We start from the raw sequence: 54,945 nt of genomic DNA on the forward strand, positions 1-54,945 counted from the left end.
AAGAAGGACAGCTATCTCCGCGCCCAGTTCCACCATCTGCGACAGCGCCGCGGACCGAAAAAAGCCATCTGCGCCGTCGCCGCCTCCATCCTCACCGCCGTCTGGCACATGCTCCAAAACGGAACCTTCTGGCACGATCTCGGACCAAATCACTTCCACCAACGCTCGCCAGAACAGCAGGCACGTCACCTCGCCGCCCAAATCATAAAGCTCGGCTTCAAGTGCTCCCTCGAACCACAAGCCGAGGGAGTTTCTGTCTAGGAGGCAGGGGGACCGGCCGCCGGCACGAGCAGGCTCTCGCCCGGGCGGACCCGCGTGAAGGCGACATTGCGCCAGCCGAGCCGCAGCCCGCCGCCTTCGAGCCAGACCCGGGTATGGGCGAGGCCCTCGCGCTCGTCGCGCGTGTGGGGGAAATCCTCGCGCCAATGCGCGCCGCGGCTTTCCTCGCGCGCGGCGGCGGCCAGCACGATGGCGCGGCTGACGAGGATCAGGCTCTCGAGATTCAGCCATTCGGCCCAGGAGAGGTTGAAGCCGCGCGCGCCATCCGCGACACCGCAGCCGCGCAGCTCCGCCTCCAGCGCCTCGAGGCCGCGCGCCGCTTCGGCGAGCCCCGCGCCGTCGCGCAGGATGCCCGCCTTCTCCCACATGAGATCGGCCAGCGCCTCGCGCAGCGGCCCGAGCGGCTTCGCGGGGCGGGCGAAGGGCGCTTCGGCCGCCGCCACCGCCTCGGCCAGCGCCGCCTCGTCGGGCGGTGCGAGTTCGCTCTCGCGCGGGACGAAGCGCGCCATCGCCTCGCCCGCGAGGCCGCCGAACACGGTGGAGTTCGCCACGCCATTGCCGCCGAGCCGGTTGGCGCCGTGCACGCCGCCCGTGTCCTCGCCGGCGGCGAAGAGGCCGGGCAGGGCGGTCGCGCCATCGGGGCGGAACTCCACCCCGCCCATCATGTAGTGCGCGGTGGGCACCACGGGCACGCGGCCCGCCGCGAGGTCGAAGCCCATGTCGGCGCAGCGCTCGACCATGCCCTTGAACTGCCGGCGGACATTCTCGGGGCCGAGATGGCCCATCTCGATCCAGAGCCCGCCCGCGGCGTTCGCGCGGCCTGCGAGGATTTCGCGCTGCATGGAGCGGCTGACGATGTCGCGCGTCGCGCGCTCGCCGCGCGGGTCGTAGCCGTGCATGAAGCGCTCGCCCGCGCCGTTGAGCAGGTATCCGCCCGCGCCGCGCAGCCCTTCCTCGATGATGGTGCCCGTCATCCGCGTGCCGGGGCCGGCCAGCACGCCGGTGGGGTGGAACTGCACCATCTCCATGTCGCGCAGCGGCAGCCCCGCGCGCAGCGCCATCGCCATCCCGTCGCAGGACTTGTCGCCCGAGGGCGTGTGGTACCTGTACATCGTCGGCCCGCCGCCGGTGCCGAGCAGCACCGCCTTCGCCTGCACGAAGAGGAAGCCGCCACGCCGGATGTCGAGCAGCAGCACGCCCGAGAGGCGCGCGCCGTCCTTCGTGCGGATCAGCGCGAGCGCGCGGTGTTCCTCGAGCCTGTCGATGCCGCGCGCCCATGTCTGCTCGGCCAGGCGGTTGATGATCTCGATGCCCGTCAGGTCGCCCTTGTGGACGGTGCGGTCGAAGGTCTGGCCGGCGAAGGCCTTCTGGTGGATCGTGCCGTCCGGGTTGCGGTCGAAGAAGCAGCCCCAGCGGTTCTCGAGCTCGCGGATGCGGCGCTGCGCCACGGTGACGAGCGTCCAGGCGAGCTCCTGGTCGTTCAGCCACTTCCCGCCTTCCAGCGTGTCCATGAAGTGGCGCTCGGCGGAATCCTCGGCCGCGAGCGCGACGTTGTAGCCGCCCTGCACCATGCGCGTGCAGCCGGATTTGCCGAGCAGCCCCTTCACCGCGACGGTGACGGAGAGATCGGGGTTGGCGGATTTCGCGTGCAGCGCGGCGAGCAGCCCCGCGCCGCCCGAGCCGAGCACGAGGATGTCCGTCTTCGTGCGTGCGATGTCGGCGGTCATGCGAGGGGTTCCATCACGCCGCCCCCAGCTTCGCCAGCACCTCGGCGCGCCTGGCCGCCACGCGCTCCTGAACGCCGCGGTAGAGGCTGCCGCCGTGGCTGTCCATGCCCACGATCAGCGGGCCGAAATCCTTGATGGCGAAGCGCCAGAGGCTCTCGGGGTTGAGGTCGTCGAGGTCCACGTCCTCGATGGCGGTGATCCAGGTCGTCTCCAGCGCCGCCGCGCCGCCGATGACCGCGAGATAGGCGCCGCCCAGTTCCTGGAAGGCGCGCGCGCTCTCCTCGCGCAGGCCCCCCTTGCCGATGATGATGCGCACGCCCTCGCGCTCCATCAGCGGGCGGGTGAAGCGCTCCATGCGGTCGGAGGTGGTGGTGCCGATGCACACGGCCTCGTAGCCCGCCTGGTTGGACCCGGTTGGCGCGACCTTGCGCACGTTCGGCGCGGTGTGGATGACGGCGTGGCCGTTGAGGTCGAAGCGCGTGCGCCGGCCGCGGTCGAACATGTGGATCTGCGTCGCGTCGCGGATGCCGAAGAGCGTGTCCTGCAGCGTCACCGTGTCGCCCACACGCAGCGCGCGCACCTGGGCCTCGGTGATGGGCATGTGGAGGGTGTGGTGCGTCATGTCAGCCTCCTGCCCGCGGCGCGGAGGGTTGGCGTGGCGGCTGCGCGCCGCGGGCGTGGCGAAGCGCGATGGGCATGTGGAGGGTGTGGTGGGTCATGGCAGCCTCGTGCCCGCGGCGCGGAGGGTTGGCGTGGCGGCTGCGCGCCGCGGGCGTGGCGAAGCGCGATGGGCATGTGGAGGGTGTGGTGGGTCATGGCGCGGCCCTCAGAAGCCGATCTCCACGCCTTCCGGCGTGAAGGTGGCACTCGCCCGCCGGGCCGAGTGGCACTGGATGTTCACCGCCACCGGGTTCATGGTGATGTGCGTCGCCGCCACCTCCACATGCACGGCGAAGGCGGTGGAATCCCCCCCCAGCCCCTGCGGCCCGATGCCGAGGCTGTTCACCGCCTCGGAGAGTTCCTGCTCGAGCTTCGCGCCCTCCGGATCGGCGCAGAGGGTGCCGAGCGGGCGCGTCGCCGCCACCTTGGCGAGGTGCATGCACAGGTCGCTCGTGCCGCCGACGCCGACGCCCAGGATGGTGGGCGGGCACACCTTGCCGCCGGCCTGGATCGCCGCGTCCACCACGAAGCGCTTCACCCCGGCGAGGCCGTCGGCGGGAATGAGCATCCTGAGGAAGCTGCCGTTCTCGCTGCCCGATCCCTTGGGGATCATGACGAGGCGCAGGATGCGCGGCGTCTCGACGAAATCGATGTGGATCACGGGCACATGCGCCCCGCAGGAGCTGTGCGCGTTCACCCGCGTGATGGGATGGACCACGCTGCTGCGCAGCGGGTGCTCGCGCGTCGCGCGCTCGGTGCCGCGCGCGATGGCCTGCTTCAGCGCCCAGCCGTCGAGCTCCACCTCGCGGCCGATCTCGACGTTGAAGATGGGGATGCCCGTGTCCTGGCAGAGCAGGTTCTCGGTGCGCTCCGCCACCGCGATGTTCTCGATCATGGTGGCGAGGACGGATTTCGCGAGCCCGTCCGTCTCGGAGGCGTCCAGGCGGTGGAAGCCCGCCTTGATGTCGTCGGGCAGGATCTTCAGCGCGCGGATGTAGAGGAGCTTCGCGGCCTCCTCGATCGCATCGGGGCTGATGCGCAGCTTTTCGGGCGGGGGGATGACGGACATGGCGTTTCCTCACACCAGCAGGAACAGGCCGGAGACGAGCAGCAGGCCGAGCAGCAGCAGCCGGAACCCCTTGGCCGGCAGCGCCCGGCCGAGGCGCAGGCCGAGCCAGGCGCCGAGCAGCAGGGCCGGCACGGCGCTCGCCGTCAGCAGCAGCGCCTCGCGCGTGAACAGCCCCGCGAGCAGCAGCCCCGGAATGGTCAGCGCCTGCATGATGGCGATGAAGGGCTGCATCAGCGCGCGCGTCTCGCGCGGGGGCATGGCGGTGGCGTCCGCCCACATGCCGAGCAGCGCGCCCACATAGCCGCCGATGCCGCCCAGCACGCCGCAGGCGAAGCCCACCAGCGCATCGGCGCCCCGCCCGCCCGCGAAGGCGGCGGGGGCGAGGCCGAGCGCGATGCGCGCCAGCGTGTAGCCCGCATAAAGCACCAGGAGCGCGCCGACGAAGCCCACGATCCAGCGCGCCGGGCCGAGCGCGAGGAAGGCGAGGCCGAGCGGCAGCCCCGGCAGCGCCGCGCCGAGATAGAGGCCGAGCCGCGGCCAGGGGATCGCATCGCGCACCGCCCAGCTCCCGATGCCCTGCACGATCAGGCTGCCCGTGACGAGAATGGGCGCGACCAGGGCGGGCGACAGAAAGGGCAGCAGCACCGCCGCGCCCACCAGCACGAAGGCGAATCCCGCGACGCTCGCGCAGAGCGCCGCCAGCAGGCAGCCGGCCGAGACGAGGGCGGCCTCAGCCCACATGCAGCAGGAACAGCAGGCCCACGGCCAGCGCGAAGCCCGCGCCGATCGCCGCCATGTCCTTCTGGCGCGCGCGCCAGCCCAGGAACTCGAGCGCCATCACGCGCAGCCCCCCCGCGAGGTGCAGCGCGAGCAGCACGACGAGCCCCCATTCCGCGAGCTTGAACAGCCAGTGGTCCGTCCAGCGCAGGAAGCCCTCCAGCGCCGCCTCGCCCTGCAGCGCCTGACCGAGCGCCCAGAAATGCACGGGCAGGAACAGCGCGAGCGCGAGGCCCGAAAGCCGGTGCGCCAGGAAGGCGAGGTAGGTGGGGTGCCGCCGGTCAGCCATGGTAGAGCCCCCAGGCGGCGCGGATGCCGAACAGCGCGGTGAGCAGGCCGATGCCGAGCCAGGCGATGTCGAGCCCGCGCCCGCGCCAGCCCAGCCACTCGGCCGCGATGGCGCGCAGCCCGATGGCGGCGTGCAGCCCCGCCGCCAGGGCGAAGCCCGCGTAGAACAGCAGCCAGGCCTCGCTGCCCCGCGTGCGCGCCAGGATTTCCGCCGCCGAGAGCCCGCCCCGCACGGCGATGATGATGGTGACGAGATGCACCGCCACCGCAAGCGCCAGGAAGGCGGCGGTGACGCGCTGCGCGATCCAGAGATGCAACTGCCCCCTCATCCGCGCCGCCCCAGCAGCGCATCCCAGAACAGGCTGCGCTTCAGCCCCGCGATGGCCGAGGAGGGATCGAGCCCCTTCGGGCAGCGCTCGGTGCAGGATTGCGTCGAGTGGCAGGAGTGGCAGCCCGCATCGCCGCTGACCGCATCGAGGCGGGCGCGCCGCGCGCCGTCGCGCACGTCGTTCACCAGCGTCCAGGCGCGGTTGAGTGCGGCCGGGCCGAGATAATCGGGGTTCCAGCCCACCACGTCGCAGGAGGCGTAGCAGACGCCGCAGCCGATGCACTCGATCCCGGCATCCGCCTCGCGCCGCGGCTTCGAGCCGGGCGGGACCACGGCGAAATCCTCCGGAACCGCACCATCGGGCGCGTCCTTCGGCTGGAAGCTGCCCTTCGCCCGCGCCCATTTGTCGAAGAAGGGCGCCATGTCGGTCGCGAGGTCGCGGATCACGGGCAGATGGGGCAGGGGCCGCAGCGTCAGCGCCTCGCCCGGCTTCGCCACGCGCTTCACATGGGTGCGGCAGGTCCAGCGCGCGCGGCCGTTCACCTCCATGGCGCAGGAGCCGCACATGCCCACCCGGCAGGCGAAGCGGTAGGCGAGCGCGGGCTCCTGCTCGCGCTGGATTTCGCTGACCACGTCGAGCACCGTCTGGTTCTCGCGCGCCGGGACCTCGTAGGCGGAGAAGGCGCCGCCCGCGGCGTCCCCGCGCCAGATCCGCACCTTGAGCGTTTCCATCCCGCGATCCTGCCCCCGGCTTGAGTCTTATACAAGACCGGGCCAGTCTCGCGGCGAAAGGAAACGCCCATGCAGCACGAGATGAGAGGCGCCGACATCGTCTGGAACGCGCTTCGCAAGGGCGGCGTCAGCCGCGTCTTCAGCCTCTCCGGCAACCACATCATGGAGGTCTATGACGCCGCCTTCGGCAACGGCATCGGCATCGTCCATGTCCGGCACGAGGCGGCGGCGCTGCACATGGCCGAGGCCTGGGCGCGGCTGACGGGCGAGGTGGGTGTCGCGCTCGTCACCGGCGGGCAGGGGCACACCAACGCCTGCGCCGGCCTGCCCACCGCCATGGCGGGCGAGGCGCCGGTGCTTCTGCTCTCGGGCCATGCGCCGACCACCGAGCTCGGCATGGGCGCCTTCCAGGAGACGCCGCAGGTGGAGATGGCCGCGCCGCTCACCAAGGCCGCCTGGATGGCGCGGCGCGCGGAGGAGCTCGGCGCGGACATCGCGCGCGCCATGCGCCTCGCGCGCAGCGGCCGGCCTGGCCCCGTCCACGTCTCCCTGCCGACAGACGTGCTGGAAGCGAGGGCCGCCCCCGCCCTGCCGGAGGAGGCGGAGTTCCTCGCCCGGCCCATGCCGCTCTCGCCGGATTCCGCCGCCGCCGTGCTCGCCGCGATCCATGCGGCCGAGCGCCCGCTGCTGGTCTGCGGCTCTGCGCTGAACACGCCCGAGGGCGCGCGGGCGCGGGCGGCGCTGGCGCGGGGGTTGAACCTGCCCATCGCCATCATGGAAAGCCCGCGCGGGCTGAACGATCCGTCGCTCGGCGATCTCGCCTCGGCGCTGCGCCGCGCCGATCTCGTGGTGCTGCTCGGCAAGCCGCTCGACTTCACGCTGCGCTACGGGGCGGCGGCGCCGGAGGCGCGCTTCGTGGCGATCGAGCCCGATGGGCAGTGGATCGACCGCGCCGCCCGCGCGCTGGGGCCGCGCCTCGCGCTCGTCGCGCCCGCGGCACCCCTCGCGGCGGCCGAGGCGCTGGCCGCGCTCGCCACGCCGCACCGCAACGCGGAGTGGGGCGAATGGGCGCGCATGGCCATCCTGCATCGCCCGGAATCCTGGGCGGCCCTGCGCAACCGCCCCGGCGGGCCGCTGCACCCCGCCACGCTGGCCTATGCGCTGCAGGAGCATCTGGTGGGCGAGACCACGCTGCTGATGGATGGCGGCGAGGTGGGCCAGTGGATGCAGGCCATCCTCCAGGCCGATGAGCGCCTGACCAATGGCGTGGCGGGCGCGATCGGCGCGGTGCTGTGCTTCGCCGTCGCCGCGCGCGCGGCGCGGCCGCAGGGGCGGGTGCTCGCCTGCATGGGCGATGGCACCTTCGGCTTCCACATGGCCGAGCTGGACACGGCCGTGCGCCACAACCTCCCCTTCGTCTGCGTGGTGGGCAATGACGGGCGCTGGAACGCGGAATACCAGATCCAGCGCCGCGACTACGGCGAGGCGCGCGCGCATGGCTGCGATCTCGGCCGCGCCACGCGCTACGATCTCGTCGCCACCGCGCTCGGCGGGCATGGCGAGTTCGTGACCTGCTTCGAGGAGCTGCACCCCGCCCTGGAACGCGCCTTCGGCAGCGGCCGCCCCGCCGTGGTGAACGTGCTGATCGAGGGGCAGCCCGCGCCCAGCCTGCGCCGGGCATGAGCGCGCCCCCGCTCTACGCGCGCGTGGAGCGGGAGCTGCGCGCGCGCATCGCGGCGGGGGAATGGCCCCCCGGCGCGGCGCTGCCCACCGAGCCGGCGCTGGCGCGGCGCTTCGGCGTCTCGCAGGGCACGCTGCGGCGGGCGCTCGCGGCGCTGGAGGCGCAGCGCCTCATCGCCCGGCGCCAGGGCGCGGGCACCTATGTCGCGGAGGCGACGAGCGAGCGCGCCCTGTTCCACTTCTTCCGCGTGGAGGATGCGGCGGGCCGCCGGCCCGTGCCGCGCTCCATCGCCCACAGGCTGGATCTGCGCCCGGCGAGCGCGGAGGAGCGCGCCCTTCTCGCGCTGCGCCCGCGCGCGCGGGTGGTGGCGCTGGAGCGGCTGCGCCTGGTGGAGGGGCGGCCGGCCATGCTCGAATCCATCGCGCTGCCTGCCGCGCGCTTCCGCGGCTTCGCCCTGCCGCTCCATGTGGAGCTGGAGGACGAGCTCTACGTCCACTACCAGCGCCACCATGGCGTGACCGTGCTGCGCGTCGAGGAACGCCTGACGGCCGAGCCCGCGCCCGCCGAGGCCGCGCGGCGGCTGGGCTGCGCGCGCGGCGCGCCGCTGCTCGCCATCCGCCGCCTCGCCCATGACGCGCTGGACCGGCCGGTGGAGCTGCGCCGCGCCCTGCTGCTGACGCGCGGCCTCGCCTACGGGGTGGAGCTGCGCTGAGCGGCGGCGAGATAGGCGAGGCGCTTCATCTCCCGCCGGCTGTGCGTCACCGCGTTCAGGATCAGCCCCACCGAGAGCGAGAGGAAGGAGGCGATCATCAGCGCCGAGGCGAGGATGGCCGTGGGGAAGCGCGGCACCAGGCCGGTGGCGAGGAACTCCGTCACCACCGGCACGCCGAAGCCGAGCGAGAGCAGGAAGAGCAGCGCCGAGACGGCGCCGAAGAACTCCAGCGGCCGCTCCCGCTGCACCAGGATGCCGATGAGGGTGAGGATCAGGAAACCGTCCCGCCAGGTGGCGAGCTTGCTCGTCGAGCCCTCGGGCCGCTCGCCATAGGGCGCGCTGATCTCCGAGACGGGCAGGCGCAGCTCCAGCGCATGGATCATCAGCTCCGTCTCGATCTCGAAGCCCTGGCTCATCGCCGGGAAGCTCTTCACGAAGCGGCGCGAGAAGATCTTGTAGCCCGAGAGCATGTCGGTGGTGCGGCTGCCGAAGATGGCGCCGACGAGCCCCGTGAGCACGCGGTTGCCGAAGCGGTGCCCGGCCCGGTAGGCCTTCTCGCCCGCCTGCACCCGCGCGACGTTCACCATGTCGAAGGGGCCGGATTGCGCATGCGCCACGAGGCGCGGCGCGGCCGAGGCGTCGTAGGTCGCATCCCCGTCCACCATGATGTACCAGTCGGCCTCGATGTCGGCGAACATGCGCCGCACCACGCTGCCCTTGCCGGGCTGGCTCTCGAAGCGCACCACCGCGCCGGCCTCGCGCGCCGCATCGGCCGTGCCGTCGGTGCTGTTGTTGTCGTAGACGTGGATCGTCGCCTCCGGCAGCGCGGCGCGGAACCCCTCGACCACGGCGCGGATGGTCAGCGCCTCGTTGTGGCAGGGGACGAGGACGGCGATGCGGGGCGTGCTCATGGGCGGCGAGTAGCGCAAAGCCCCGTGGCGCGGTAGCGGCGCGGGCGTGGCGCGGCGGTGGCGCGCGCCCGTCTCCCCGTTCAGGCCAGCAGCGCCTCCGCCTCGCGCCAGATGCGCGCGAGCAGCTCGCCCGCCGGCTCGGCCCGCGCCAGCGCGGCGCCCTGCCCGGCCCAGAGCTGCATGCGCGTCCAGTCGCCCTCCGCCTGGGCGGCGGCGCGCATGGGTGCGGTCAGCGCGCGCTGGATGGGGTAGGGGGCGGGCGGGGTGGCCTCGAATGCGCGGGTGGCGGCGTTGGCGATGCCGCGCCCCAGCCGGCCGGAGAAGGCGCGCGTCAGCACCGTGTCCTCGGGCCGGGTGCGGGGCAGGGCCTCGGCCCAGGCGGCGGGCAGCGCCGTCTCGGGGCAGCGCAGGAAGGCGGTGCCGAGCTGCGCCGCGCTCGCCCCCAGCGCCAGCGCCGCCGCCACGCCCCGCCCGTCCATGATGCCGCCGGTGGCGATGACCGGCACGCGCAGCGCATCGGCGAAGCGCGGCAGCAGGGCGAAGAGGCCGGTGAGCTGGCGCTCGGCCGCCGCGGCGTCGAAGCTGCCGCGATGCCCGCCGGCCTCCGCCCCCTGCGCCACGATGGCGTCCGCGCCCGCGGCCTCGGCGGCCAGCGCCTCCTCGAGCGTGGTGGCGTTGGCGATCCAGCGGATGCCGCGCGCCTTCAGCGCCGCGGCGAACTCGGGCGGCCAGAGCCCCATGATGGTGGAGACGACGGGCGGCGCGGCGGCGAGAAGCGCCGCGCACTGGGCGGCGAAATCCTGGGTGAAGGGGCCCTCGCCGGGCTCGGGCGGCGGGGGGCCGAGGCGGGCGAGCGCCGCGCGCGCCGCGGCCTCGCGCGCCGGATCGCGCGGCGGCGGCGGGTCCGGGATCCAGAGATTGATCTGCACCGCGCCGTTGGAGGCCGCGCGCACCGCGCCCATCCAGGCCGCGATCTCGGCCGGGCCCATCAGCAGCGCGCCGCAGCCGCCGAGCCCCCCGGCATTGGCCACGGCGGCCGCCAGCGCCGGCGGGCAGGCCCCGGCCATGGGCGCCTGGAGCAGGGGGAGGCGAAGGCCGAAGGCCTCGCAAAATCGGCGGGCACGGTCGCGCGGGGTGGCCATGGGGCGAGGGTTCCGCGCTTCGGCCGCCCTGTCCATGGCCGCCCCCTCCATGGCCCCCCCTTCATGGCCTCCTGGGGCAGCCTCTGATGGACGCCCCGCCGCGGCGGCGTTAGCAAGGCGGAGAGCCCCGCCAGAGGAATCCGCTCCCCCATGGCCCCCGACAGCCTTCCGCCCCCGCGCGTCCGCAAGCTCTTCGGCACCGACGGCATCCGCGGCGTGGCCAACCGCGCGCCGATGGACGCGGGCACGGCGCTCAGGCTCGGCCAGGCGGCGGGGCGCTATTTCAACCGCGGCGCGCACCGCCACCGGGTGGTGATCGGCAAGGACACGCGCCTCTCGGGCTACATGCTCGAGCCGGCGCTGACGGCGGGCTTCATCGGCGCGGGGATGGACGTGGTGCTGGTCGGCCCGCTGCCCACCCCGGCCATCGCGCTGCTGACGCGCTCGCTGCGGGCGGATCTCGGCGTGATGATCAGCGCCTCGCACAACCCGCACGAGGACAACGGCATCAAGCTCTTCGGCCCCGACGGGCTCAAGCTCTCCGACGAGCAGGAGGCCGAGATCGAGGCGCTGATGGCGGGCGATCTCTCCTCCGCCCTCGTGCCCCCCGCCCGGCTCGGCCGCGCCTCGCGCATGGAGGACGCGCCGGGCCGCTACATCGAGGCCGCGAAGGCGAGCTTCCCGCGCGGGCTCACCCTCGAGGGGCTGCGCGTGGTGGTGGATTGCGCGCATGGCGCGGCCTACAAGGTCGCCCCCACCGTGCTGTGGGAGCTGGGGGCGGAGGTGGTGAGCCTCGGCGTGCAGCCGGACGGCTTCAACATCAACCGCGGCGTGGGCTCCACCTCCCCGCAGCAGCTCGCCGAGCTGGTGCGCGAGCGGCGGGCCGATCTCGGCATCGCGCTCGATGGCGACGCGGACCGGCTGGTGCTTGTGGACGAGACGGGCAGCGTGGTGGACGGCGACCAGATCCTGGCGCTCATCGCCGATTCCTGGGCGCGCGAGGGGCGGCTGCGCGGCGGCGCGGTGGTCGCCACCGTGATGAGCAACATGGGGCTCGAGCGCTTCCTCAAGGCCCGCGGGCTCGCGCTGCACCGCACCCCGGTGGGCGACCGCTACGTGGGCGAGCGCATGCGCGAGATCGGTGCGAACCTGGGCGGCGAGCAGTCGGGCCACATGATCATGAGCGATTTCGGCACCACCGGGGATGGGCTCGTGGCCGCGCTGCAGGTGCTGGCCGTGCTGGTGGAGGAGCGCCGCCCCGCCAGCGAGGCCTGCCGCCGCTTCGCACCCCTGCCGCAGCAGCTCGTCAACATCCGCTACGCCGGGGCCTCGCCACTGAAGGATGCGGGCGTGCAGGCGCTGATCGCCCGGGAGACGGCGGCGCTGGGCGAGGCGGGGCGCGTGCTCATCCGCGCCTCGGGCACGGAGCCGGTGATCCGCGTGATGGTCGAGGCGGAGGACCAGGCGCGGCTGGATGCGGCGCTCGATCGGCTCTGCGGCGCCATCCGCGCCTGTGCCGCCGGCGATGGGGCGGCGGGCGAAGGAGGCGCGGCATGAAGGGGCGCGTGCTGATCTGCGCCGGCTCGGATTCGGGCGGCGGCGCGGGCATCCAGGCGGACATCAAGGCGGTCACCGCGCTGGGCGGCTTCGCCATGACGGCCATCACGGCGCTGACGGCGCAGAACACGCTGGGCGTGCAGGGGGTTCTGGGCGTGGCGCCCGGCTTCATCCGCGCCCAGATCGCAAGCGTGCTGGACGATCTCGGCGCGGACGCGATCAAGACCGGCATGCTGCACGACAGCCCGACCATCGAGGCCGTCTGCGAGGAGATCGCCGCCCGCGCCCCCGGCGTGCCCCTGGTGGCGGACCCGGTGATGGTCGCCAAGGGCGGGCACCGGCTGCTCGCCGCCGATGCGGTGGAGACGCTGAAGCGCCGCCTCATGCCGCTCGCGGCGCTGCTCACGCCCAACATCCCCGAGGCGGAGGTGCTGGCGGGCATGGACATCCGCACCGAGGCGGAGATGCACCACGCGGCCGAGGCGTTGCTCACCCTCGGCGTGCCGGCGGTGCTGCTCAAGGGCGGGCATCTGCCGGGCGAGCGCGTGGTCGATCTGCTGGCCACCCCCGAGGGCACCACCCGCTTCGAGGATGCGCGAATCGAGACGCGCCACACCCATGGCACGGGCTGCACCCTCGCCTCCGCCATCGCCACGGGGCTCGCCCAGGGCATGGCGCTGGCCGAGGCGGTGGTGCGGGCGCGCGGCTATGTGCGCGCGGCCATGCTCGCCGCGCCCGGATACGGGGCGGGGCATGGGCCGCTGAACCACGCCGTGACCATGGACCCCGGGCGGATTTGACCGCCGAATCCCCGCCGAGCAGGACGCCGCAGCATGGAGACCCCTCGCACCCCCGTTCCCGCCACGCCCGAGGCCATCGCGCCCTTCGGCACGCTGATCGAGCCGAGCGAGGACGGCACGCCCTTCGGCCCGGCCGATGCGGCGCTGGACCTCTCGGGCGGCACGCCGCGCCTCTACATCATGCGGCTGCCCGGGCGGGCGCTTCGGGTCGCCGCCATCACCCGGCATCGGCGCGTCACGCAATGCCTCGCCAGCGCCACGGGGCGGGACTGGTTCATCGGCCTCGCCGCGCCGGAGGCCACCCCCTCGGCCGAGACCATCACCGTCTTCCGCATCCCCGGCGGGCGGGCGCTGGCGCTGCGCAAGGGCTGCTGGCACGCCGGCCCCTTCTTCGAGGGCGAGGAGGCGGATTTCCTCAACCTCGAACTCTCCGACACGAACGAGACGGACCACGACACGGTGCGCCTGGCCGCGCCGATCCTGTTCGCGCCCTGAAAGGCGCCGATCGCGCTCAGCGGCGCGGATCGAAGCCGAGGAAGCCGATGGCGGGGATGGGCTGCCCCCCGTCGGTGCTGACGGGCAGCATCCGCACCGGCTCGGGGCGCGGGGCGCGCTCGGGGCGGGCGGGCGGCTCGGGGCGTTCGCGCACGGGGCGCGCGGGGCGGCGCTCGTCGAAACCGGGCGGCGGGCCCTGGCTCGCCATGCCCGCGCCCCCGCGCACCGAGAGCAGGTAGAAGGTGATCTCAGGCCGCCCCTGGTCCACCGCCGCGTCGAGCGGGGTGAGACCGAGCGCGTTGCGCGCGCGCAAATCCGCGCCGCGATTCACCGCGTCGCGCACCGTCTCGAGATCGCCGCGCGCGATGCCGTCGAAGAGCGCGTCATTGGGGTTCATCGCGGCCGTGGAGCCCTGTGCCGGCACGGGCTGCACATTGCGCCGCTGCAGCAGCCCGGGCAGGGCGGGCGGCGGGGGGCGCTGGGCCGAGGCGGCGGGCGCGCCGCCGCCGCCGCCCATGCCGAACTGCGCCTGGGCCAGCCCGGGAAGCGCGGCGAGCAGCCCGGCGAGGGCGAGGCGGGTGGTGAGAGCACGCATGGCGGGTTTCTCCCATGTCCGGCCCTCGCGGGGCAAGGGCGCGCGCCTCACGACGCCCCCGGCGCGGGGCGGAAGATGAGCTGCCGCGAGAGGAAGAAGTTGAGGAACATCCCCGCCACCGAGCCCGCCGCCACGCTGAGCACGAGGTGGCGCGCGCCGATCTCCGTCCAGGCCACCAGCCCGGCGTAGGTGCCGTAGTTCGCGGCGAAGCCGACGAGGTTCAGCACGAGGTAGGCGCCCCATTGCCGCGCCAGCGGCGCGCCGCCCGGCCGGTCGCGGAAGGTCCAGGCGCGGTTGAGCGCGAAGACGGCGCTGGCGGCCACCACATAGGAGATGGCCCGCCCGCCATAGGGCCCGGCCCCCAGCGCGACGGCGAGCAGCAGCGTGCCCGCATCCACCAGGAACCCCAGCGTGCCCACCACGCCGAAGCGCAGGAACTGGACGATCAGCGCCTTCATGGCGCGGGCTTCTGGGCGGCGGGCATGGCGCAATTGCGGCGGCGGATTATCCTTGGCGCCCAGGCTGCAGGAGGGCAGGGCGTGATCGGAGTGCTGGGGCTGGGCCGCATGGGCGGGGCGATGGCCGCGCGACTCGCGGGGCTGGGCGAGGCGGTGCAAGGCTGGGACGCCGACCCCGCCTGCCGCGCCCGGGCCGAGGCCGCCGGGGTGCGGCTGGCCGAACCGCCCGCCGCGCCCCTCGTGCTGCTCTCGCTGCCGCAGGAGGCGGCGGTGGCCGCCGTGCTGCCCGGGCTGCTCGCCGCCATGCCGAAGGGCGGCGTGATCGCCGACACCTCCACCCTCGCCCCCGAGGCCGCGCGGCGCTTCGCGGCCGAGGCGGGGCGCGCCGGGGTGGCCTATCTGGACGCGCCCGTCTCCGGCGGCCCCGCGGGCGCGGCCGCCGGGACCATGGCGATCATGGTGGGCGGCGAGGCCGAGGCCCTCGCCCGCGCAAGGCCGGTGCTGGAGCGCCTGGCCGCGCGCATCGTCCATGTCGGCGGGCCCGGCGCGGGGCAGGTGGCGAAGCTCGCCAACAACCTGCTGGTGGCGACGCATCTGATGGCCGCGGCCGAGGCGCTGCGCATGGCGGACGCGGCCGGGGTGCCGCCCGCCGCGCTGCTGCCGGTGATCAACGCCGCCTCCGGCCGCTCCGCCGCCACGGAGGTGAACTGGCCGCGCTGGATCGAGGGCGGGGCCTTCGACAGCGGCTTCGCGGCGGGGCTGATGCGCAAGGATGTGCGGCTCGCCCTGGGTCTCGCCGAGTCGGTGGGCGCGCCGCTTGCGGTCTGCGCCGCCGCCGCGCGGCTGTGGGAGGAGGCCCCCGTGCCGGACGAGGCCGAGTTCAACCGCGCCCCCCACGCGCTTTTCGCGGAGCGCGCCCATGGCTGAGCCCTCCCGCGCCGCCGCCGCGCTCGCCGAGCACATCGCCGCCTGGTTCGCCCCCGCCCTGCCCGGGGCGGTGATCGCGGGCAGGCCCCATCCGGGGGCGGGAGAGGCGCTGGCGCTGACCGATCCGGTGACCGGCGCGCCGCTGCTCGCCTACGCCCAGGCCGGCGCGGCGCTGGCCGCAGAGGCCGCGCGCGCCGCCGCGGCGTCGCAGCCCGGCTGGACCGCCCTGCCGGGGGCGGAGCGCGGGCGGCGGCTCTGGGCGCTGGGGGCGGCGATCCGCGCCGAGGCGGAGGCGCTGGCGCGCGCCGAATGCGCCAACACCGGCAAGCCCATTCGCGACTGCCGCGCCGAGGTCGCCCGCGTGGCCGAGATGGCCGAGTACTACGCCGGCTGGGCCGACAAGATCGAAGGCCGCGTGATCGGCGTGCCCTCGGGCCATGTCGTGACCGTGCGGCCGGAGCCCTATGGCGTGGTGCTCGCCATCACACCCTGGAACGCGCCGCTCTTCACCGCGGGCTGGAACGCCTTCCCCGCCCTGGCCGCGGGCAATGCGGTGGTGCTGAAACCCTCCGAGCTCACGCCCGTCACCTCGCTCAGGCTCGCGCAGCTCGCCCATGCGCTGGCCATCCCGCTCGCCGTGGTGGCGGGCGGCGCGGCGGAGGCCGAGGCGCTGATCGCCGCGCCCGAGGTGGCGAAGCTCTGCTTCGTGGGCGGCCCGGCCACGGGGGCGCGGGTGGCCGCGCTCTGCGCGGCGCGCACCCTGCCGCATGTGCTCGAGCTCGGCGGGAAGAGCGCGAACATCGTCTTCGCCGACGCCGATCTCGACGCCGCCGTGCAGGGCGCGCAGCAGGCGATCTTCGCGGGGGCGGGGCAGTCCTGCGTGGCGGGCTCGCGGCTGCTGCTGGAGGCGCCGGTGGCGGAGGGCTTCCTCGATTCCCTCGCGCGCGCCATGGCCCGCATCCGCATGGGCGACCCGCTGGACGAGACGACGGAGATGGGCCCCATCGCCCATCCCCGCCAGCATGCGCATGTGCGCGCGATGATCGAGGCCGCGCGGGCCGAGGGCGCGCGGGTGCGCGCGGCGCCGACGGGCCTCGGCGCCTGCTTCGTTCCGCCCACGGTGCTGGAGGGGCTCGGCCCCGCCGCGCGCGCCGTGCAGGAGGAGATCTTCGGCCCCGTGGTCGCGGCGCAGCGCTTCGCGACGGAGGCGGAGGCGCTCGCGCTCGCCAACGGCACGCGCTTTGGTCTGGCGGGCGCGGTCTGGACGCGCGATGTGGGCCGCGCGCACCGCATCGCGGCGGGGCTGCGCGCGGGCACGGTCTGGGTGAACGGCTATCGCACCATCCATGTCAGCGTGCCCTTCGGCGGTTTCGGCGCCTCGGGCCATGGGCGCTCCTCGGGGGCGGAGGCGCTCGCGGAATACGTGCAGAGCAAGGCCGTCTGGATCGAACCGCGCGAATCCCCCGCGCTCGGCTTCGGCCATCGCCCCTGAGCGGCGGGTGCTGATCGCTGGAGAGGGCGCGCGCGGGCGCTGGACAGGGGGCGCGCGGGCGGTTCTGATGCGCGCCACGAGAAGCGCGGCGCCGCCGCACGCGGCGCGCATCGAGGGAGACGAGACGAATGAGCAAGAGCCCGCGCATCACGCGCCGTGACCTTTTCCTCGCCGCGGGGGCGGGGGCGCTCGCCGCGCCGGGGCTGGCCGAGGCGCAGGCCGCGCGCGTGCTGCGCTACGTGCCGCACGCGAATCTGCCGAACATCGACCCCTTCACGAACACCGCCTTCGTGGCGCGTGACCACGCGATGCTGGTGTTCGACCAGCTCTACGGCATGGACGAGAACTTCGTCCCCCGCCCGCAGATGGTGCAGGGCCATGTGGTGGAGAATGACGGGCTGCTCTGGCGCTTCACCCTGCGCGAGGGGCTTCGCTTCCACGACGGCGCGCCGGTGCGCGGGCGCGACTGCGTCGCCTCCATCCGCCGCTGGGGCCGGCGCGACGCCTTCGGCCAGGTGCTGATGGCGCGCGTGGCCGAGATGACGGAGGAGAGCGACCGCGTCTTCTCCATCCGCCTCAACCAGCCCTTCCCGAAGATGCTGCAGTGCTTCGCGAAGGTGACGACGAGCTGCCTCTTCGTCATGCCCGAGCGGCTGGCGAACGTGGACCCCTTCCAGAACATCACCGAGGCGGTGGGCAGCGGCCCCTACCGCTTCGTGCAGAATGAATGGGTGCCGGGCTCGCGCCTCGCCTATGTGCGGAACCCGGACTACGTGCCGCGGCAGGAGGCGCCCTCCATGACGGCGGGCGGCAAGGTGGCGCATTTCGACCGCATCGAGTGGCTGATCATGCCGGACCCGGCCACCGCCTCGGCCGCGCTGCAGTCGGGCGAGATCGACTGGTGGGAGCAGCCGACGGCCGATCTCTTCCCGCTCTTCCTGCGCGGGGCGAATGCGCGCAACATCCGCGTGGACATCATCAACAACACGGGGCTGATCGGCATCTTCCGCCCCAACCACGTCACCGCCCCCTTCAACAACCCCGCGGTGCGCCGCGCGGTGCTGACCGCCATCAACCAGATGGACTTCATGACGGCGGTGATCGGCACCTCCGGCGTCGAGGGCCGGGCCGACCTGCGGCGCGAGGGGATCGGCTATTTCGCCCCCGAAAGCCCCTCGGCCTCGGATGTCGGGATGGAGCGGCTGCGCAAGAACCTCGACGCGGCGCGGGCGGAGCTGCAGGCGGCGGGCGCGATGGGCGCGCGGCTCGTTCTGCTCAACGCCACCGACCTCAGCTCCATCAACGCGGCCACGCTGGTGGGGGCGGACCTCTTCCGCCGGATGGGCTTCAACGTGGAGCTGGTCTCCACCGACTGGGGCACGCTGGTGGCCCGCCGCGCGAGCCGCAACCCGCTGGAGCAGGGCGGCTGGTCGGGCTTCTTCACCTTCTGGTCCGGCGTGGACCACTGGGATCCTTCGAGCCACGCCTCCATCCGCGGCCATGGCGAGAGCGCCTGGCCCGGCTGGCCGACCATCCCGGCCATCGAGGCGCAGCGCGACGCCTGGTTCAACGCGCCCAACGAGGCCGCGGAACGCGCCGCGACGCGCGAGATGCAGCGCATCGCCTTCGAGGAGGTGCCCTATGTACCGACGGGCATGTACTACCAGCCCACCGCCTATCGGCGGAACCTCACCGGCATCCTGAAGGGCCAGCCGCCGCTCTTCTGGAACGTCCGGCGCGGTTGAGGCTTGTGTTGCCTGCCCCGGCACGCTTCACTCGCGCGCGCCGGGGAGGCCGCCAGTCCCGCACTGTGAAGCCGGGGGAGCTGGAGAGACACAATGAAGCGTCGTGACGTCCTGCTGGGGATGGGGGCGGCCGCGCTCGCGCGCCCCGCCATCGCGCAGCCCGCGCAGAACCGCCTGCTGAAGTTCGTGCCGCAGGCGAACCTGACCAGCCTCGATCCGATCTGGACCACGGCGACCGTCACCCGCAACCACGGCTACCTCGTCTATGACACGCTCTACGGGCTGGACGAGGAGTTCCGCCCGCACCCCCAGATGGCCGAGGGCACGGCCTTCGAGGATGGCGGGCGCATCGCCACCGTCACGATCCGCCCCGGGCAGGTCTTCCACGACGGCGAGCCGGTGCGCGCGCTGGACGTGGTGGCGAGCCTGCAGCGCTGGATGCGGCGCAGCCCGATCGGGCAGAAGCTCGCGGAATACACGGACAGCCTGGAGGCGTTGGACGATCTTCGCCTGCGCTTCCGCCTGAAGCGCCCCTTCCCGCTGCTGCTGAACGCGCTGGGCTCGGTCGCCACGCCCACGCCCTTCATCATGCCCGAGCGGCTGGCGCGCACCGATCCCTTCCAGCAGGTGCGCGAGAGCATCGGCAGCGGGCCCTTCCGCTTCGTGGCGAGCGAGTTCAACTCGGGCAGCCTCGCCGTCTATGCGCGCAACGACCGCTACAGCCCCAACCCGAACGCCGGGCCGCTGTCGCTCACCGCCGGGCCCAAGCAGGTGCATTTCGACCGGCTGGAATGGCACATCATCCAGGACACGGCGACGAGCACCGCCGCGCTGATCCAGGGCGAGATGGACTGGTTCGAGCAGCCCACGCCCGAGAACCAGCTCCTGCTGCGGCGCAACCGCAACGTGGTGGTGGAGAAGCTCACGAAGTTCATGAGCCTCGGCGTGCTGCGCTTCAACCACCTGCACCCGCCCTTCGACAATCCGGCCATCCGCCGCGCCATCCTGCCCGCGATCAACCAGGCGGATTTCATGATCGCCGCGCAGGGGCCGGACCCCGAGAACTGGCGCGCGGGCGTGGGCGTCTTCACGCCCGACACGCCGATGGCGAACGATGCGGGCCTCGCCCCGCTCATGGGCCCGCGCAGCATCGAGCGCGCGCGCGCCCTGCTGCGCGAGGCGGGCTACACCAACCAGCCGGTGCGGCTGCTCGGGCCCACCGACATCCTCAACCCCGCGGCGCTGACGCAGGTGGCGGCGGACCTTTTCCGCCGCCTGCAGCTCAACCTCGATCTCGTGCTGACCGACTGGGGCACGGTGGTGCAGCGCCGCACCAGCCGCGAACCGCTGGAGCGCGGCGGCTGGTCCGTCACCTGCACCACCTTCGCGGGCTTCGAGGTGATGGACCCGGTGAGCCATTTCCCGCTGCGCGGCAACGGCGCGGGCGCCTGGTTCGGCTGGCCCAACATCCCCCGCCTCGAGGAGCTGCGCAGCGCCTGGATCGACGCGCCCGACCTCGCCGCGCAGCAGCGCATCGCGCGCGAGATGCAGGAGGTGGCGATGGCCGAGCTGCCCTTCGTGCCGGTGGGGGCGGTGGCCTCCATCACCGCGCTGCGGCGCAACCTCACCGGACGAATCCCCGGCTTCGCGCAGTTCTGGAACATCCGGCGCGCCTGAGCGCGCCGCGGCAGGAGGGCAGGCAGGCATGAACACCACCCGACGCGGCACGCTGCTGGGGGCGGGCGCGCTGCTCGCCGCCCCGGCGGCCCGGGCGCAGACGGCGGCGGCGAACACGCTGCGCGTGATCCCGCAGGCGAACCTCACCAGCCTCGATCCGGTCTGGACCACCGCGGTGGTCACGCGCAACCACGCCTTCCTTGTCTATGACCAGATCTGCTGCGTGGACGGGCAGGGCGGCATCAAGCCGCAGATGGCCGAGGGCTGGGAAATCGCGCCCGACCAACTCTCCTGGACCTTCACGCTCCGCGAGGGGCTGATGTTCCACGACGGCGAGCGCGTGCTGGCGCGGGACTGCGTGGCCTCCATCAACCGCTGGGCGCGGCGCGACCCGTTCATGCAGGTGTTGCAGCCCAATGTCGCGGCCATCGAGGTGCTGGACGACCGGCGCTTCCGCTTCCGCCTGCACCGGCCCACGCCCATGCTCGCCATGGCGCTGGGACAGACGCCCTTCCCCTGCTTCGTGATGCCCGAGCGCATCGCCGCCACCGACGCCTTCCAGCAGATCCGCGACGCGGTGGGCAGCGGCCCCTTCCGCTTCGTGCGCGAGGAGTGGAACCCCGGCCAGCGCGCGCTGTGGGTGCGCAACGAGCGCTACGTGCCGCGCAACGAGCCGGTGGACGGGCTGGCGGGCGGGCGCGTGCCGCGCATCGAGCGCGTGGAGTGGACCATCCTGACCGACCCCGCCACCAGCGCGAACGCGATGATCCAGGGCGAGCAGGACTACTGGGAGTATCCGCTGCACGACCTGCTCGGCCTGATGCGGCGCAACCGCAACCTCGTCGTGGAGCAGCGCCTGCAGGACGGCACCTACGGCGTGTGCCGCTTCAACACGCTGCACCCGCCCTTCAACAACCCCGCCATCCGCCGCGCGGTGGCCATGGCGGTGGACCAGCGCGACTATCTGCGCGCCGTGGCGGGCGACGACCCGGCCGGCTGGGAGGTATGCGAGGGCGTGTTCACCTGCGGCACGCCGATGGCGAACGAGGAGGGCAGCGAGATCCTCAAGGTCCGCAGCGTGGAGCGCGCGCGCGCCGCGCTGCGCGAGGCGGGCTATGCGGGCGAGCGCGTGGTGCTGCTCACGCCCGGCGACTATCCGCAGATCAACGCGCTCGGCCTCGTCACCGCCGACCTGATGCGCCGCATCGGCATGAACGTGGAGGTGGTGGCGACCGACTGGGGCACGCTGGTGCAGCGCCGCGCGAGCCGCGAGCCCGTGGAGCGCGGCGGCTGGAGCGTGTTCCACACCACCTCGGCCGGGCTGTCGCTGCAGCAGCCGGTGACGCACCTCTTCCTGCGCGCGAACGGCGCCCAGGCCTGGTTCGGCTGGCCCGACGAGCCCGAGATCGAGCGGCTGCGCGCCGAGTGGGTGGAGAAGGGCGCGGATCCGGCCGAGAACCGGCGCATCGCCGCCGCGCTCAACCGCCGCGCGATGGAGTCCATGTACTACATCCCGCTCGGCTTCTACTGGCAGCCCAGCGCCTGGCGGCGGAACCTGCAGGGCGTGTTCCGCGCGCCCGCCACGGTGTTCTGGAACATCCGCAAGGCGTGAGGCGCGCGCCCTTGCGCCTGCCGCCTGTTCGGGCAAGCTGCCGGCAAAGCAGGCGGCGGCCTGCGGGGGCGCGGGGGTTTCCGCGGAAGCCCCCCCTCTCATGCGCCGCCGCGGCTGCGGGATAATCGGCTCCATGCAGGAGCCCGACTGACAGGGAGAGTGGAATGAATCGTCGTGACGTCCTGGCGCTCGGCGCCGCCGCCGGTGCGGCCGCGCTGCTGCCCGCCCCCGCCATCTCGCAGGCGGCGAACCGCGTGCTGCGCTTCGTGCCGCAGGCCAACCTCGCCAATTTCGACCCGATCTGGGGCACGCAGTTCGTCGTCCGAAACGCCTCGATGATGGTGTGGGACACGCTCTATGGCATCGACAACAGCTTCACGCCCCGCCGGCAGATGGTGGAGAACGAGGAGGTCTCCTCCGACGGGCTGACCTGGACCTTCCGCCTGCGCCCCAACCTGCGCTGGCATGACGGCGAGCCGGTGCGCGCGCAGGACTGCGTGGCGAGCCTGGAGCGCTGGATGGTGCGCGACGGCATGGGCCAGATGATCCGCGCGCTGCGGCAGGAGCTTGTGGCGGTGGATGACCGCACCTTCCGCCTGCGCCTGTCCGCGCCCTATCCGAAGATGCTGCTCGCGCTCGGCAAGAACAACACGCCGATCGCCTTCATGATGCCCGAGCGCATCGCGCGCACCGATCCCTTCCAGCAGATCACGGAATATGTCGGCTCCGGCCCCATGCGCTTCAACAGGGCCGAATGGGTGCCCGGGGCGCGCGCCACCTTCAGCCGCTTCGAGCAGTATGTGCCGCGCGACGAGGCGCCGAACTGGCTCGCAGGCGGCAAGCGCATGCTTGTGGACCGGGTGGAGTGGATCATCCAGCCCGACCCCGCCACCGCCTCGGCCGCGCTGCAGCAGGGCGAGGTGGACTGGTGGGAGACGCCGCTGAACGACCTGATCCCCGTCATGCGGCGCAACCGCAACATCCGCATCGACGTGGCCGATCCGCTCGGCAATGTCGGCTGCCTGCGCTTCAACCACCTGCACCCGCCCTTCAACGACGTGCGCGCGCGCCAGGCCGTGGCCTGGGTGGTGAACCAGCCGGACTTCATGCGCGCCGTGGTGGGCGGCGACGACGCGCTGTGGAAGCAGATGAACGGCTTCTTCACGCCCGAGACGCCGAACTACACCGAGGCGGGCGGCGAGATCCTCTCGCGGCCGCGCGATGCGGCGACGGCGCGGCGCCTGCTGCAGGAGGCCGGCTACAACGGCCAGCCCGTGACCATGCTGGTGGCGCAGGATCTCGCGCCGCTCTCCGCCATGGGGCAGGTGGCCAACGCGGCGCTGCGCGCGATCGGCATGAACGTGGATTTCGTCGCGACCGACTGGGGCACGGTGGGCGCGCGGCGGGCGAGCCGCGAACCGCGCGAGCGCGGCGGCTGGAACATCTTCTTCACCTGGTTCGCCGGGGCCGACTGCACCAACCCCGCGAGCTATCTCGGCCTGCGCGCGCATGGCGACGGCGCCTGGTTCGGCTGGCCGAACGATCCGGCCATCGAGGCGGGGCGCGACAAGTGGTTCGCCGCGCGGAACGCCGCCGAGGAGAAGGCGGCCTGCGAGGAGATCAACCGCGCGGCCTGCCAGAGCCTGCCCTTCGTGCCCACGGGCTTCTACCGCGCCTATCAGGCCTGGCGCAGCAACGTGAACGGGATCGTCGCCGGCCCGCTGCCCTGGTTCTGGGGCGTGTCGAAGTCGTAAGGCGCCGCGCGGGGCGGGCGGGCTTGCCTGTCCGCCCCATCGGCTTCAAGAGCGTGGCGTATCGAGTCCGGGCCGAGTGCCGGGGGGTGAACTGAGATGTGGGCCTATATCGTCCGGCGCGTGCTGGCGACCATTCCGGTCATGGCGGTGGTCGCGCTCTTCGTCTTCTCGCTGCTGTACATCGCGCCCGGCGACCCTGCCGCGGTCATCGCCGGAGACCAGGCCACGCCCGAGGATGTGGAGCGCATCCGCGCCTCGCTCGGCCTCGACCGGCCCTATCTCGTGCGCTTCGCCGACTGGCTGTGGGACATCCTGAACGGCGATCTCGGCACCTCCATCTTCACCAACCTGCCCGTCAGCACCATGATCGCGCAGCGAATCGAGCCCACGCTCTCGCTGATGGTGGTGACCATCCTGCTCGCCGTCTCCATCGCCGTGCCGATGGGCGTGGTGGCCGCGTGGAAGCAGGGCACCATGGCCGACCGCGCGGTGATGGGCTTCGCGGTGCTCGGCTTCTCGGTGCCGGTCTTCGTGGTGGGCTATGTGCTGGCCTATGTCTTCGCCCTGGAGCTCGACTGGCTGCCGGTGCAGGGCTACACGCCGATCTCGCAGGGCTTCCTGCCCTGGATCGAGAACCTGATCCTGCCCGCCATCGCGCTCGGCACAGTCTATATCGCGCTGATCGCGCGCATCACCCGCGCGACCATGCTGGAGGTGCTGAGCCAGGACTACATCCGCACCGCCCGCGCCAAGGGCGTGGGGCAGCGCGCCATCCTCTTCCTGCACGCGCTGAAGAACGCGGCGGTGCCCATCGTCACCGTCATCGGCATCGGCATCGCGCTGCTGATCGGCGGCGCGGTGGTGACGGAGAGCGTCTTCGCCATCCCCGGCCTCGGGCGGCTGACGGTGGATGCGATCCTGCGGCGGGACTATCCGGTGATCCAGGGCGTCGTGCTGCTGTTCAGCTTCGTCTATGTGCTCGTGAACCTCGTGATCGACCTGCTCTACACGCTGTTCGATCCGCGGATCCGGTACTGAAGGAGGGCCACCGATGAGCGCGACCTCCCTCCCGCCCGGCGTGACCATCCCGCCTGGCCTCGCCATCGCCAAACTGCCGGGCGACATCCTGCCCGAGGTGAAGCCGAAGCGCGGCGCGATCGGCTTCCTGCGGCGGCACCCCACCATGGCCATCGGCGGCGGGCTGCTGCTGGTGATGGTGCTCGTCGCCGTCTTCGCGCCCTTCCTCTGGACGAAGGATCCGACGGCGCTCGCGCCCGCCCTGCGCACGCGCGAGCCCTCGGCCGATTTCTGGTTCGGCACCGACATGCTGGGCCGCGACGTGTATTCGCGCGTGCTCTACGGCGCGCGCGTCTCGCTGATCGTCGGTTTCTCGGTGGCGATCCTCGCCTCCATCGCGGGGCTGGTGATCGGGCTCGTCTCCGGCTTCAACCGGCTGGCGGACAGCATCATCATGCGCGTGATGGACGGCATGATGAGCATCCCGCCCATCCTGCTCGCCATCGCGCTGATGGCGCTGACGCGCGGGTCGGTGCGCAACGTGATCATCGCCATCACCATCGCGGAAATCCCGCGCGTCTCGCGCCTCGTGCGCGGCGTGGTGCTGAGCCTGCGCGAGCAGCCCTATGTCGAGGCCGCAGTCGCCTCGGGCACGCGCACCTGGAAGATCATCTTCAAGCACATCCTGCCCAACACGCTGGCGCCGCTGACGGTGCAGGCCACCTACATCTGCGCCGCGGCGATGATCACGGAGGCCATCCTCTCCTTCATCGGCGCGGGCACGCCGCCCATCATCCCCTCCTGGGGGAACATCATGGCGGAGGGGCGCGCGCTGTGGCAGGTGAAGCCCTACATCGTGTTCTTCCCCGCCGTGTTCCTCTCCATCACCGTGCTGGCGGTGAACCTGCTGGGCGACGGGCTGCGCGACGCCATCGACCCGCGCCTGGCCAAGCGGATCTGAGGGGGTGAGCGAGCCCATGGACAACCGCCCCGTGCTGCTGGAGGTCGAGAACCTCCAGACCCATTTCCGCACCATGGACGGCGTCAACCGCGCGGTGGACGGCGTCTCCTTCCACGTGCGTTCGGGCGAGACGCTGGCCATCGTGGGCGAATCCGGCTGCGGCAAGTCGGTCACCGCCATGTCCATCCTGCGGCTGATTCCGGAGCCGCCGGGGAAGATCGCGGGCAGCATCCGCTTCCAGGGCCGCGACCTGCTCGGCCTCTCCGACAAGGAGATGCGCGACATCCGCGGCAACGAGATCAGCATGATCTTCCAGGAGCCGATGACCTCGCTGAACCCCGTTCTCACCAACGGGCAGCAGATCGGCGAGACGCTGCGGCTGCACCAGGGCCTCTCCAAGTCCCAGGCCGAGGAGCGCGCGGTGGAGATGCTGCGCCTCGTCGGCATCCCCGAGCCCGGGCGGCGCGTGCGCGAATATCCGCACCAGCTCTCGGGCGGCATGCGCCAGCGCGTGATGATCGCCATCGCGCTGGCCTGCAACCCGAAGCTGCTGATCGCCGACGAGCCGACCACCGCGCTCGACGTGACGATCCAGGCGCAGATCCTCGACCTCATGCGCGATCTCAAGACGCGCGTGGGCGCGGCCATCGTCATCATCACCCATGACCTCGGCGTGGTCGCGGAGGTCGCGGAGCGCGTGGTGGTGATGTATGCCGGCCGCAAGGTGGAGGAGGCGCCGGTCGCGGATCTCTTCCGCACGCCGCGCCATCCCTACACCCAGGGGCTGCTCGGCTCCGTGCCCAAGCTCGGCTCCTCGCTGACGGGCCAGACCTCGCGCCTGTCGGAGATTCCCGGGCTGGTGCCGAGCCTCAAGCAGAAGATTCCCGGCTGCGTCTTCGCCAGCCGCTGCCCGAAGGCGAGCGATCTCTGCCGCGCCGTGCCGCCCGGCCTCGCGCTCAAGGCGCCCGGGCATTTCGCCGCCTGCCACTATGCCGAGGCCGAGGGATCCGTCGCCGCATGAGCCAGCGCGTGTTGGAGGTCACGGACCTCAAGAAGCATTTCCCCATCCGCGGCGGGCTGTTCGGCTCCACCATCGGCTACGTCTATGCGGTGGACGGCGTCTCCTTCCACATCGACAAGGGCGAGACGCTCTCCCTCGTGGGCGAATCCGGCTGCGGCAAATCCACCGTGGGCAAGGCGGTGCTGCGCCTCTTTCCGCTCACCTCCGGCCAGGTGGTGCTGAACGGCCAGCGGATCGACGACATGAGCGCGGGGGCGCTGAGGCCCCTGCGCCGGCAGATCCAGGTGGTGTTCCAGGATCCCTTCTCCTCGCTGAACCCGCGCATGAAGGTGCGCGACATCCTGGCCGAGCCCATCCGGAACTTCGGCCTCGCGCGCAGCGAGGCGGAGGTGGACGAGAAGGTGGGCAGCCTGATGGACAAGGTGCGCCTGCCGCGCGATGCGGTGAACCGCTGGCCGCACGAGTTCTCGGGCGGGCAGCGCCAGCGCATCTGCATCGCGCGCGCGCTCGCCGCCGAACCCGACGTGATCGTCTGCGACGAGGCCGTCTCCGCGCTCGACGTCTCGGTGAAGGCGCAGATCGTCAATCTGCTGCAGGACCTGCAGAGCGAGCTCGGCCTCGCCATGCTGTTCATCAGCCACGACCTCGCCATCGTCGAGCACATGACGCACCGTGTGGCCGTGATGTATCTCGGCCAGATCGTCGAGGTGGCGGAGCGGCGGGCGCTGTTCGGCGCGCCGCGCCACCCCTACACCGAGGCGCTGCTCTCCGCCGTGCCGATCCCCGAGCCCGGGGCGGCGCGCGAGCGCATCGTGCTGCAGGGCGATGTGCCGAGCCCCATCAAGCCCCCGCCCGGCTGCCGCTTCCACACGCGCTGCCCCTACTCGATGGAACGCTGCCGCAAGGAGGCGCCCAGGCTGCGCGACGACGGAACCGGCCATCTCGCGGCCTGCCACCTGCACGACCTGCCGGCCGCCGAGAACCCGCTGCTGAACAAGGCGCCGCCCACCGCCTTCCGTGCCGCCTGAGCCCATCCGCTTCGTCGCCCGGGCGCCGCGCTCGGGCTTCGGGCGGCTCGTGAAGGGGCTGTTCTGGCTGGTGCTGCTCGCCCCGCCCCTGCTCATGCTCGGCACCTGCGCGGGGCTTTCGCGCTTCGTGCTTTCCGAGGACGAGGAGGTGGCGATGGGCGCGCTGCTCTTCGGCGCCGAGGCGCTGGGCTGGCTCTGGACGGCCTGGCTGCTCGGCGTGCCGGCGCTGCTGCTGCTCGTGCTGCTCACGCGGGGACGCAGGCTCGTCATCGAACGTCCACCTTCCGGTTGAGCCCCGCCCCGGCCGGCGCGCCGCGCTTGACGCGGGGCGGGGCATTGGCGAGTCTCGCGCCACGCACGGGACGAACAGGGAGGCGGGCGCCATGCCGCAGGTCACGCTCACGGTGAACGGGAAGCAGCACACGGTCGAGGTCGAGGGCCGCACCCTGCTGGTGGAGCTGCTGCGCGAGAAGCTGCGCCTCACCGGCACCCATGTGGGCTGCGACACCAGCCAGTGCGGCGCCTGCGTGGTGCATGTGAACGGCGACAGCGTGAAGTCCTGCACCACGCTGGCCGTGATGTGCGATGGCGCGCATGTCACCACCATCGAGGGCCTCGCCGCGCCCGACGGCACGCTGCACCCGATGCAGGAGGCCTTCCGCGAGTATCACGCGCTGCAGTGCGGCTTCTGCACCCCGGGCATGGTGATGTCGGCGGTGGATCTGGTGCGCAAGAACCCGCAGGGCCTGAGCGAGAAGGAGATCCGCGAAGGGCTGGAGGGCAATCTCTGCCGCTGCACGGGCTATCACAACATCGTCAAGGCCATCGCCGCGGCGCAGGAGGTGATGCACGGCCGCCGCGCCTCGGTGGCGGCCGCCGCCGAGTAACCCGCCGCAGGCGGGCGCAGGCGGCGCCACAAGCCGCCGCGCCGACCAGGGAGGAAGAAGCCATGAACCTCGTCACGCCCTTCGAAGGCATCGGCGCGAGCGTGAAGCGCAAGGAGGATCTGCGCTTCCTCTCCGGCCGCGGCCAGTACACGGACGACATCAACCGCCCCGGCCAGGCCTACGCCTTCATCCTGCGCAGCCCGCACGCGCATGCGCGCATCGCCGGCATCGAGACGGCCAAGGCCGCCGCCATGCCGGGCGTGCTCGCGGTCTACACCAGCGCCGATCTCGCCGGCATCGGCGGGCTGCCCTGCGGCTGGCAGATCCACAACAAGGACGGCACGCCGATGGCGGAGCCGAAGCACCCCGTCCTCGCCGAGGGCAAGGTGCGCCATGTGGGCGACCCCGTCGCGGTGGTGATCGCCGAGACCCGCGCCCGGGCGCGCGACGCCGCCGAGGCCGTCCTGGTGGACTACGAGGTGCTGCCCGCCGTGGCCAGCATGGCCGCGGCCCAGGCGCCCGGCGCGCCGCTGGTGCACGAGGGCGTGGCGGGCAATCTCTGCTACGACTGGCACATCGGCGACGCGGCGCAGGTGGAGGCGGCCTTCGCGAAGGCGGCGCACCGCGTCGTCTTCGAGACGACGAACAACCGCCTCGTCCCCAACGCCATGGAGCCCCGCTGCGCGGTCGGCGACTACGACACGGCGACGGGCGAGCACACCCTCTACACCACGAGCCAGAACCCGCACGTGATCCGCCTGCTGATGGGCGCCTTCGTGCTGAACATCCCCGAGGCGAAGCTGCGCGTGGTGGCGCCCGATGTGGGCGGCGGCTTCGGCTCCAAGATCTACCACTACGCGGAGGAGGCCATCGTCACCTGGGCGGCGGCGAAGCTCGGCCGGCCCGTGAAATGGACGGCGGACCGCTCGGAATCCTTCGTCTCCGACGCGCATGGGCGCGACCATGTGACGCGCGCCGAACTCGCCCTCGACGCCGAGGGCCGCTTCCTCGCGCTCAAGGTGAGCACCCAGGCGAACATGGGCGCCTATCTCTCGACCTTCGCGCCCTGCGTGCCGACCTACCTCTACGCCACGCTGCTCGCCGGCGTGTACACCACGCCCGCCATCTACGCCGAGGTGAAGGCCGTCTTCACCAACACCGTGCCGGTGGACGCCTATCGCGGCGCGGGCCGGCCGGAGGCGACCTTCCTGCTGGAGCGCCTGGTGGACGTGGCGGCGAAGCGCTGCGGCTTCGACAGGGTGGAGCTGCGCCGGAAGAACTTCATCAGCCCCGACGCCTTCCCCTACCAGACGCCGGTCGCGCTGCAGTACGACAGCGGCAACTACCACGCCACGCTCGATGCGGCCCTCGCCACGGCGGACTGGGCGGGCTTCGAGGCGCGGCGGGCCGAGGCGAAGGCGCGCGGGCGGCTGCGCGGCATCGGCATCTCCACCTATCTCGAGGCCTGCGGAATCGCGCCCTCGGCGGTGGTGGGCAGCCTCGGCGCGCGCGCGGGGCTCTACGAGGTCGGCACCATCCGCGTGCATCCCACGGGCAGCGTGACGGTGCTGACCGGCGCGCACAGCCACGGCCAGGGCCATGAGACGACCTTCGCGCAGCTCGTGGCCGACAAGCTCGGCGTGCCCATCGCCAATGTCGAGGTGGTGCACGGCGACACGGCCAAGGTGCCCTTCGGCATGGGCACCTACGGCTCGCGCAGCCTCGCCGTCGGCGGCTCGGCGATGGACAAGGCGATGGACAAGATCATCGCCAAGGGAAAGAAGATCGCCGCGCACCTGATGGAGGCGAGCGTCGAGGACATCGAGTTCGACCGCGGCACCTTCCGCGTGGCCGGCACGGACAAGGCGAAGTCGCTGACCGAGATCAGCCTCGCCGCCTACGTCCCGCACAACTACCCCATCGAGGAGCTGGAGCCCGGCCTCGAGGAGACCGCCTTCTACGACCCGAAGAACTTCACCTACCCGGGCGGCTGCCACATCGCGGAGGTGGAGATCGAGCCCGAGACGGGGCGCGTGCATCTGGTGAACTTCACCGCCGTGGACGATGTGGGGCGCGTGATCAACCCGATGATCGTGGAGGGCCAGGTGCAGGGCGGGGTGGCGCAGGGCGTGGGCCAGGCGCTGCTCGAGGGCTGCGTCTATGACGCGGACGGGCAGCTCCTCTCCGGCTCCATGCTCGACTACACCATGCCGCGCGCGGACGATCTCGCGCCCGTCTCGGTCGCCACGCACACCACGCTGTGCACGCACAACCCGCTCGGCGTGAAGGGCTGCGGCGAGGTGGGGGCCATCGGCTCGCCGCCCGCGGTGATCAACGCCGTGGTGGACGCGCTGCGCGACTGGGGCGTGGAACACATCGAGATGCCCGCGACACCGCAGAAGATCTGGTCCATCATCCACGGCAAGAGCTGCTGAGGAGCCCGCCATGTACGACTTCGCCTACCACAAGCCCGCCACTCTCGCGGACGCCGTGAAGCTCCTCGCGGCGGACCCCGACGCGAAGGCCGTCTCCGGCGGGCACACGCTGATCCCGGCGCTGAAGCTGCGGCTGAACAAGCCCTCCGCGCTGGTGGACCTCTCGGGCATCGCCGAGATGAAGGGCATCCGCCGCGAGGGCGGCGCCCTGGTCATCGGCGCGCTGACCAGGCACGCCGAGGTGGCCGAGAGCGCCGAGGTGAAGGCCGCCATCCCCGCGCTCGCCTATCTCGCGGCGCATATCGGCGATGTGCAGGTGCGCAACCGCGGCACGCTCGGCGGCAGCGTCTCCAACAACGATCCGGCGGCCGACTACCCGGCCGCGGTGCTCGGCCTCGGCGCGACGGTGCACACCAGCAAGCGCAAGATCGCGGCCGATGACTTCTTCCTCGGCATGTTCACCACGGCGCTGGAGCCGGACGAAATCCTCGTCGCCATCTCCTTCCCCATCCCGGAGAAGGCGGGCTACGCGAAGATGAAGAACCCGGCCTCGCGCTACGTGATGGCGGGGGCCTTCGTCTCGAAGGGGCCGATGGGCGTGCGGGTGGCGATCAATGGCGCGGGCCCTTGCGTGTTCCGCCAGTCGGCCATGGAGGCGGCGCTCGCCGCCCAGTGGTCGCCCGAGGCGGTGGCCGGCATCAAGCAGGACGCGGATGGGCTGAACAGCGACATCCACGGCAGCGCCGAGTATCGCGCGCATCTCGTCACCGTGATGGCCAAGCGGGCGGTGGCGGCGGCGGGCTGATCCCGCCGCGCCGGCATCGCGGCGCGCGGCAGGCCGCGTCCCTCCGGGGGCGCGGCCTTTCGCATCTTCGTCGCCGGCGCGTCATGGGAACTTGGTTTGCTCCGCCTCCGCCCCGCGCCCGATGGTGGGGCGCGGCCAGAGCGCCGCGCGGAGAACCCTGATGCGATCCGACCTGCCCGATCCCGACGGCGGCACGCTGTCGCCCCCGTTCGTGCTCGTCTTCCTGCCCCGGCCCCTTCGCCCCTTCGGCGCCCGGGCGGAGGCGGCGGCGCGCGCCGCGCCGCTTCCCTGCGCCGAGGCGCCAGGCGCTCGCGCCGGCGCCGCGTGGGGGCTGTCCGGCACGGCCGGCGGCGGCGCGCCCGGCCCCGAGGAGCCACCCGAAGAGGGGCTCGAGGACGAGGATGCCCTCGAGGGGGACGAGCAGCCCTTCGAGGAGGACGAGGACGACGAGGCCGACGAGCCTGAGACCGACCAGGAGGACTCCGCCGAGGACGACGGCTGGGAGGACGACGCCGAGGAGGATGAGCCAGAGCACGACGCCGAGGCGGAGGAGTCCGGCGAGGACGCCGACCCCGAGGGCGACGACCTGGAGCAAGATTCGATCCCCTGACGCGCGCTGAAGGGGGGGGCGCGCTGCGGCCGCCCCTCGTCTATCCTCGGGCGCGATGGTCCATGTCGCGATTCTCGGCGGCGGCGTGATCGGCGCCTGCTGCGCCCTCGCCGCCCAGGCGGAGGGCTTCTCCGTCACCCTCATCGAGCCGGAGCAGCCGGGCGGCGAACAGGCCGCCAGCTACGGCAACGGCTGCTGGCTCAGCCCGCAATCGGTGGTGCCGCCCAGCCTGCCGGGGCTGTGGCGCAAGGTGCCGAAGTTCCTCTCCGACCCGCTCGGGCCGCTCGCCATCCGCTGGTCCTACCTCCCGCGGGTCGCGCCCTGGCTGATCCGCTATCTCTTGGCGGGCTGGACGGAGGCGAAGGTGCGCCGCACCGCCCATGCGCTGCGCCCGCTGCTCGAGGGCGCGCCCGCCCTGCACGCGGAGCTGGCGGCCCAGGCGGGGGTGGCGCGCCTGATCGAGCGCAAGGGGCTGCTCTACATCTACCCCTCCCGCGCGGAGTTCGAGGCCGAGGCGCTGGCCTGGCGGCTGCGCGCCGAGACCGGGATGCGCTGGCTCGAGATCGGCGAGGACGAGCTGCGCCAGCGCGAGCCCGACCTCGACCGCCGCTACCGCTTCGGCGTGCTGGTGGAGGAGGGGGGCCATTGCCGCGACCCCGGCGCCTATGTCGCCGCGCTGGTGGCGCTCGCCGAGCGCCAGGGGATGCGGCGCATGAAGGCCCGCGCCACCGGCTTCCGGATCGAGGGCGGGCGGCTGCGCGCCGTGCGGACCGACCAGGGCGAGGTGGCGGCGGAGCGCGCGGTCATCGCCGCCGGCGCGCGCTCCGCCCCGCTGGCCCGCGCCGCCGGGGACCGCGTGCCGCTGGAGAGCGAGCGCGGCTACCACGCCGTGATCGAGGGGGCGGAGGTGGGCCCGCGCACCGCCATGATGCCCTCCGACGGCAAGATGGCCGTGACCATGACCGAGGCCGGGCTGCGCTGCGCCGGCCAGGTCGAGATCGCGGGGCTGGAGGCCGCGCCCAACTGGAAGCGCGCCGAAATCCTGCGCGACCATCTGCTGCGCAGCTTCCCCGGCCTGCCGCGCGATCTCGATCCCGCGCGGGTGAAGTTCTGGATGGGCCACCGCCCCTCCACGCCGGACGGGCTGCCGGTGATCGGCCCGGCCTCGGGAAGCGGCGACGTGATCCACTGCTTCGGCCATGGCCATATCGGCCTGGTCACCGCCCCGCGCTCGGCCGCCATCGTGGGCGCGCTGCTGGCCGGGCGGCCGCCCGCGCCCGACGCCGCGCCCTATTCCGCGCGGCGCTTCGGCTGAATCGCTTTTCGCGTGCATTTCCGCGCGGGGGATGGCACTCTGTTCGCGCCGGCCCAGCATCCCGTTTGGCCGCGAACTGCTTCATGGATTGAACACCGACGTGTCTGACGATTTTTCGCCTGCGGGCGGCGAGGGCCTGATCGAGGCCAAGGTCAAGTGGTACAACGGGCGCAAGGGCTTCGGCTTCGTCCTTGGACCGGACGGGCAGGATGTCTTCTTCCACGCCTCGGCGCTGACCGAGGCCAATGTGGACCAGCCCGACACCGATGACATCCTGGTGTGCGAGATCGGCACGGACCGGCAGGGCCGTCGCCTCGTCACGCGCATCGCCGAACTCAAGCGCGGCCCCGGCGGCGGCGCCCCGCGGCGCGATTTCGGCGACCGCCCGCCGCGGCGCGACTTCGGCGACCGCCCCCCGCGCCGTGACTTCGGCGGCGGCGGCGGTTTCGGCGGCGGCGGCTTCGGCGACCGCCCGCCCCGGCGCGATTTCGGCGGCGGCGGCTTCGGCGACCGTCCGCCCCGGCGCGACTTCGGCGGCCCGGGCGGCGGCGGCTTCGGCGGCCCGCGTGGCGGCTTCGGCGATCGCCCGCCGCGCCGCAACTTCGACGAGGGCACGGGCCCGGTCTATCCGCTCAACGGCACCGTGAAGTGGTTCGACCAGGTGCGCGGCTTCGGCTTCGTGACGCCCGACGATGGCGGGCAGGACGTGTTCCTGCACTCCTCCGTGCTGGCGCGCGCCGGGCGCAGCGACCTGCAGCAGGGCGAGAAGGTCTCGCTCGACGTGCGCGACGGCCAGCGCGGCCGCCAGGCGGTCGGCATCAAGTAACGCGCCCTTTTCGGCGCGTGGCGCAGGGCCCCGGGGGGAGACCTCCGGGGCCTTCGTCGTTTCTTCACCCGCGCGCGCCCAGCCTCGCGCCATGCGCGCGCTCGCCGCCCTGCTGCTGCTCCTCGCCGCGCCCGCCGCGGCGCAGGTGCCCATCTGCAACGCGCTGCGCGAGGGCATGACGGCCTGTTTCGACGGGCGGCTCTGCGTCTGCCGCTTCCAGCCGGGCGGGCAGCTCACCGCCCGGCCGGACGGGCATCGCTGGGATTGCGGGCCGCTGCGCCCCGATTGCCGCCCGCCGCCCGCCACGCTGGATGCGCCGCACAAGCCGCCCTGGCCGCAGTTCATCCCGCCGCCGCAGCTCTGGCTCGAGCCGCCGCGCCCGCCCCCCGAGCGGCCGCGCTGAGCGGGGCAGGGATCATTCCCATGCCGGGAGGCCCGGCCTACACTCCGCGCATTCCCGCGAAGGAGGATCCCCATGCGCCGCCGTTCGCTGCTCGCGCTGCCGCTCATCGCCGCGCCCGCGCTGGCCCGGGCCCAGGAGGGCTGGCCCAACCGCCCCATCACGCTGATCGGCGGTTTCCCCAATGGTTCGGGGGTGGACATCTACCAGCGCCGCCTCGCCGAGCCGCTCTCCCGCGCGCTCGGCCAGCCCATCGTGGTGGACAACCGCACCGGGGCAGGGGGCAACATCGCCTCCGACCTCGTGGCCAAGGCGCGGCCCGATGGCTACACGCTCTATTTCGGCACGGCCGGCACCCACGCGATCAACGCGAGCCTCTACCGCAGCCTGCCCTTCGACGTGGTGCGCGACTTCACGCCCATCGCGCATCTGGGCGATGTGCCCAATGTGCTGACCGTGAGCCCCGAGCGCCGGCCGCACTACACGGACTGCGCGGCGCTGCTCGCCGCAGCCCGGGCCAATCCGGGCCGGCTCAACTACGCCAGCACGGGCAATGGCGCCTCCACCCATCTCGCCGGGGCGCAGTTCGCGGCCGCAGCGGGGGTGGAGCTGACGCATGTGCCCTTCCGCGGCCAGCCGGGTGCGGCGCTCGCCCTGCTCAACGGCGATGTGGACCTGTTCTTCAACCAGACCGGCCCGGCCATCCCGATGATCCGCCAGGGGCAGGTGCGCGCGCTCGGCGTCACCACCGCGACCCGCCTGCCGAGCCTGCCCGATGTGCCGACCATCGCCGAGGCCTGCAACCTCCCCGGCTTCGTGAGCACCACCTGGTACGGGCTGTTCGGCCCCGCCAACCTGCCCGCGCCCATCGTGCAGCGCCTCTCGACGGAGGTGACGCGCATCCTCCAGTCGCCGGATTTCCAGCGCTGGCTGGTGGAGAGCCAGGGCATCGCGCCCCCCACCGTCTTCACGCCCGCTGAGTTCGCCGCGATCCAGCGGCGCGACATCGCCCATTGGGCCGAGGTGGTGCGGCGCTCGGGCGCCACGGTGGACTGAAAATCCGCTGGACGGCGCCTGACATGTCAGGATAGGGTCATCGGCATGTCGCTGCTGACCCCGATCGAGGCGCCGCCCTCGCTCACCGAGCAGGCGCTCGCCGCGCTGCGGCGGGACATCCTCTCCACCCGCCTCGCCCCGGGCGAGACGATCAGCGAGGCCGCCACCGCCCAGCGCCTCGATCTCGGCAAGGCCCCCATCCGGGCCGCGCTGGCGCGGCTTGCGGAGGAGGGGCTCGTCACCGCGCTGCCGCGCCGCGGCTGGGTGGTGAGCCTCGTCACCATCCGCGACATCCATGAGGTGTTCGACCTGCGCGGCCTGCTCGAGCCCGAGGCCGCGCGCCGCGCCGCGGGCCGGGTGGACGCGGCCATGCTCGCCCGCCTCGATGCCGTCTGTGCCGAGGGCTATGACTGCGCCGACGAGGACAGCGTGCTGTGCTTCCTCGCCGCCAACAAGGCCTTCCACCTCGCCATCGCGGAGCTTTCGGGCAATGCGCGCCTCGCCCGCCAGCTCGACCGGCTGCTGGACGAGAGCACGCGCATGCTCGTCCTCGGCCTGCGCCGGCGCGACCGCACGGGCGAGATGGCGCATGAGCACCACGCGCTGGTGGAGGCGCTCGCGCTCGGCCAGGCCGAGCACGCCGCGGCGCTGATGCGCGAACAGGTGGCCGCGAGCCGCGCCATGGTGCTGGCCGCGCTCACCGCCCCCGACGCCATGACCCCCGTGACGGCCTGAAAGGGTGCGCGGATGAACGCCCTGACCTCCACCCGCCTCGACGCCCTCCTCTCCGCCGTCGCCGCCGCGGCGCGCGAGCCGCTGGCCCGCCGCCCCGCTGCCGTGGCCGAGGCGATGGCCCCGCACCTCGCCGCCCCCGATCTGCTCGCGGGGCGCGACTGCCCCTGCTGCCCCGACCGTTACGTGCGCCACCTGCTGCACGCCGACCCCGAGGGTGGCTATGCGGTGGTGGCGCTGGTCTGGCGGCCCACGCAGATGTCGCCCATCCACGCGCACCGCACCTGGTGCGCCTTCGGCGTGCACCGCGGGGTGCTGACCGAGCACCATTTCGCCCCGGGCGCGCCGCCCCGGCCCATGGGCGCGCATCTGCGCCACCCCGGCGAGACCTGCCACGGCCCCGCCGACCCCGATCTCATCCACCGCCTGGGCAATTGCTCCGCGGAGGAGGCTGTCTCCATCCATGTCTATGGCGTGCCCTATGAGCGTTTCGGGGATCAGGTGAACCTGATCCTCGGTTGACCGGGGGCGGCGCGGGGCGGCACACCCATGCCGTGCATTCCGCCCCGCCCGCATGACCCCGAGGTTGCTGCTCGGCCTCCTCATGGGGGGCGTCGCCTCCGTGATCTGGGGCGGGCATGCGGCGGTGGCGCGGCTGGCGCTGACCGGCCAGGGCCTGCATGTGCTCGACCTGCTCTTCTGCCGCTACGTCCCGGCGGCGCTGCTGCTCGCGCCGCTCGCCTGGCGCGCGCGCGGCGAGATCGCGGCGCTGGGCGTGCGGCGGCTGCTGCTGCTCGTGGTGTTCGGGGGGGCGGGGAACCTCACCCTCTTCGTCTCGGCGCTGCATGTCGCCCCGGCGAGCCATGGCGCCACCATCGCGCCGATGACGGGGCCCGTGGTGGCGGCACTCACCGCCTGGTGGCTGCTGGGCGAGCGGCCCACGCCCGGGCGCGTCGCCGCGCTCGCCGCCATGCTGGGCGGCGTGCTGATGATCGGCTGGGACGGGCTCGGCCTCGCGCCCGGCGTCTGGCGGGGGGATCTGCTGCTGGTGGCGGCCGGCGGCACCTGGGGCGTGTTCACCGTGCTGCTGCGGCGCTTGCGGCTCGCGGCCATTCCCGCCACCGCGGCGGTCACGCTCGCCTCGCTGCCCTTTGTGCTGCCGCCCTTCCTGCTGTTCCGGGCCGAGGCCTTCTTCGCCCAGCCGCCCGGGCTCGTGGCCTGGATGATCGTGGCGCAGGGGCTGCTGCTGGGCGTGATCTCGATGTTCCTCTTCGCGCGCGGGGTGGAACTGCTGGGCGCCACGCGCGCGGGCACGCTCTCGGTGCTGGTGCCGGTGGTGGGGCTGCTGCTCTCGGCCTGGCTGCTGGCCGAGCCGATCTCGCTGCTGAAGGGGCTGGGGGCGGGGCTGGCGGCGGGGGCGATGCTGGTGGCCGTGCTGTTCACGGGCCGACGCTGACCCACTGGCTCGTCGCGTGCGCGCAGACCGCGCCCGTATCGGCGCGCGCGAGCGTGACCTCGCCGTAGAGGCTGCGGCCGCGCGGCTTGATGAGCCGCGCCTCGGCGATCACGGCCCCCGTGCCGGCGGGGCGCAGGAAGGCGATGTTCAGCGTGGCCGTCAGGCTCTCGTCCCGCCCCTCGTTCAGCCCGAGCAGCGCGGCCCAGAAGGCCATGTCCGCGAGCCCCATCAGCGCCGGGCCGCAGAGGGTGGGGCCGGGGCGCAGCAGCGCCTGGCTGGGCGGGAGTTCGAGCCGCGCCCGGCCCGCCCCCGCCTCCAGCACCCGCACCCCCCAGGCGGCCGAGAGGGGCAGCTTCGCGTGCATCACCGCCTCGATGTCGCGTGGAATCATGCCGCCACACCCCCCACCACGCGGCCCAGGCAGGGCGCGCCGCCCAGCCAGTAGCAGAGCTCGGCCGGGCGGGAGACGCGATAGAGCGCGAGGTCGCAGCGCGCGCCCTCGGCCAGCACCCCGCGGTCCTTCAGGCCGAGCGCGAGGGCGGCGTTGACCGTGATGCCGCGCAGCGCCTCCGCCACCGTCAGGCGGAACAGGGTGCAGCCCAGATGCGCCATCAGCAGCAGCGAGAGCACGGGCGAGGAGCCGGGGTTCATGTCGGTGGAGAGCGCGATCCGCACCCCCGCCGCGCGCATCGCCGCCACATCGGGCATGTGCGTCTCGCGCAGCACCAGCGTCGCGCCGGGCAGCAGCACCGCCACCGTGCCGGCGCGGCCCATGGCGGCGATGCCCTCGGGGTTCGCGCGCTCCAGATGGTCCGCGCTCAGCGCGCCGTGGCGCGCGGCGAGCGCCGCCCCGCCCGCGTCGGTGAGCTGGTCGGCGTGCAGCTTCACGGGCAGGCCGGCCGCGCGCGCGGCGTCGAACACCCAGCCCGCCTCCTCGGCGGTGAAGGCGATGGAGTCCGAGAACACGTCCACCGCATCGGCGAGCCCCTCGCGCGCGGCGAGCGGCACGATGTGCTCGGCCACATGGCGCGCGTAGTCGGCGCGGCGGCCGGCGTATTCGGGCGGCGTGGCGTGGGCGGCGAGCAGGCTCGTCACCACGCTCACCGCGCGGTGGCGGGCGAGATCGCGCGCCACGCGGAGCTGCTTGAGCTCCGCCTCCGCCTCCAGCCCGTAGCCGGACTTGATCTCGACCGTGGTCACGCCCTCGGCCAGCAGCGCGTCGAGGCGCGGCAGCGCCGCGTCGCGCAGTGCGGCCTCCGAGGCGGCGCGCGTGGCGCGCATGGTGGAGAGGATGCCCCCGCCCGCGCGCGCGATCTCCTCGTAGCTCGCGCCGGCGAGCCGCGCCTCGAACTCGCCCGCACGGTCGCCGCCGAAGACGAGATGGGTGTGGCAGTCCACCAGCCCGGGCAGGATCCAGGCGCCGGCGCAATCGGTCACGGGCGCCTCATGGGCGGGCAGGGCGCTGCGCGGCCCCACCCAGGCGATGCGCCCCTCCCGCGCGGCGATCGCGCCGTCCTTGATCACGCCGAGCCCCTCGCCCTGCATGGTGGCGAGGTTCGCGTTCAGCCAGACGCGGTCGAACATCAGGGCAGCTCCACCGCCGCGGCGAAGCGGGGATCGGCGATGAGCCGCCGCGCGGCGGCGATGTCGGGGGCCATGGCGCGATCCTCCTCCCAGGGCGCGACATGCGCGCGCAGCGCGGCGTGCGCGGCCTCGAGCGGGGCGGAGGAGCGCAGCGGTCGGTGGAACTCCACCCCCTGCGCGGCGGCGAGCAGCTCGATGGCGAGGATGCCCTCCAGATTGTCCAGCATGGGGGCGAGGCGCAGCCCGGCGTTGGTCGCCATGGAGACATGGTCCTCCTGGTTCGCGGAGGTGGGCAGGCTGTCCACGCTGCGCGGGGCGGCGAGGGCGCGGTTCTCCGCCGCCAGCGCGGCGGCCGTGACCTGCGCGATCATGAAGCCCGAGTTCAGCCCGCCCGCGCGCACCAGGAAGGCGGGCAGGCCGGAAAGCGCGGGGTCCATCAGCAATGCGATGCGCCGCTCGGCGATGGCGCCGAGCTCGGCGAGGGCGAGGGCGATGGCATCGGCGGCGAAGGCCACCGGCTCGGCGTGGAAATTGCCGCCCGAGAGGAGTTCCCCGCCCTCTACCAGCAGCGGGTTGTCCGTCACCGCATTCGCCTCGCGCAGCAGCACGGCGGCGGCGAGCTCCAGCAGGTCGAGGCAGGCGCCGGCCACCTGGGGCTGGCAGCGCAGGCAGTAGGGGTCCTGCACGCGGATGTCGTTCTCGCGGTGGCTTTCGCGGATGTCCGAGCCCGCGAGCAGCGCGCGCAGCGCGGCGGCGCAGCGCATCTGCCCCGGCTGGCCGCGCAGCGCATGGATGCGCGCATCGAAGGGCGTGTCCGCCCCGCGCGCCGCGTCCACCGAGAGCGCGCCCGTCAGCAGCCCGGCGCGCAGCAGATCCCGCGCGCGGAACAGCGCGTCGAGGGCGAGCGCGGTGGAGACCTGGGTGCCGTTGAGCAGCGCGAGCCCCTCCTTGGGCCCGAGCTCGAGCGGCGCCATGCCCAGCGCGGCCAGCGCCGTCGCGCCGCCATGGGCGACGTGCTGCGCGTCGGTCGCGCTGCCCTCGCCCACCAGCACGAGCGAGAGATGCGCGAGCGGCGCGAGATCGCCCGAGGCGCCCACGCTGCCCTGGGCCGGGATGTCGGGCAGCATGTCGGCCTCCAGCAGCCGCAGCAGCGCCTCGACGACGACGGGCCGCACGCCCGAGGCCCCGCGCGCGAGGGAGAGCGCCTTGAGCGCAAGGGTGAGGCGCACCACCGGCCGCGGCAGGGGCGCGCCCGTGCCGGCGGCGTGGCTGCGCAGCAGGTTGAGCTGCAGCCGCGCCAGGTCCGCCGCGCCGATGCGGGTGGTGGCGAGCTTGCCGAAGCCCGTGTTCACGCCATAGAGCGCCGCCCCCGTGCCCAGCGCCGCCTGCAGCGCCGCCGCCCCGGCCTCGACCGGCGCGCGCCAGCCCTCGGCGAGGCGCAGCGCCGCGCCGTCGCGGATGCGCCGCAGCGGCGCGAGATCGGCCTTCCCGGCCGCGATCGTCTCGGTCATGGCGCGAGGATAGCGCGGCCGCCGGCCCTGTCACACCAGCGGCCGCTTGCGATGACTCCTGAACCGGCGGCGCGGCTTGCGCGCCCGCGCCCCGCCCGCTTTCCTGCGCGGCGCGATTCCAGGACCGCCACGCCCATGCCCGATTTCCTCGCCGCCCATGCGCTGCTGCCCGAGGGCTGGGCGCGCGAGGTGCTGATCTCCTGCGGCGAGGACGGGCTGATCACGGCCGTGACGCCCGGCGCGCGCGCGCCGGGGGCGCGGCGGCTCGCGGGCCATGTGCTGCCCGGGCTCGTCGACCTGCACAGCCACGCCTTCCAGCGCGCCATGGCCGGCGGGGCCGAGCGCCGCAGCCCCGCGGGCCGCGACAGTTTCTGGACCTGGCGAGAGACCATGTACCGCTTCGCCCTCGGCATGACGCCCGAGGACGCGGAGGCGGTGGCCGCCCAGCTCTACGCCGAGCTTCTCTCGCGCGGCTTCACCCAGATCTGCGAGTTCCACTACCTGCACCACGACCGCGACGGCGCGCCCTATGCGAACCGCGCCGAGATGGCGCTGCGCCACATGGAGGCGGCGCGGCGCGCGGGGGTGGGCGTGACCATGCTGCCCTCGCTCTACCGCCATGGCGGCATCTTCGGCCTGCCGCCGCTCGAGGGGCAGCGGCGCTTCCTCAACGACCTCGACGGCTTCATGGCGATCCTCGATGCGGTGCGCGCCGCCTGCGCCGCACAGCCGCTGGCCGCCTGGGGGGTCGCGCCGCACAGCCTGCGCGCGGTGACGCCCGCCATGCTCGAGGCGCTGGCGGCGCTCGATGCCCCCATCCACATCCACGCCGCCGAGCAGCGGCGCGAGGTGGAGGAATGCCGCGCCGCCACCGGGCTCCGGCCCGTGGAGTGGCTGCTGCGCCACGCGCCGCTCGACGGGCGCTGGTGCCTTATCCACGCCACCCACATGACGGAGGAGGAGGCGAGGGGGCTCGCCGCCAGCGGGGCGGTGGCCGGGCTCTGCCCCAGCACCGAGGCCTCGCTGGGCGACGGGATCTTCCCGCTGCCCGTCTTCCGCGCCGCGGGCGGGCGGCTCGGCTTCGGCACGGACAGCCATGTGGGCATCTGCCCCGCGGCCGAAATCCGGCAGCTCGAGACGAGCCAGCGCCTCGCGCTCGAGCTGCGCTCCGTCGCCACGGACGAGGCGAACCCGCACCCCGCCCGGGCGCTGCTCGAGGCGGCGCTGCGCGGCGGGGCGCAGGCGGCCGGGGTGGCGATGGGCGCGCTCGCGCCCGGGCTGCGCTGCGACCTGGTGGAGCTGGACGAGACCCACCCCACCCTGATCGGCCGCGAGGGGGATGGGCTGCTCGACGCCTGGGCCTTCGGCCCGCAGGACAGGATGGTGCGCAGCGTGGCCGTGGCGGGGCGCATGGTGGTGGAGGCGGGCCGGCACGTGAGGGAGCGCGAGATCGCCGAGGGCTTCGCCCGGGCGATGCGGCGGCTCGGCGCATGAGCGGGCCGCTTGCGGGGAAGATCGCCTGGGTGACGGGCGGCAGCCGCGGCATCGGCCGGGCCTGCGCGCTCGCCTTCGCCGAGGCGGGGGCGGATGTGGCGATCTGCCACCTCGGCGACGAGGAACAGGCGCGCGGCCTGGTGCAGGCCGTCACCGCGCGCGGCCGGCGCGGCTTCCAGATGGAGGCGGACATGGGGCGCACCGCCGCCATCCGCGCCTTCGCCGCCGCCGCCGAGGCCGCGCTCGGCCCCTGCGACATCCTGCTCAACAATGCGGGGCTCAACATCCGCGCGCCCTTCGAGGCGGTGAGCGAGGAGGGCTTCGACCGGGTGATGGAGGTCCACCTCAAGGGCATGTTCTTCATGGCCCAGGCCGTCTATCCGGGCATGGTGGCGCGCGGGGGCGGGCGGATCATCAACATCGCCTCGCAGCTCGGGCTGAAGGGCGCGCCGGGCATCGTGCCCTATTGCGCGGCGAAGGCCGGCGTTATCGGCTTCACCCGCGCCCTGGCCCATGAGGCGGGCCCGAAGGGGGTGCTGGTGAACGCCATCGCCCCCGGCCCCATCGAGACGGACCTCACCCGCGCCCGCGGCCCCGAATGGCGGGCCGAGATCGAGGCGCGGCTGCCGCTTGGCCGGCTCGGCCGGGTGGAGGAGGTGGCGGCCACCGCTCTGCTGCTCGCGGGCCCGGGCGGCAGCTATTATTGCGGGGCGACGCTCTCGCCCAATGGCGGGGACATCATGCATTGAGCGGCGATGTGACCATCCGCGCCCTGGGCGCGGCGGAGGTGGAGACGGCCGTGGAGTGGGCGGCGCGCGAGGGCTGGAACCCCGGCCTCGCCGATGCGGCGGCCTTCCGCGCGGCGGACCCCGACGGCTTCCTCGGCGCATTCCGCGGCGAGGAGATGCTGGCCTGCATCTCGGCCGTGCGCACGGGCGAGGGCTTCGGCTTCATCGGCTTTTACATCGCCCGGCCCGAGGCGCGGGGGCAGGGCATCGGCTGGCGCGTCTGGCAGGCGGGCATGGCGCGGCTCGCGGGGCGCTGCGTCGGGCTCGACGGGGTGGTGGCGCAGCAGGAGAACTACCGGAAATCGGGCTTCGCGCTGGCCTGGAACAATGCGCGCTACCAGTCCGAGGCGCCGCGCATCCCCGAGGCGGACACGCGCGGCATCGAGGACGCGGCCGCCGTGCTCTTCGAGGCGCTGCTCGCCTTCGACGCCGCCTGCTTTGGCCTGCCCCGGCCCGAGTTCCTGCGCGGCTGGATCGCCGCCCCCGGCCACCGCGCCCGGGTGGCGCGGGATGCGGCGGGTGCCGTCACGGGCTTCGCCGTGCTGCGCCCCTGCCGGGCGGGGGCGAAGCTCGGCCCGCTCTTCGCGGTGGATGCCGCCACGGCCCGGGCGCTGGTCGCCGACGCCGCGCCGCACCGCCCGCCGGGGCCGCTCATCCTCGACCTGCCCGAACCCCATGCCGAGGCGGTGGCGCTGGCGCAGGCGATGGGCATGGAGAAGGTCTTCGAGACGGCGCGCATGTACACGCGCCCGCCCCCGCCGATGCAGCGGGAGTGGATCTTCGGGCTGACCAGCTTCGAGCTGGGGTGACGGGGCGGCGCCTACCCCGCCCCGCGCTTGCGCAGGCGTATGCGGCCCGGGGCCTCGCCTTCCGGAAACACCACCTCCAGCACCTCATGGCCCAGTTCGCGGGCGCTGCGCGGGATGTTCTCGCCCGGTTCCCGGCCCAGGAAGCGCACTTCCAGCCCCTGTCCCGGGCTCATCCTGTCCAAATGCAGCCGGGTGCGGACGAAGGTCATGGGGCAGACCTCTTTCGTCACGTCCAGAACAGGCCAGCACTGCTCCTCATTCATGCCGTGAGGTTCCTTTTCGTGCAGGATTCAAGCGACTGCGCCTTGCCAACTCAGCCCGGTCGTACATAATAGAGAGCAAGAGAACCGGAGCGCTGCTTCCATGGCCGAACATCCCACCGGAGCCGATCTACTGGGCCTGACGGCGGAAATCGTGTCCGCCCATGTCTCCAACAATCCCGTTTCGATGACGGACCTGCCGGCCCTGATCACCGAGGTGCATCGCACCCTGGCCTCGCTGGGGGCGGTGGCCGCGCCGGTCGAGGCGGAGAAGAAGGCGCCCGCCGTTCCGATCAAGAAATCCATCACGCCCGACTATCTCATCTGCCTCGAGGACGGAAAGAAGCTGAAGATGCTGAAGCGGCATCTGCAGACCGCCTATGGCCTGACGCCGGAACAGTATCGCGAGAAATGGGGCCTGCCGCCCGACTACCCGATGGTCGCGCCGAACTACGCCAAGCACCGTTCCTCGCTGGCGAAGCAGATCGGCCTGGGCACCCAGTCGCGCAAGGGCGAGGCCTCTGCTAAGGGCTGAGGCGCCGGCGCGGCGGGCGCGGGGCTGAGAGCCCCGCCCGCCGCAGCCCGGCAGGACGGCCAGCGGAGGGGGAGTTCGCGCCATCAGCGAAACCATGTCGCGGATCGAGCGCATGTGCGTGGAGCGGGGCCTGAAGATGACGGGCCAGCGCCGCCTGATCGCGCGCGTGCTCTCCGACAGCGATGACCACCCGGATGTGGAGGAGCTCTACCGCCGCGCGGTGGCGCTCGATTCGCGCGTCTCGGTCGCCACCGTCTATCGCACCGTGCGGCTGCTGGAGGAGAAAGGCATCCTCGAACGCCGCGACTTCGGCGGCGGCCGCGCCCGCTACGACCCGGCCGACCGCGGCCACCACCACCACCTGATCGACGTGGACACGGGCAAGGTGATCGAGTTCTCCGACGCCGAGCACGACCGGCTCGCCCGCGCCATCGCCGAGCGGCTGGGCTTCGAGCTGGTGCAGCTCCGCCTCGAGCTGTTCGGCCGCAAGCCTGGCGGCGCGGCGGCGCGGCCCAAGCCGGATCGCACGGCGTGAGCGGCCCCGCCCATTTCGAGGAGCTGCGCGCCGGCAATCTGGGCGTGCGCATCGCCAGCACGGAGTGGGAGGTGCGCGCCGCCCAGGCGCTGCGCTACCGCGTCTTCTACGGGGAGATGGGCGCGCGCGCCGACGCCGAGACCGCCGCCTCGGGCCTGGACGCCGACGAATTCGACACGGTGGCCGATCATCTCCTCGTGCTCGACCATGACCGGGGCGAGGGGCCCGAATCGGTGGTGGGCACCTATCGCCTCATCCGGCGCGAGGCCGCGGCGCGCATCGGGCGCTTCTACTCCGCGGCGGAGTACGAGATCGGGCCCATCCTCGCCTTCCCCGGCGAAATCCTGGAGCTCGGCCGCTCCTGCACCGATGCGGCCTACCGCACGCGCGGCACGCTGCAGCTCCTCTGGGGCGGGATCGCGGCCTATGTGTTCCGCCATGGCATCGCGCTGATGTTCGGCTGCGCCAGCCTGCCGGGCACCGACCTCGAGGAGAACGCGGCGCTGCTCTCCTATCTGCACCACCACCACCTCGCGCCCGAGGCGCTGCGCCCGCGCGCCCTCGCGGCCCGCTATGTGCCCATGGAGCGGCTGCCGCGCGGCGCCTACGACGCGAAGGCCGCGCTGCTCGCCCTGCCGCCGCTCATCAAGGGCTATCTGCGCCTCGGCGGCTTCGTGGGCGATGGCGCGGTGCTGGATCAGCAGTTCAACACCACCGATGTCTGCGTCGTGGTCAAGACCGACCAGGTGACGGAGAAGTACTACCGCCACTACGAGCGCAAGGCCGGCGCGCGCGGCTGAGCCGGCCCATGTTGCGCCGCATCAACGCGCCGCGCGCGGCCCTGCGTGCTAGGCTGGCAGGAAGATGCTGCGCCGCCGGCTGATCCTCCTTCTGCTGCTCGCCGGCCTCGCTTCGGGTGCCTGGTGGTGGTTCCAGCGCCCGCTCCCGGTCGAGACGGTCGCCGTCGCCCGCGGGCCCGCGGTGGAGGCCGTCTATGCGACGGGCGTGGTGGAGCCGCTGCACTGGGCGCGCGTGGGCCCGGCGACGCGCGGGCGGCTGACCGCCGTGCTGGTGGAGGAGGGGGAGCGCGTCCGCGAGGGCCAGCCGCTCGCGCGCCTCGACGACCGCCAGGCCCGCGCGCAGGCCGAGGAGGCGGAGGCCCGCGCCCGCTTCGCCATGGAGGATCTGGCGCGCACCCGCGCGCTGGTGGGCCGCGACATCGCCACCCGCGCCGCGCTGGAGCGCGCCGAGCGCGACGCCCGCGCCGCCCGCGCCGCCGCCGACATGGCGATCCATCGCCTCGACGACTACGTGGTGCGCGCCCCGGCCGATGGCGTGATCCTGCGCCGCGACGCCGAGGTGGGCGAGGTGGTGGACACCCCCGCCGCCCTGTTCTGGATCGGCGAGCCGCGGCCGCTGCGCGTCACCGCCGAGGTGGACGAGGAGGACATCGCCCGCGTCGCGCCCGGCCAGCGCGCGCTGCTGCGCGCCGACGCCTTCCCCGGCCGCGCGCTGGAGGCGCGGGTGGCGCAGATCACGCCCAAGGGGGACACGGCGCGCAAGGCCTATCGCGTGCGCCTCGCCCTGCCCGAGGACACGCCGCTGCTGATCGGCATGACGGTGGAGGCCAACATCGTGCTGCGCGAGGAGGCGGCGGCGCTGCTGCTGCCGCCCTCGGCCGTTTCCATCGCCCCGGGCCAGACGGGCTCGGGCCCGCGGCTCGGCCATGTCTGGCTGGTGCAGGAGGGCCGGCTCGCGCGGCGCGAGGTGCGGATCGGCGTGCAGGGCGCGCGCGCCTTCGAGGTGCTGGAGGGCCTCGCCGAGGGCGATCGCGTCGCCGCCGCGCCGCGCGCCGGCTTCCGCGAGGGCCATGCGGCCCGCGCCCTGCCATGAGCCTCATCCTCGACCTCGCGCGCGGGATGCTGCGCCGCCGGCGGCGGCAGACGCTGGTCTCGGTCGGCGGCGTGGCGCTTGGCGTGGCCTTCTTCATCGCCATCGCGGCGCTGATGCGCGGCTTCCAGGGCTTCATCATCGCCCAGCTCCTCGACGTCGCGCCGCATGTGACGATCAAGGACGAGGCGCGCGAGCCGCCGCTGCAGCCCGTGCTGATCGTGGAACGCGAGGGGGCGGTGGCGGTCAGCGGCGTGCGCCCGCGGGACAGGGTGCGCGGCATCCGCGCGGCCGGCGAGAAGCTCGCCATGCTGGAGGCCATGCCGGGTGTGGCCGCGGCCCCCGTGCTGCAGGGCCAGGCGCTGCTGCGCTACGGCGCGCGCGACGTCTCGGCCGTGCTGACCGGCCTCGATCCCGAGCGGCACCGCCGCGTCTCGAACATCGAGAAGGACATGGTGGCCGGGCGGCTTGAGGACCTGCGCGCCAGCGCCAACGGAATCATCCTCGGCGCGGAGCTCGCCCGCCGCCTCGGCCTCGGCATGGGCGACACGCTGAGCGCGCTCTCGCCCGCGGGGGTGATGCTCTCGATGAAGGTGGTGGGGCTGTTCCGCACCGGCATCCAGAGCGTGGACCAGAACAACGCCTTCGCCCTGCTGACCGTCCAGCAGGTGCTGCAGGACCGGCCGAACGTGGTGAACCAGATCGCGCTGCGGCTCGAGGACGTGAGGCGCGCCGAGCCGCTCGCGCGCGAGATCGAGGCCCGCTTCGGCGACCGCACGGAGAGCTGGGAGGAGCAGAACCGCAACATCCTCACCGTCTTCGTGATCCAGAACGCCATCATGTACAGCGTCACCGGCGCGATCCTGCTGGTGGCGGCCTTCGGCATCTACAACATCATCTCGACCGTGGTGTTCGAGAAGACGCGCGACATCGCCATCCTGAAATCCCTCGGCTTCGAGGCGGGCGACATCCAGCGGCTCTTCCTGCTGCAGGGGCTGGTGGTGGGGGTGATCGGGGCGGCGGCGGGCTCGGCGCTGGGGGCGCTGATGATCGAGGGGCTCGCGCAGGTGCGCTTCGGCACGGCGACGCCGGCGGGGAACGAGGGGTTCATCCTGGCGCGGGACTGGCGGATCTACCTGGTGGCGAGCGGCTTCGCCCTGCTCGCCTCCGGGCTCGCCGCGCTGATTCCGGCGCGGCGGGCGAGCCGGCTCGATCCGGTGCAGGTGGTGCGGGGCGCGGCGTGAGCCCGCCGCTGCTGCTCGCGGAGGGGGTGACGCGCCGCCTGCCCGAAGGGGTGGTGCTGGTGCGCGACGTGACGCTCTCCATCGGGCGGGGCGAGTTCATCGCCATCACCGGGCCTTCGGGTTCGGGCAAATCCTCGCTGCTCTACCTGCTCGGGCTGCTCGACCGGCCGAGCGAGGGGCGGATCGCGCTGGAGGGGCGCGAGATGGAGACGCTCTCCGATCCGGACCTGGCCGCGGTGCGGCTCGCGCGGCTCGGCTTCGTCTTCCAGTTCCACTTCCTGCTGCCCGAGTTCACCGCGCTCGAGAACGTGCTGATCCCGATTCGCAGGCTCGGGCGGCTCTCGCGCGCCGAGGCGGAGGCGCGGGCGCTGCGGCTTCTGGCCGGTCTCGGCCTTGCCGATGCGGCGGGGAAGCTGCCCGAGCAGCTCTCGGGCGGCATGCGCCAGCGCGTCGCCATCGCCCGCGCCCTGGCCAACGCGCCCCTGCTGCTGCTGGCCGACGAGCCGACGGGCAACCTCGACACGAAGAACGCCGCGGCGGTGTTCGACATCTTCGAGCGCCTGGCGCGCGAGGAGGGGCGCAGCGTCGTCGTCGTCACCCATGACGCGGAGCTGGCGCGGCGCGCGACGCGGCGGATTCACCTGGTGGACGGGGTGGTCGTCTCGGACGAATCGGCCTGAGGCGGGCGGCGCTGTCGGGGGGGCGAAGAGGCCGGCCGCCGGGAGGAGCGCGAGCCCCGCGCCCCGCGCAAGCCGGGTTTTTTCCCTTGGCGGCACAAAGGGCTTGCATGGGGGGGGTGTTGGGCGTAAGGCCCCCCTCACAAGACGCAGTACGCACGTGCCTCTGGCCCCAGGCCCACGGAGCGGAGCCGCCTTTCGGCTCGCCACCGCGGCGCAAGGTTTACGCAACGACGTCAAGCGTTCTGGCACCCCCGTGTGGGGCCCCGGCAACGGGGTGTCGCGCGGTTTCTCTTGGTCGCTGGTTCGTTCGACCGTTTCGTCAACTTCGGGGCCGCCCCGGTCGGGGGGTTCCACAGTCTGTGTGGAGGATGGTGCGATGACCCCGAAGGTCGCTCGCTATCTTGCTGCCCATCAGCCGGCCACGCCGTGCCTGGTGCTGGATGTGGATCGCGTGGAGGAGAATTTCCGCCGGCTGCAGGCGGCGCTGCCGCTCGCGCGCATCTACTACGCGGTGAAGGCGAACCCGGCGGCGCCCATCCTGGAGCGTCTGGTGCGGCTCGGCTCCTTCTTCGACGCGGCCTCCTGGCCCGAGGTGCGCATGTGCCTCGACGCCGGCGCGCGTCCGGAGGCGATCAGCTACGGCAACACCATCAAGAAGGAGCGCGACATCGCGGCCGCCTATGCGGCGGGCGTGCGCATGTTCGCCTTCGACAGCGAGGCGGAGCTGATGAAGCTCGCCCGCTCCGCCCCCGGCGCGCGGGTCTATTGCCGCATCCTGGTCGGCAATGACGGCGCGGAGTGGCCGCTCAGCCGCAAGTTCGGCTGCGAGGTGGAGATGGCGCGCGCGCTGATGCTCAAGGCGGGCGAGCTCGGGCTCGACCCCTACGGGCTCAGCTTCCACGTCGGCAGCCAGCAGACGCGCACCGCGGCCTATGAGGCGGCCATCGCCAAGGTCGCCATGCTCTTCACCGACCTCACCGAGGCCGGGGTGAAGCTGCGCATGGTGAACCTCGGCGGCGGCTACCCGGTGCGCTACAAGGCGGAGGTGCCGGAGATCGACGATTTCGGCGCGGCCATCATGGGCGCGATGGCGGAGCATTTCGGCAACGCCCTGCCCGAGATCGTGATCGAGCCCGGCCGCTTCCTGGTGGCCGACGCCGGCGTGGTGCAGAGCGAGGTGGTGCTCGTCTCCCGCAAGGGCGAGGACGATCCGGTGCGCTGGGTCTATCTCGACATCGGCCGCTTCGGCGGGCTCGCGGAGACGGAGGGCGAGGCGATCAAATACGCCTTCCGCACCCCGCATGACGGCACGGACGAAGGGCCGGTGACCATCGCCGGGCCGAGCTGCGACAGCACGGACACGCTCTACGAGAAGAGCCATTACCGGCTGCCGCTCGCCCTGCGCGACGGCGACAAGGTGGAGATGCTGGCCACCGGCGCCTATGTCACCACCTACGCGAGCCAGAGCTTCAACGGCTTCGCGCCGCTCGCCGAGCACTACATCTGATCCGACAGGTCCGGCCAATCGGCCGGGCCTGTCACCCCAGCACCGAGCCCAGCAGCGTCCCTCCCAGCCCCGCCAGCAGCGGCGCGAGCAGCCCGCCGCACGAGGCCAGCACCGCCAGCGCCGCGCCGAGCCCGAGCAGCCGCCCCGAGAGCGGGATCAGCGCCAGCGCCCCCGTAGGCGCCACCACCGCCAGCGTCACGAAGGCCGCGAGCGTGGCGAGGGAGACGCTCGCCGCCCAGCGCACGAAAGGATGATCGGGCGAAAGCCGCCCCGCCACCAGCAGCCCCGCCCCGCGCATCCCCGCGCAGGCGAGCACGAGCAGCCCGAGCGCCAGGTCATCGCCGCTCACGGCGCCCCCAAAGGAAGGCGAGGCTCCCGCCCGCCAGCCCCGCGCCCAGCAGCGCAAGCGTGGGCGGCAGCAGCAGCCCGAGCGGCGCGGCCAGCGCCCCCAGCAGCACCGCCCGGCGCACGAAGGGCGCGCGCAGCTCGGCCGCGATGATCAGCCCGAAATAGAGCGGGTTCACGAAGAGCAGCGCCGCCAGCACCCACAGCGGCAAAAGCGGCGCCAGCGCATGGCCGCCCGCGGTGGAGAGCCCCGCGACGCTCCAGGAGGTCAGCGCGAAGCCGAGGAACCAGGGCAGCCGCGCCGGCGCGGGCAGGGCGGGCAGGCGGCGCATCGCCATGGCCCAGGGCGTCACCGCGATGAAGGGCAGGGCGAGCCAGCGCCGCACGCCTCCGCCGAGCCAGGGCGCGAGCGCCACCGCCATCGGCACGAATCGCGCATTGGCGGCCACCGCCCCGGGCACCGCCGCGAGCGCCCCGCCGGGCGTGCCGATGGCGGCGAGCAGCACCATCTGCCCCGGCATGCCATAGACCAGCAGGCTCGCGGCCAGCGCCCAGCCGAGCCCCACCCCCGCCGCCTGCACCGCCGCGCCGAAGGCGAGGAAGGTGGCCGCCATGGCCAGCGCCGGCGCGCCCAGCGCCTCGCGCAGCCCCGCTCCGAGCATCAGCGCAAGCCCTCCATGGGGCCATGCTGGCCGCCCTGGCGGGGCGGGTCGAGGGCGGCGGGGATGACGGATCCCTCACACAGGGGCATGCTGAACGCAAGCTGAACGGAACTAGAACAGAAGCTGAACCACTGCGGACCCGATCCCTCCCTCATGCGCCATCTCATCGCGTTCTCGATCCAGAAACGGCTGCTCGTGCTGCTGCTCTTCCTGGCCTTTCTCGCGGTGGGGGCGGCGGGCTTCGCGCGCCTGAACATCGAGGCCTACCCCGACCCCGTGCCGCCGACCGTGGTGGTCATCACCCAGAATCCGGGCCATAGCGCGGAGGAGGTGGAGCGCTACATCACCATCCCCGTGGAGACCGGCCTCGCGGGAATGCCGCAGCTCCAGCGCATCCGTTCCACCTCGCTCTTCGGGCTGTCGGTGGTCCAGGCGCAGTTCGGGCACGGCTTCAGCTACGAGCAGGCGCTGCAGCAGGTGCTGAACCGGCTGGGGCAGATCGCGCTGCAGCCCGGGGTGCAGCCGCAGATCAGCCCCTGGTCGCCGATCGGGGAAATCCTGCGCTATCGCCTCGAGGGGCCGCCCGGCTTCTCGCCGGCCGATCTGCGCGTGCTGCAGGACTGGGTGCTGCAGCGCCGCTTCAAGCGCGTGCCGGGCGTGATCGATGTCACGGCCTATGGCGGGCCCAGCAAGGCTTTCAACGTGGTGCTGGACCTGCCCCGGCTCGCCGCCCATGGCCTGAGCGTGGCCCAGGTGGCCGAGGCCATCGGCCAGGGCGGGGCGACCGTGGGCGCGGGCGTGATCAGCGTGGGGCCCCAGGCGGCGGTGGTGCAGGGGGTGGGGCTGATCCGCTCGCTCGAGGACATCGAGGCGGTGGTGCTCGGCGCCCGCGACGGCACGCCCATCCTGCTGCGCGACGTGGCCCGGGTGGAGACGGGCGCGCTGCCGCGTCTCGGCATCGCCGGCCATGACGAGGACGACGACGTGGTGATGGGCGTCGTCCTCATGCGCCGGGGCGAGCAGACCCTGCCCGTGATCCGCGCGGTGGAGCGCGAGGTCGAGGCCATCAACGCGGGCGGCGTGCTGCCGCCGGGCGTGCGCGTCGTGCCCATCTACGACAGGCAGGAGCTGGTGATGCTCACCACCCACCACGTGGTGAAGAACATCCTGCTCGGGGTCGCGCTGGTGGTGTTCATCCAATGGATCTTCCTGGGCGATCTGCGCGGCGCCCTGGTGGTGGGCGCGACCATTCCCTTCGCCTTCTTCTTCGCGGTGCTGGTGATGCTGCTGCGCGGGGAGAGCGCGAACCTGCTCAGCCTCGGCAGCCTGGATTTCGGGCTGCTCGTGGACGCGACCGTGATCATGGTCGAGAACATCTACCGCCACCTGCATCACCCGGCCCCGGGCCCGGGGCGGCTGCGCGGCGCGGCGCGAGGCCTCGCCCCGCTGCACGCCACCATCCTGCGCGCCGGGGGAGAGGTGGGCGGCGCCATCTTCTTCTCCGCGCTCATCGTCGTCGCGGCCTTCCTGCCCCTCTTCGCCATGGGCGGGATCGAGGGGCGGATCTTCGGGCCGATGGCGCAGACCTACGCCTACGCCATCATCGGCGCCATCATCGCCACCTTCGCGGTCTCGCCCGCCCTCGCCGCCCTGCTCTTCACCGCCGAGACGCGCGAGCGCGAGACGCCGCTCGTGCGCTGGCTCGCCCGCGCCCACCGGGCCCTGCACGGCGCGGCGCTGCGCCGCCAGGGCACGACTCTCGCGCTCGCGCTGTTCCTGCTCATGGGCGCGGGCGGATTCTTCGCCCGGCTGGGCGGCGAATTCCTGCCGACGCTGGAGGAGGGCAGCATCTGGATGCGCGCCACCCTGCCCGCCACCATCTCGCTGGAGGAGGGGAACGCCGTGGTCAACCGCATGCGCCGCGTCGTCATGGAGTTCCCGGAGGTGATCACCGTCACCTCGCAACAAGGCCGGCCCGACGACGGGACCGACAGCGCGGGCTTCTTCAACGCGGAGTTCTTCATCCCGCTGCGGCCGATGGAGGAGTGGCGCACCGCCCGCGGCAAGGAGGCGCTGGTGGCCGCGATCGAGCGGCGGCTGCGCGAGGAGTTCGTCGGCGTGGAGTTCAACTTCAGCCAGTACATCAGCGACAACGTCCAGGAGGCGGCCTCGGGCGTGAAGGGCGCGAACGCGCTGAAAGTGATCGGCCCCGACCTCGAGGTGCTGACCCGCCTCGCTGCGCGCATCCGCACCGAGATGGAGCAGGTGCGCGGCGTGGCCGACCTCGCGGCCTTCCGCACCCTGGGCCAGCCCACCCTCTCGATCCGCGTGGACCGCCAGCGTGCCGCCCGCTACGGCCTCTCCGTCAACGACATCAACGCCACCATCGAGGCGGCCATCGGGGGGCGCGAGGCGGGGCGGCTCTACGAGGAAGGCAGCGACCGGAACTTCCCGATCATGGTGCGCCTCGACGGGGCCTATCGCGCGGACGCCGAGGCGATCGGGCGGATCGCGGTGAACGCCGCCTCGGGCGCGACTCTCGCCGATGTGGCGACGATCCGGCTTCTCTCGGGCCCCTCCTACATCTACCGCGAGGACGGGCAGCGCTACGTGCCCGTGAAGTTCAGCGTGCGCGGGCGCGACCAGCAGGGCGCGGTGGAGGAGGCGGCGGCGCGGGTGGCGGCGAATGTCTCCCTGCCGCCCGGCTACCGGCTCGAGTGGGTGGGCGAGTTCCGCAACCTCCAGGACGCGGTGGCGCGGCTGCGGATCACGGTTCCCGCGGCGGTGCTGCTCATCGCCGTGCTGCTCTACGTCCAGTTCGGCACCTTGCGCGATGCGTTGCTGATCATGCCGGTGCTTCCGCTCTCCTGCGCGGGCGGGGTCGCCGCGCTGCACCTGACCGGGCTGCATTTCAGCGTGCCGGCGGCCATCGGCTTTCTCGCCCTCTTCGGCATCACGGCGATGGAGGGAATCATCCTGCTTTCGCATTTCCGCGGCCTTCTGGCGCAGGGGATCGCCTGGCGCGAGGCGCTCGACCGCGCCGGAGCGGACCGGATGCGGCCGGTGATGATGACCTGCATGGCCGCGATGGTGGGGCTGCTGCCCATGGCGCTCGCGACGGGCATCGGCAGCGA

General features: G+C 73.2%; 55 protein-coding genes and 1 pseudogene (1 of these 56 only partly in view). 39 read left to right on the plus strand and 17 right to left on the minus strand.

Features of this window, described 5'->3' with window-relative positions; genetic code table 11:
- Positions 1 to 261: pseudogene (locus H596_RS24965) on the plus strand (IS110 family transposase); the annotation flags it as partial.
- Here the strand turns inward: H596_RS24965 and H596_RS0104095 are convergent.
- From H596_RS0104095 to H596_RS0104125, 7 genes are all read right to left on the minus strand, one after another.
- Positions 258 to 2,006 carry an L-aspartate oxidase gene (locus H596_RS0104095; protein ID WP_027283817.1) on the minus strand — a complete coding sequence of 583 codons (1,749 nt, stop codon included), beginning with the start codon at positions 2,004 to 2,006 and terminating at the stop codon, positions 258 to 260. The pseudogene H596_RS24965 and the gene H596_RS0104095 overlap by 4 nt on opposite strands.
- Before the next feature lie 13 nt (positions 2,007 to 2,019).
- The gene (locus H596_RS0104100) at positions 2,020 to 2,628 is read right to left on the minus strand and encodes a fumarate hydratase C-terminal domain-containing protein (RefSeq protein ID WP_027283818.1); all 609 of its coding nucleotides are present in this window, start codon (positions 2,626 to 2,628) and stop codon (positions 2,020 to 2,022) included.
- Positions 2,629 to 2,832: 204 nt separating this feature from the next.
- Positions 2,833 to 3,735 carry a fumarate hydratase gene (locus tag H596_RS0104105; protein ID WP_156910030.1) on the minus strand — a complete coding sequence of 301 codons (903 nt, stop codon included), beginning with the start codon at positions 3,733 to 3,735 and terminating at the stop codon, positions 2,833 to 2,835.
- A gap of 9 nt (positions 3,736 to 3,744) precedes the next feature.
- Positions 3,745 to 4,476: a sulfite exporter TauE/SafE family protein gene (locus H596_RS22725; protein WP_051212365.1), complete on the minus strand. Its 732-nt coding sequence runs from the start codon at positions 4,474 to 4,476 to the stop codon at positions 3,745 to 3,747.
- Positions 4,466 to 4,801: a succinate dehydrogenase, cytochrome b556 subunit gene (gene sdhC, locus H596_RS0104115; protein ID WP_027283820.1), complete on the minus strand. Its 336-nt coding sequence runs from the start codon at positions 4,799 to 4,801 to the stop codon at positions 4,466 to 4,468. Before sdhC ends, H596_RS22725 begins: the two co-directional genes overlap by 11 nt.
- Entirely contained in the window at positions 4,794 to 5,117 is a 324-nt protein-coding gene (locus H596_RS0104120) for a succinate dehydrogenase (protein WP_027283821.1), read from the minus strand. Before H596_RS0104120 ends, sdhC begins: the two co-directional genes overlap by 8 nt.
- Positions 5,118 to 5,125: 8 nt before the next feature.
- On the minus strand, positions 5,126 to 5,860 hold the full coding sequence (locus H596_RS0104125) for a succinate dehydrogenase/fumarate reductase iron-sulfur subunit (protein ID WP_027283822.1): 735 nt from the start codon (positions 5,858 to 5,860) through the stop codon (positions 5,126 to 5,128).
- Between the two features lie 69 nt (positions 5,861 to 5,929).
- Here H596_RS0104125 and H596_RS0104130 point away from each other — a divergent pair, with 69 nt between their 5' ends.
- The gene (locus H596_RS0104130) at positions 5,930 to 7,543 is read left to right on the plus strand and encodes a thiamine pyrophosphate-binding protein (RefSeq protein WP_027283823.1); all 1,614 of its coding nucleotides are present in this window, start codon (positions 5,930 to 5,932) and stop codon (positions 7,541 to 7,543) included.
- Complete coding sequence (locus H596_RS0104135; protein WP_027283824.1) at positions 7,540 to 8,253, plus strand: GntR family transcriptional regulator; 714 nt, start codon at positions 7,540 to 7,542, stop codon at positions 8,251 to 8,253. The genes H596_RS0104130 and H596_RS0104135 overlap by 4 nt, the downstream gene beginning before the upstream one ends.
- Here the strand turns inward: H596_RS0104135 and H596_RS0104140 are convergent.
- On the minus strand, positions 8,232 to 9,164 hold the full coding sequence (locus H596_RS0104140; RefSeq protein ID WP_037300002.1) for a glycosyltransferase family 2 protein: 933 nt from the start codon (positions 9,162 to 9,164) through the stop codon (positions 8,232 to 8,234). The genes H596_RS0104135 and H596_RS0104140 overlap by 22 nt on opposite strands.
- Positions 9,165 to 9,244: 80 nt before the next feature.
- Positions 9,245 to 10,306 carry an NAD(P)H-dependent flavin oxidoreductase gene (locus H596_RS0104145; RefSeq protein WP_027283826.1) on the minus strand — a complete coding sequence of 354 codons (1,062 nt, stop codon included), beginning with the start codon at positions 10,304 to 10,306 and terminating at the stop codon, positions 9,245 to 9,247.
- 150 nt (positions 10,307 to 10,456) lie between these two features.
- Between H596_RS0104145 and glmM the strand changes: the two genes are divergently transcribed.
- The 3 genes from glmM to H596_RS20010 are packed head-to-tail and all read left to right on the plus strand — an operon-like array spanning position 10,457 to position 13,158.
- Complete coding sequence (gene glmM, locus H596_RS0104150) at positions 10,457 to 11,863, plus strand: phosphoglucosamine mutase (RefSeq protein WP_027283827.1); 1,407 nt, start codon at positions 10,457 to 10,459, stop codon at positions 11,861 to 11,863.
- Complete coding sequence (thiD, locus tag H596_RS0104155) at positions 11,860 to 12,663, plus strand: bifunctional hydroxymethylpyrimidine kinase/phosphomethylpyrimidine kinase (protein ID WP_027283828.1); 804 nt, start codon at positions 11,860 to 11,862, stop codon at positions 12,661 to 12,663. The genes glmM and thiD overlap by 4 nt, the downstream gene beginning before the upstream one ends.
- Positions 12,664 to 12,696: 33 nt before the next feature.
- Positions 12,697 to 13,158, plus strand: coding sequence for an ureidoglycolate lyase (locus tag H596_RS20010; protein WP_037300004.1), 462 nt, complete (start codon positions 12,697 to 12,699; stop codon positions 13,156 to 13,158).
- Positions 13,159 to 13,174: 16 nt separating this feature from the next.
- On the opposite strand, the gene H596_RS22730 is transcribed toward H596_RS20010, so the two are convergent.
- Both H596_RS22730 and H596_RS0104170 read right to left on the minus strand, forming a co-directional pair.
- Positions 13,175 to 13,753 carry an ankyrin repeat domain-containing protein gene (locus tag H596_RS22730; RefSeq protein WP_051212368.1) on the minus strand — a complete coding sequence of 193 codons (579 nt, stop codon included), beginning with the start codon at positions 13,751 to 13,753 and terminating at the stop codon, positions 13,175 to 13,177.
- Between the two features lie 47 nt (positions 13,754 to 13,800).
- Positions 13,801 to 14,211: a GtrA family protein gene (locus tag H596_RS0104170; RefSeq protein WP_037300005.1), complete on the minus strand. Its 411-nt coding sequence runs from the start codon at positions 14,209 to 14,211 to the stop codon at positions 13,801 to 13,803.
- Positions 14,212 to 14,292: 81 nt separating this feature from the next.
- On the opposite strand from H596_RS0104170, the gene H596_RS20020 reads away from it, so the two are divergent.
- From H596_RS20020 to H596_RS0104280, 22 genes are all read left to right on the plus strand, one after another.
- A complete protein-coding gene (locus H596_RS20020; protein ID WP_037300007.1) occupies positions 14,293 to 15,138 on the plus strand; it encodes an NAD(P)-dependent oxidoreductase in 846 nt (281 codons plus the stop codon).
- The gene (locus H596_RS0104180) at positions 15,131 to 16,630 is read left to right on the plus strand and encodes an aldehyde dehydrogenase family protein (RefSeq protein ID WP_027283830.1); all 1,500 of its coding nucleotides are present in this window, start codon (positions 15,131 to 15,133) and stop codon (positions 16,628 to 16,630) included. Before H596_RS20020 ends, H596_RS0104180 begins: the two co-directional genes overlap by 8 nt.
- 146 nt (positions 16,631 to 16,776) lie before the next feature.
- The gene (locus H596_RS0104185; RefSeq protein WP_027283831.1) at positions 16,777 to 18,375 is read left to right on the plus strand and encodes an ABC transporter substrate-binding protein; all 1,599 of its coding nucleotides are present in this window, start codon (positions 16,777 to 16,779) and stop codon (positions 18,373 to 18,375) included.
- Positions 18,376 to 18,468: 93 nt separating this feature from the next.
- On the plus strand, positions 18,469 to 20,052 hold the full coding sequence (locus tag H596_RS0104190; protein WP_027283832.1) for an ABC transporter substrate-binding protein: 1,584 nt from the start codon (positions 18,469 to 18,471) through the stop codon (positions 20,050 to 20,052).
- A 28-nt stretch (positions 20,053 to 20,080) separates the two neighbouring features.
- Positions 20,081 to 21,664 (plus strand): ABC transporter substrate-binding protein, encoded by a 1,584-nt coding sequence (locus H596_RS0104195; RefSeq protein WP_027283833.1) that lies wholly within the window; start codon positions 20,081 to 20,083, stop codon positions 21,662 to 21,664.
- 164 nt (positions 21,665 to 21,828) lie between these two features.
- Entirely contained in the window at positions 21,829 to 23,418 is a 1,590-nt protein-coding gene (locus H596_RS0104200; RefSeq protein WP_027283834.1) for an ABC transporter substrate-binding protein, read from the plus strand.
- Positions 23,419 to 23,514: 96 nt separating this feature from the next.
- The gene (locus tag H596_RS0104205) at positions 23,515 to 24,456 is read left to right on the plus strand and encodes an ABC transporter permease (RefSeq protein WP_027283835.1); all 942 of its coding nucleotides are present in this window, start codon (positions 23,515 to 23,517) and stop codon (positions 24,454 to 24,456) included.
- A gap of 13 nt (positions 24,457 to 24,469) precedes the next feature.
- On the plus strand, positions 24,470 to 25,396 hold the full coding sequence (locus H596_RS0104210; RefSeq protein WP_027283836.1) for an ABC transporter permease: 927 nt from the start codon (positions 24,470 to 24,472) through the stop codon (positions 25,394 to 25,396).
- Between the two features lie 16 nt (positions 25,397 to 25,412).
- A complete protein-coding gene (locus tag H596_RS0104215) occupies positions 25,413 to 26,417 on the plus strand; it encodes an ABC transporter ATP-binding protein (RefSeq protein ID WP_037300012.1) in 1,005 nt (334 codons plus the stop codon).
- Positions 26,414 to 27,445, plus strand: coding sequence for an ABC transporter ATP-binding protein (locus H596_RS20025; protein WP_051212374.1), 1,032 nt, complete (start codon positions 26,414 to 26,416; stop codon positions 27,443 to 27,445). The genes H596_RS0104215 and H596_RS20025 overlap by 4 nt, the downstream gene beginning before the upstream one ends.
- Positions 27,435 to 27,737, plus strand: a complete 303-nt coding sequence (locus H596_RS0104225; protein WP_027283838.1) for a hypothetical protein — start codon at positions 27,435 to 27,437, stop codon at positions 27,735 to 27,737. The genes H596_RS20025 and H596_RS0104225 overlap by 11 nt, the downstream gene beginning before the upstream one ends.
- A gap of 91 nt (positions 27,738 to 27,828) precedes the next feature.
- Complete coding sequence (locus H596_RS0104230; protein ID WP_027283839.1) at positions 27,829 to 28,332, plus strand: (2Fe-2S)-binding protein; 504 nt, start codon at positions 27,829 to 27,831, stop codon at positions 28,330 to 28,332.
- Positions 28,333 to 28,394: 62 nt separating this feature from the next.
- Positions 28,395 to 30,767, plus strand: a complete 2,373-nt coding sequence (locus tag H596_RS0104235) for a xanthine dehydrogenase family protein molybdopterin-binding subunit (protein ID WP_027283840.1) — start codon at positions 28,395 to 28,397, stop codon at positions 30,765 to 30,767.
- 10 nt (positions 30,768 to 30,777) lie between these two features.
- Complete coding sequence (locus H596_RS0104240; RefSeq protein WP_027283841.1) at positions 30,778 to 31,572, plus strand: FAD binding domain-containing protein; 795 nt, start codon at positions 30,778 to 30,780, stop codon at positions 31,570 to 31,572.
- 160 nt (positions 31,573 to 31,732) lie between these two features.
- The gene (locus tag H596_RS22735) at positions 31,733 to 32,182 is read left to right on the plus strand and encodes a hypothetical protein (RefSeq protein WP_156910031.1); all 450 of its coding nucleotides are present in this window, start codon (positions 31,733 to 31,735) and stop codon (positions 32,180 to 32,182) included.
- Positions 32,183 to 32,237: 55 nt separating this feature from the next.
- Positions 32,238 to 33,497: an NAD(P)/FAD-dependent oxidoreductase gene (locus H596_RS0104250; protein ID WP_027283842.1), complete on the plus strand. Its 1,260-nt coding sequence runs from the start codon at positions 32,238 to 32,240 to the stop codon at positions 33,495 to 33,497.
- Between the two features lie 100 nt (positions 33,498 to 33,597).
- Positions 33,598 to 34,323 (plus strand): cold-shock protein, encoded by a 726-nt coding sequence (locus H596_RS0104255; RefSeq protein WP_051212378.1) that lies wholly within the window; start codon positions 33,598 to 33,600, stop codon positions 34,321 to 34,323.
- Positions 34,324 to 34,414: 91 nt separating this feature from the next.
- A complete protein-coding gene (locus H596_RS0104260; protein ID WP_027283844.1) occupies positions 34,415 to 34,726 on the plus strand; it encodes a hypothetical protein in 312 nt (103 codons plus the stop codon).
- Between the two features lie 72 nt (positions 34,727 to 34,798).
- Positions 34,799 to 35,779 (plus strand): Bug family tripartite tricarboxylate transporter substrate binding protein, encoded by a 981-nt coding sequence (locus tag H596_RS0104265; protein ID WP_037300014.1) that lies wholly within the window; start codon positions 34,799 to 34,801, stop codon positions 35,777 to 35,779.
- Positions 35,780 to 35,824: 45 nt separating this feature from the next.
- Positions 35,825 to 36,514 (plus strand): GntR family transcriptional regulator, encoded by a 690-nt coding sequence (locus tag H596_RS0104270; RefSeq protein ID WP_027283846.1) that lies wholly within the window; start codon positions 35,825 to 35,827, stop codon positions 36,512 to 36,514.
- A gap of 12 nt (positions 36,515 to 36,526) precedes the next feature.
- On the plus strand, positions 36,527 to 37,033 hold the full coding sequence (locus H596_RS0104275; RefSeq protein ID WP_027283847.1) for a cysteine dioxygenase family protein: 507 nt from the start codon (positions 36,527 to 36,529) through the stop codon (positions 37,031 to 37,033).
- A 52-nt stretch (positions 37,034 to 37,085) separates the two neighbouring features.
- A complete protein-coding gene (locus H596_RS0104280; RefSeq protein ID WP_084602569.1) occupies positions 37,086 to 37,967 on the plus strand; it encodes a DMT family transporter in 882 nt (293 codons plus the stop codon).
- Here H596_RS0104280 and H596_RS0104285 read toward each other — a convergent pair.
- The 3 genes from H596_RS0104285 to hutH are packed head-to-tail and all read right to left on the minus strand — an operon-like array spanning position 37,951 to position 41,062.
- A complete protein-coding gene (locus H596_RS0104285) occupies positions 37,951 to 38,358 on the minus strand; it encodes a PaaI family thioesterase (RefSeq protein WP_027283849.1) in 408 nt (135 codons plus the stop codon). The two genes, H596_RS0104280 and H596_RS0104285, sit on opposite strands and share 17 nt — an antisense overlap.
- A complete protein-coding gene (gene hutI, locus H596_RS0104290) occupies positions 38,355 to 39,551 on the minus strand; it encodes an imidazolonepropionase (RefSeq protein ID WP_037300017.1) in 1,197 nt (398 codons plus the stop codon). Before hutI ends, H596_RS0104285 begins: the two co-directional genes overlap by 4 nt.
- Complete coding sequence (gene hutH, locus H596_RS0104295; RefSeq protein ID WP_027283850.1) at positions 39,551 to 41,062, minus strand: histidine ammonia-lyase; 1,512 nt, start codon at positions 41,060 to 41,062, stop codon at positions 39,551 to 39,553. The genes hutI and hutH overlap by 1 nt, the downstream gene beginning before the upstream one ends.
- A 135-nt stretch (positions 41,063 to 41,197) precedes the next feature.
- On the opposite strand from hutH, the gene H596_RS0104300 reads away from it, so the two are divergent.
- Genes H596_RS0104300 through H596_RS0104310 form a run of 3 tightly spaced genes read left to right on the plus strand, consistent with a single transcriptional unit; the run spans position 41,198 to position 44,153 of the window.
- Positions 41,198 to 42,556 carry a formimidoylglutamate deiminase gene (locus H596_RS0104300; RefSeq protein ID WP_027283851.1) on the plus strand — a complete coding sequence of 453 codons (1,359 nt, stop codon included), beginning with the start codon at positions 41,198 to 41,200 and terminating at the stop codon, positions 42,554 to 42,556.
- Complete coding sequence (locus H596_RS0104305; protein WP_027283852.1) at positions 42,553 to 43,305, plus strand: SDR family NAD(P)-dependent oxidoreductase; 753 nt, start codon at positions 42,553 to 42,555, stop codon at positions 43,303 to 43,305. The genes H596_RS0104300 and H596_RS0104305 overlap by 4 nt, the downstream gene beginning before the upstream one ends.
- Before the next feature lie 8 nt (positions 43,306 to 43,313).
- Entirely contained in the window at positions 43,314 to 44,153 is an 840-nt protein-coding gene (locus tag H596_RS0104310) for a GNAT family N-acetyltransferase (protein ID WP_027283853.1), read from the plus strand.
- Positions 44,154 to 44,164: 11 nt separating this feature from the next.
- Here the strand turns inward: H596_RS0104310 and H596_RS0104315 are convergent, their stop codons facing one another.
- The gene (locus tag H596_RS0104315) at positions 44,165 to 44,416 is read right to left on the minus strand and encodes a sulfurtransferase TusA family protein (protein ID WP_027283854.1); all 252 of its coding nucleotides are present in this window, start codon (positions 44,414 to 44,416) and stop codon (positions 44,165 to 44,167) included.
- A 100-nt stretch (positions 44,417 to 44,516) separates the two neighbouring features.
- Between H596_RS0104315 and H596_RS0104320 the strand changes: the two genes are divergently transcribed.
- The 7 genes from H596_RS0104320 to H596_RS0104350 all read left to right on the plus strand — a co-directional run bounded on the left by H596_RS0104320 (position 44,517) and on the right by H596_RS0104350 (position 50,804).
- Positions 44,517 to 44,948: a MucR family transcriptional regulator gene (locus H596_RS0104320; RefSeq protein ID WP_027283855.1), complete on the plus strand. Its 432-nt coding sequence runs from the start codon at positions 44,517 to 44,519 to the stop codon at positions 44,946 to 44,948.
- Positions 44,949 to 45,042: 94 nt separating this feature from the next.
- Positions 45,043 to 45,483: a Fur family transcriptional regulator gene (locus H596_RS20035; protein ID WP_084602571.1), complete on the plus strand. Its 441-nt coding sequence runs from the start codon at positions 45,043 to 45,045 to the stop codon at positions 45,481 to 45,483.
- On the plus strand, positions 45,480 to 46,283 hold the full coding sequence (locus H596_RS0104330; protein WP_027283856.1) for a GNAT family N-acetyltransferase: 804 nt from the start codon (positions 45,480 to 45,482) through the stop codon (positions 46,281 to 46,283). Before H596_RS20035 ends, H596_RS0104330 begins: the two co-directional genes overlap by 4 nt.
- Positions 46,284 to 46,347: 64 nt before the next feature.
- Positions 46,348 to 47,376, plus strand: a complete 1,029-nt coding sequence (locus H596_RS0104335; protein ID WP_027283857.1) for an efflux RND transporter periplasmic adaptor subunit — start codon at positions 46,348 to 46,350, stop codon at positions 47,374 to 47,376.
- Complete coding sequence (locus H596_RS0104340; RefSeq protein WP_027283858.1) at positions 47,373 to 48,617, plus strand: ABC transporter permease; 1,245 nt, start codon at positions 47,373 to 47,375, stop codon at positions 48,615 to 48,617. Before H596_RS0104335 ends, H596_RS0104340 begins: the two co-directional genes overlap by 4 nt.
- A complete protein-coding gene (locus H596_RS0104345; protein ID WP_027283859.1) occupies positions 48,614 to 49,297 on the plus strand; it encodes an ABC transporter ATP-binding protein in 684 nt (227 codons plus the stop codon). The genes H596_RS0104340 and H596_RS0104345 overlap by 4 nt, the downstream gene beginning before the upstream one ends.
- Before the next feature lie 376 nt (positions 49,298 to 49,673).
- Positions 49,674 to 50,804, plus strand: a complete 1,131-nt coding sequence (locus H596_RS0104350; RefSeq protein WP_027283860.1) for a type III PLP-dependent enzyme — start codon at positions 49,674 to 49,676, stop codon at positions 50,802 to 50,804.
- Between the two features lie 31 nt (positions 50,805 to 50,835).
- On the opposite strand, the gene H596_RS20040 is transcribed toward H596_RS0104350, so the two are convergent.
- A complete protein-coding gene (locus H596_RS20040) occupies positions 50,836 to 51,153 on the minus strand; it encodes a hypothetical protein (protein WP_051212382.1) in 318 nt (105 codons plus the stop codon).
- Positions 51,140 to 51,811, minus strand: coding sequence for an AzlC family ABC transporter permease (locus tag H596_RS20045; RefSeq protein ID WP_037300020.1), 672 nt, complete (start codon positions 51,809 to 51,811; stop codon positions 51,140 to 51,142). The genes H596_RS20040 and H596_RS20045 overlap by 14 nt, the downstream gene beginning before the upstream one ends.
- Before the next feature lie 153 nt (positions 51,812 to 51,964).
- Here H596_RS20045 and H596_RS0104370 point away from each other — a divergent pair, with 153 nt between their 5' ends.
- Positions 51,965 to 54,945: the 5' portion of an efflux RND transporter permease subunit gene (locus tag H596_RS0104370; protein ID WP_027283861.1), read on the plus strand. 133 nt of this gene lie beyond the right edge of the window; the window shows 2,981 of its 3,114 coding nt (coding positions 1-2,981); its start codon is at positions 51,965 to 51,967; its stop codon lies beyond the right edge, outside the window.

The organism is Rubritepida flocculans DSM 14296 (genome assembly GCF_000425365.1).
In the GTDB taxonomy this organism is placed as follows: Bacteria; Pseudomonadota; Alphaproteobacteria; order Acetobacterales; family Acetobacteraceae; genus Roseococcus; species Roseococcus flocculans.

Excerpts from the sequence above, each read along its gene's own strand:
- H596_RS0104095 (WP_027283817.1), bottom strand. The coding sequence starts at position 2,006 with ATGACCGCCGACATCGCACGCACGAAGACGGACATCCTCGTGCTCGGC.
- H596_RS0104100 (WP_027283818.1), bottom strand. The coding sequence starts at position 2,628 with ATGACGCACCACACCCTCCACATGCCCATCACCGAGGCCCAGGTGCGC.
- H596_RS0104105 (WP_156910030.1), bottom strand. The coding sequence starts at position 3,735 with ATGTCCGTCATCCCCCCGCCCGAAAAGCTGCGCATCAGCCCCGATGCG.
- H596_RS22725 (WP_051212365.1), bottom strand. The coding sequence starts at position 4,476 with ATGTGGGCTGAGGCCGCCCTCGTCTCGGCCGGCTGCCTGCTGGCGGCG.
- sdhC (WP_027283820.1), bottom strand. The coding sequence starts at position 4,801 with ATGGCTGACCGGCGGCACCCCACCTACCTCGCCTTCCTGGCGCACCGG.
- H596_RS0104125 (WP_027283822.1), bottom strand. The coding sequence starts at position 5,860 with ATGGAAACGCTCAAGGTGCGGATCTGGCGCGGGGACGCCGCGGGCGGC.
- H596_RS0104130 (WP_027283823.1), top strand. The coding sequence starts at position 5,930 with ATGCAGCACGAGATGAGAGGCGCCGACATCGTCTGGAACGCGCTTCGC.
- H596_RS0104135 (WP_027283824.1), top strand. The coding sequence starts at position 7,540 with ATGAGCGCGCCCCCGCTCTACGCGCGCGTGGAGCGGGAGCTGCGCGCG.
- H596_RS0104140 (WP_037300002.1), bottom strand. The coding sequence starts at position 9,164 with ATGAGCACGCCCCGCATCGCCGTCCTCGTCCCCTGCCACAACGAGGCG.
- H596_RS0104145 (WP_027283826.1), bottom strand. The coding sequence starts at position 10,306 with ATGGCCACCCCGCGCGACCGTGCCCGCCGATTTTGCGAGGCCTTCGGC.
- glmM (WP_027283827.1), top strand. The coding sequence starts at position 10,457 with ATGGCCCCCGACAGCCTTCCGCCCCCGCGCGTCCGCAAGCTCTTCGGC.
- thiD (WP_027283828.1), top strand. The coding sequence starts at position 11,860 with ATGAAGGGGCGCGTGCTGATCTGCGCCGGCTCGGATTCGGGCGGCGGC.
- H596_RS20010 (WP_037300004.1), top strand. The coding sequence starts at position 12,697 with ATGGAGACCCCTCGCACCCCCGTTCCCGCCACGCCCGAGGCCATCGCG.
- H596_RS22730 (WP_051212368.1), bottom strand. The coding sequence starts at position 13,753 with ATGCGTGCTCTCACCACCCGCCTCGCCCTCGCCGGGCTGCTCGCCGCG.
- H596_RS0104170 (WP_037300005.1), bottom strand. The coding sequence starts at position 14,211 with ATGAAGGCGCTGATCGTCCAGTTCCTGCGCTTCGGCGTGGTGGGCACG.
- H596_RS0104180 (WP_027283830.1), top strand. The coding sequence starts at position 15,131 with ATGGCTGAGCCCTCCCGCGCCGCCGCCGCGCTCGCCGAGCACATCGCC.
- H596_RS0104190 (WP_027283832.1), top strand. The coding sequence starts at position 18,469 with ATGAAGCGTCGTGACGTCCTGCTGGGGATGGGGGCGGCCGCGCTCGCG.
- H596_RS0104195 (WP_027283833.1), top strand. The coding sequence starts at position 20,081 with ATGAACACCACCCGACGCGGCACGCTGCTGGGGGCGGGCGCGCTGCTC.
- H596_RS0104200 (WP_027283834.1), top strand. The coding sequence starts at position 21,829 with ATGAATCGTCGTGACGTCCTGGCGCTCGGCGCCGCCGCCGGTGCGGCC.
- H596_RS0104205 (WP_027283835.1), top strand. The coding sequence starts at position 23,515 with ATGTGGGCCTATATCGTCCGGCGCGTGCTGGCGACCATTCCGGTCATG.
- H596_RS0104210 (WP_027283836.1), top strand. The coding sequence starts at position 24,470 with ATGAGCGCGACCTCCCTCCCGCCCGGCGTGACCATCCCGCCTGGCCTC.
- H596_RS0104215 (WP_037300012.1), top strand. The coding sequence starts at position 25,413 with ATGGACAACCGCCCCGTGCTGCTGGAGGTCGAGAACCTCCAGACCCAT.
- H596_RS20025 (WP_051212374.1), top strand. The coding sequence starts at position 26,414 with ATGAGCCAGCGCGTGTTGGAGGTCACGGACCTCAAGAAGCATTTCCCC.
- H596_RS0104230 (WP_027283839.1), top strand. The coding sequence starts at position 27,829 with ATGCCGCAGGTCACGCTCACGGTGAACGGGAAGCAGCACACGGTCGAG.
- H596_RS0104235 (WP_027283840.1), top strand. The coding sequence starts at position 28,395 with ATGAACCTCGTCACGCCCTTCGAAGGCATCGGCGCGAGCGTGAAGCGC.
- H596_RS0104240 (WP_027283841.1), top strand. The coding sequence starts at position 30,778 with ATGTACGACTTCGCCTACCACAAGCCCGCCACTCTCGCGGACGCCGTG.
- H596_RS22735 (WP_156910031.1), top strand. The coding sequence starts at position 31,733 with ATGCGATCCGACCTGCCCGATCCCGACGGCGGCACGCTGTCGCCCCCG.
- H596_RS0104250 (WP_027283842.1), top strand. The coding sequence starts at position 32,238 with ATGGTCCATGTCGCGATTCTCGGCGGCGGCGTGATCGGCGCCTGCTGC.
- H596_RS0104260 (WP_027283844.1), top strand. The coding sequence starts at position 34,415 with ATGCGCGCGCTCGCCGCCCTGCTGCTGCTCCTCGCCGCGCCCGCCGCG.
- H596_RS0104265 (WP_037300014.1), top strand. The coding sequence starts at position 34,799 with ATGCGCCGCCGTTCGCTGCTCGCGCTGCCGCTCATCGCCGCGCCCGCG.
- H596_RS0104270 (WP_027283846.1), top strand. The coding sequence starts at position 35,825 with ATGTCGCTGCTGACCCCGATCGAGGCGCCGCCCTCGCTCACCGAGCAG.
- H596_RS0104275 (WP_027283847.1), top strand. The coding sequence starts at position 36,527 with ATGAACGCCCTGACCTCCACCCGCCTCGACGCCCTCCTCTCCGCCGTC.
- H596_RS0104280 (WP_084602569.1), top strand. The coding sequence starts at position 37,086 with ATGACCCCGAGGTTGCTGCTCGGCCTCCTCATGGGGGGCGTCGCCTCC.
- H596_RS0104285 (WP_027283849.1), bottom strand. The coding sequence starts at position 38,358 with ATGATTCCACGCGACATCGAGGCGGTGATGCACGCGAAGCTGCCCCTC.
- hutI (WP_037300017.1), bottom strand. The coding sequence starts at position 39,551 with ATGTTCGACCGCGTCTGGCTGAACGCGAACCTCGCCACCATGCAGGGC.
- hutH (WP_027283850.1), bottom strand. The coding sequence starts at position 41,062 with ATGACCGAGACGATCGCGGCCGGGAAGGCCGATCTCGCGCCGCTGCGG.
- H596_RS0104300 (WP_027283851.1), top strand. The coding sequence starts at position 41,198 with ATGCCCGATTTCCTCGCCGCCCATGCGCTGCTGCCCGAGGGCTGGGCG.
- H596_RS0104305 (WP_027283852.1), top strand. The coding sequence starts at position 42,553 with ATGAGCGGGCCGCTTGCGGGGAAGATCGCCTGGGTGACGGGCGGCAGC.
- H596_RS0104315 (WP_027283854.1), bottom strand. The coding sequence starts at position 44,416 with ATGAATGAGGAGCAGTGCTGGCCTGTTCTGGACGTGACGAAAGAGGTC.
- H596_RS0104320 (WP_027283855.1), top strand. The coding sequence starts at position 44,517 with ATGGCCGAACATCCCACCGGAGCCGATCTACTGGGCCTGACGGCGGAA.
- H596_RS20035 (WP_084602571.1), top strand. The coding sequence starts at position 45,043 with ATGTCGCGGATCGAGCGCATGTGCGTGGAGCGGGGCCTGAAGATGACG.
- H596_RS0104335 (WP_027283857.1), top strand. The coding sequence starts at position 46,348 with ATGCTGCGCCGCCGGCTGATCCTCCTTCTGCTGCTCGCCGGCCTCGCT.
- H596_RS0104340 (WP_027283858.1), top strand. The coding sequence starts at position 47,373 with ATGAGCCTCATCCTCGACCTCGCGCGCGGGATGCTGCGCCGCCGGCGG.
- H596_RS0104350 (WP_027283860.1), top strand. The coding sequence starts at position 49,674 with ATGACCCCGAAGGTCGCTCGCTATCTTGCTGCCCATCAGCCGGCCACG.
- H596_RS20045 (WP_037300020.1), bottom strand. The coding sequence starts at position 51,811 with ATGCTCGGAGCGGGGCTGCGCGAGGCGCTGGGCGCGCCGGCGCTGGCC.